Annotated in this window: 54 protein-coding genes, 1 other RNA gene and 1 riboswitch (1 of these 56 only partly in view); of the genes, 18 read left to right on the top strand and 37 right to left on the bottom strand. The window is 59.7% G+C overall.

Features of this window, described 5'->3' with window-relative positions:
• From murC to rsmI, 13 genes are all read right to left on the bottom strand, one after another.
• Window positions 1–1457: the 5' portion of a UDP-N-acetylmuramate--L-alanine ligase gene (gene murC / locus ACYZTK_RS20220; protein ID WP_462011447.1), read on the bottom strand. 4 nt of this gene lie to the left of the window's left edge; the window shows 1457 of its 1461 coding nt (coding positions 1–1457); it begins with the start codon at window positions 1455–1457; its stop codon lies beyond the left edge, outside the window.
• Window positions 1450–2520, bottom strand: coding sequence for an undecaprenyldiphospho-muramoylpentapeptide beta-N-acetylglucosaminyltransferase (murG, locus tag ACYZTK_RS20215; RefSeq protein WP_462011446.1), 1071 nt, complete (start codon window positions 2518–2520; stop codon window positions 1450–1452). The genes murC and murG overlap by 8 nt, the downstream gene beginning before the upstream one ends.
• The gene (ftsW, locus tag ACYZTK_RS20210) at window positions 2510–3727 is read right to left on the bottom strand and encodes a putative lipid II flippase FtsW (RefSeq protein WP_462011445.1); all 1218 of its coding nucleotides are present in this window, start codon (window positions 3725–3727) and stop codon (window positions 2510–2512) included. Before ftsW ends, murG begins: the two co-directional genes overlap by 11 nt.
• Complete coding sequence (gene murD / locus ACYZTK_RS20205) at window positions 3724–5070, bottom strand: UDP-N-acetylmuramoyl-L-alanine--D-glutamate ligase (protein ID WP_462011444.1); 1347 nt, start codon at window positions 5068–5070, stop codon at window positions 3724–3726. Before murD ends, ftsW begins: the two co-directional genes overlap by 4 nt.
• Before the next feature lie 5 nt (window positions 5071–5075).
• Entirely contained in the window at window positions 5076–6158 is a 1083-nt protein-coding gene (gene mraY, locus ACYZTK_RS20200; protein ID WP_045059287.1) for a phospho-N-acetylmuramoyl-pentapeptide-transferase, read from the bottom strand.
• A complete protein-coding gene (locus tag ACYZTK_RS20195; protein ID WP_462011442.1) occupies window positions 6158–7525 on the bottom strand; it encodes a UDP-N-acetylmuramoyl-tripeptide--D-alanyl-D-alanine ligase in 1368 nt (455 codons plus the stop codon). Before ACYZTK_RS20195 ends, mraY begins: the two co-directional genes overlap by 1 nt.
• A complete protein-coding gene (locus ACYZTK_RS20190) occupies window positions 7518–8981 on the bottom strand; it encodes a UDP-N-acetylmuramoyl-L-alanyl-D-glutamate--2,6-diaminopimelate ligase (protein ID WP_462011441.1) in 1464 nt (487 codons plus the stop codon). Before ACYZTK_RS20190 ends, ACYZTK_RS20195 begins: the two co-directional genes overlap by 8 nt.
• Window positions 8981–10720: a peptidoglycan D,D-transpeptidase FtsI family protein gene (locus ACYZTK_RS20185; RefSeq protein WP_462014939.1), complete on the bottom strand. Its 1740-nt coding sequence runs from the start codon at window positions 10718–10720 to the stop codon at window positions 8981–8983. The genes ACYZTK_RS20190 and ACYZTK_RS20185 overlap by 1 nt, the downstream gene beginning before the upstream one ends.
• Window positions 10720–11013: a cell division protein FtsL gene (gene ftsL / locus ACYZTK_RS20180; protein WP_223515297.1), complete on the bottom strand. Its 294-nt coding sequence runs from the start codon at window positions 11011–11013 to the stop codon at window positions 10720–10722. Before ftsL ends, ACYZTK_RS20185 begins: the two co-directional genes overlap by 1 nt.
• Window positions 11010–11957, bottom strand: coding sequence for a 16S rRNA (cytosine(1402)-N(4))-methyltransferase RsmH (gene rsmH / locus ACYZTK_RS20175; protein WP_462011439.1), 948 nt, complete (start codon window positions 11955–11957; stop codon window positions 11010–11012). Before rsmH ends, ftsL begins: the two co-directional genes overlap by 4 nt.
• Window positions 11954–12409 carry a division/cell wall cluster transcriptional repressor MraZ gene (mraZ, locus tag ACYZTK_RS20170; RefSeq protein WP_008147486.1) on the bottom strand — a complete coding sequence of 152 codons (456 nt, stop codon included), beginning with the start codon at window positions 12407–12409 and terminating at the stop codon, window positions 11954–11956. Before mraZ ends, rsmH begins: the two co-directional genes overlap by 4 nt.
• A 356-nt stretch (window positions 12410–12765) precedes the next feature.
• An RNA gene (gene rnpB / locus ACYZTK_RS20165) (RNase P RNA component class A) lies at window positions 12766–13119 on the bottom strand.
• A 75-nt stretch (window positions 13120–13194) separates the two neighbouring features.
• A complete protein-coding gene (rsmI, locus tag ACYZTK_RS20160) occupies window positions 13195–14100 on the bottom strand; it encodes a 16S rRNA (cytidine(1402)-2'-O)-methyltransferase (RefSeq protein ID WP_462011438.1) in 906 nt (301 codons plus the stop codon).
• Between the two features lie 176 nt (window positions 14101–14276).
• On the opposite strand from rsmI, the gene ACYZTK_RS20155 reads away from it, so the two are divergent.
• The 4 genes from ACYZTK_RS20155 (at window position 14277) to ACYZTK_RS20140 (ending at window position 17723) form a co-directional block, all read left to right on the top strand.
• A complete protein-coding gene (locus ACYZTK_RS20155) occupies window positions 14277–16088 on the top strand; it encodes a penicillin-binding protein activator (protein ID WP_462011437.1) in 1812 nt (603 codons plus the stop codon).
• On the top strand, window positions 16088–16450 hold the full coding sequence (locus ACYZTK_RS20150; RefSeq protein WP_247292088.1) for a YraN family protein: 363 nt from the start codon (window positions 16088–16090) through the stop codon (window positions 16448–16450). The genes ACYZTK_RS20155 and ACYZTK_RS20150 overlap by 1 nt, the downstream gene beginning before the upstream one ends.
• Before the next feature lie 104 nt (window positions 16451–16554).
• Entirely contained in the window at window positions 16555–17148 is a 594-nt protein-coding gene (locus tag ACYZTK_RS20145; protein WP_045059278.1) for a phosphoheptose isomerase, read from the top strand.
• Window positions 17145–17723, top strand: a complete 579-nt coding sequence (locus ACYZTK_RS20140; protein ID WP_462011436.1) for a BON domain-containing protein — start codon at window positions 17145–17147, stop codon at window positions 17721–17723. Before ACYZTK_RS20145 ends, ACYZTK_RS20140 begins: the two co-directional genes overlap by 4 nt.
• Window positions 17724–18294: 571 nt before the next feature.
• Here the strand turns inward: ACYZTK_RS20140 and ACYZTK_RS20135 are convergent.
• From ACYZTK_RS20135 to rplM, 7 genes are all read right to left on the bottom strand, one after another.
• The gene (locus tag ACYZTK_RS20135) at window positions 18295–18708 is read right to left on the bottom strand and encodes a ClpXP protease specificity-enhancing factor (RefSeq protein ID WP_462011435.1); all 414 of its coding nucleotides are present in this window, start codon (window positions 18706–18708) and stop codon (window positions 18295–18297) included.
• Between the two features lie 16 nt (window positions 18709–18724).
• Window positions 18725–19342, bottom strand: coding sequence for a glutathione S-transferase N-terminal domain-containing protein (locus ACYZTK_RS20130; protein WP_007905304.1), 618 nt, complete (start codon window positions 19340–19342; stop codon window positions 18725–18727).
• 150 nt (window positions 19343–19492) lie between these two features.
• Window positions 19493–20272 carry a cytochrome c1 gene (locus ACYZTK_RS20125; protein ID WP_462011434.1) on the bottom strand — a complete coding sequence of 260 codons (780 nt, stop codon included), beginning with the start codon at window positions 20270–20272 and terminating at the stop codon, window positions 19493–19495.
• The gene (locus ACYZTK_RS20120) at window positions 20272–21483 is read right to left on the bottom strand and encodes a cytochrome b (protein WP_462011433.1); all 1212 of its coding nucleotides are present in this window, start codon (window positions 21481–21483) and stop codon (window positions 20272–20274) included. The genes ACYZTK_RS20125 and ACYZTK_RS20120 overlap by 1 nt, the downstream gene beginning before the upstream one ends.
• Window positions 21483–22076 (bottom strand): ubiquinol-cytochrome c reductase iron-sulfur subunit, encoded by a 594-nt coding sequence (gene petA, locus ACYZTK_RS20115; RefSeq protein ID WP_064675961.1) that lies wholly within the window; start codon window positions 22074–22076, stop codon window positions 21483–21485. Before petA ends, ACYZTK_RS20120 begins: the two co-directional genes overlap by 1 nt.
• A 268-nt stretch (window positions 22077–22344) precedes the next feature.
• Window positions 22345–22737 (bottom strand): 30S ribosomal protein S9, encoded by a 393-nt coding sequence (gene rpsI / locus ACYZTK_RS20110; RefSeq protein WP_003216038.1) that lies wholly within the window; start codon window positions 22735–22737, stop codon window positions 22345–22347.
• 14 nt (window positions 22738–22751) lie between these two features.
• Complete coding sequence (gene rplM, locus ACYZTK_RS20105) at window positions 22752–23180, bottom strand: 50S ribosomal protein L13 (RefSeq protein ID WP_046048262.1); 429 nt, start codon at window positions 23178–23180, stop codon at window positions 22752–22754.
• 245 nt (window positions 23181–23425) lie between these two features.
• On the opposite strand from rplM, the gene ACYZTK_RS20100 reads away from it, so the two are divergent.
• A complete protein-coding gene (locus ACYZTK_RS20100) occupies window positions 23426–24466 on the top strand; it encodes an NADP(H)-dependent aldo-keto reductase (protein ID WP_462011432.1) in 1041 nt (346 codons plus the stop codon).
• Window positions 24467–24575: 109 nt separating this feature from the next.
• On the opposite strand, the gene ACYZTK_RS20095 is transcribed toward ACYZTK_RS20100, so the two are convergent.
• Window positions 24576–25712, bottom strand: coding sequence for an acyl-CoA dehydrogenase family protein (locus ACYZTK_RS20095; RefSeq protein WP_462011431.1), 1137 nt, complete (start codon window positions 25710–25712; stop codon window positions 24576–24578).
• 245 nt (window positions 25713–25957) lie between these two features.
• Here ACYZTK_RS20095 and ACYZTK_RS20090 point away from each other — a divergent pair, with 245 nt between their 5' ends.
• On the top strand, window positions 25958–26854 hold the full coding sequence (locus ACYZTK_RS20090) for a GlxA family transcriptional regulator (protein WP_462014938.1): 897 nt from the start codon (window positions 25958–25960) through the stop codon (window positions 26852–26854).
• Between the two features lie 197 nt (window positions 26855–27051).
• On the opposite strand, the gene zapE is transcribed toward ACYZTK_RS20090, so the two are convergent.
• The 3 genes from zapE to ACYZTK_RS20075 all read right to left on the bottom strand — a co-directional run bounded on the left by zapE (window position 27052) and on the right by ACYZTK_RS20075 (window position 30247).
• A complete protein-coding gene (zapE, locus tag ACYZTK_RS20085; protein WP_462011430.1) occupies window positions 27052–28146 on the bottom strand; it encodes a cell division protein ZapE in 1095 nt (364 codons plus the stop codon).
• Window positions 28147–28237: 91 nt separating this feature from the next.
• Entirely contained in the window at window positions 28238–29593 is a 1356-nt protein-coding gene (locus ACYZTK_RS20080) for a tryptophan--tRNA ligase (RefSeq protein ID WP_462011429.1), read from the bottom strand.
• 24 nt (window positions 29594–29617) lie between these two features.
• Window positions 29618–30247 carry an alpha/beta hydrolase gene (locus tag ACYZTK_RS20075; protein ID WP_462011428.1) on the bottom strand — a complete coding sequence of 210 codons (630 nt, stop codon included), beginning with the start codon at window positions 30245–30247 and terminating at the stop codon, window positions 29618–29620.
• A gap of 144 nt (window positions 30248–30391) precedes the next feature.
• Between ACYZTK_RS20075 and ACYZTK_RS20070 the strand changes: the two genes are divergently transcribed.
• Window positions 30392–30826, top strand: coding sequence for a Z-ring associated ZapG family protein (locus ACYZTK_RS20070; protein ID WP_462011427.1), 435 nt, complete (start codon window positions 30392–30394; stop codon window positions 30824–30826).
• Window positions 30827–31076: 250 nt separating this feature from the next.
• Here the strand turns inward: ACYZTK_RS20070 and ACYZTK_RS20065 are convergent, their stop codons facing one another.
• Together ACYZTK_RS20065 and ACYZTK_RS20060 are read right to left on the bottom strand one after the other, a co-directional pair.
• A complete protein-coding gene (locus tag ACYZTK_RS20065; protein WP_462011426.1) occupies window positions 31077–31805 on the bottom strand; it encodes an OmpA family protein in 729 nt (242 codons plus the stop codon).
• Window positions 31806–31908: 103 nt separating this feature from the next.
• Window positions 31909–32553 (bottom strand): MBL fold metallo-hydrolase, encoded by a 645-nt coding sequence (locus tag ACYZTK_RS20060; protein ID WP_462011425.1) that lies wholly within the window; start codon window positions 32551–32553, stop codon window positions 31909–31911.
• 418 nt (window positions 32554–32971) lie between these two features.
• Here ACYZTK_RS20060 and ACYZTK_RS20055 point away from each other — a divergent pair, with 418 nt between their 5' ends.
• The 3 genes from ACYZTK_RS20055 (at window position 32972) to ACYZTK_RS20045 (ending at window position 35630) form a co-directional block, all read left to right on the top strand.
• Complete coding sequence (locus ACYZTK_RS20055; RefSeq protein ID WP_462011424.1) at window positions 32972–33331, top strand: DUF6124 family protein; 360 nt, start codon at window positions 32972–32974, stop codon at window positions 33329–33331.
• A gap of 224 nt (window positions 33332–33555) precedes the next feature.
• Window positions 33556–35019 (top strand): PAAR domain-containing protein, encoded by a 1464-nt coding sequence (locus ACYZTK_RS20050; protein WP_462011423.1) that lies wholly within the window; start codon window positions 33556–33558, stop codon window positions 35017–35019.
• A complete protein-coding gene (locus ACYZTK_RS20045) occupies window positions 35016–35630 on the top strand; it encodes a hypothetical protein (RefSeq protein WP_462011422.1) in 615 nt (204 codons plus the stop codon). Before ACYZTK_RS20050 ends, ACYZTK_RS20045 begins: the two co-directional genes overlap by 4 nt.
• Before the next feature lie 82 nt (window positions 35631–35712).
• On the opposite strand, the gene ACYZTK_RS20040 is transcribed toward ACYZTK_RS20045, so the two are convergent.
• The 4 genes from ACYZTK_RS20040 to ACYZTK_RS20025 all read right to left on the bottom strand — a co-directional run bounded on the left by ACYZTK_RS20040 (window position 35713) and on the right by ACYZTK_RS20025 (window position 43988).
• A complete protein-coding gene (locus ACYZTK_RS20040) occupies window positions 35713–38451 on the bottom strand; it encodes a LuxR C-terminal-related transcriptional regulator (RefSeq protein WP_462011421.1) in 2739 nt (912 codons plus the stop codon).
• A 230-nt stretch (window positions 38452–38681) separates the two neighbouring features.
• Complete coding sequence (locus tag ACYZTK_RS20035) at window positions 38682–40046, bottom strand: DUF1329 domain-containing protein (RefSeq protein ID WP_462011420.1); 1365 nt, start codon at window positions 40044–40046, stop codon at window positions 38682–38684.
• 28 nt (window positions 40047–40074) lie between these two features.
• Entirely contained in the window at window positions 40075–41970 is a 1896-nt protein-coding gene (locus ACYZTK_RS20030) for a DUF1302 domain-containing protein (RefSeq protein ID WP_462011419.1), read from the bottom strand.
• Between the two features lie 335 nt (window positions 41971–42305).
• Complete coding sequence (locus tag ACYZTK_RS20025) at window positions 42306–43988, bottom strand: fatty acid--CoA ligase (RefSeq protein WP_462011418.1); 1683 nt, start codon at window positions 43986–43988, stop codon at window positions 42306–42308.
• 232 nt (window positions 43989–44220) lie between these two features.
• Here ACYZTK_RS20025 and ACYZTK_RS20020 point away from each other — a divergent pair, with 232 nt between their 5' ends.
• Together ACYZTK_RS20020 and ACYZTK_RS20015 are read left to right on the top strand one after the other, a co-directional pair.
• Window positions 44221–45114 carry a glycosyltransferase family 2 protein gene (locus ACYZTK_RS20020; protein ID WP_462011417.1) on the top strand — a complete coding sequence of 298 codons (894 nt, stop codon included), beginning with the start codon at window positions 44221–44223 and terminating at the stop codon, window positions 45112–45114.
• A 31-nt stretch (window positions 45115–45145) separates the two neighbouring features.
• The gene (locus tag ACYZTK_RS20015) at window positions 45146–45778 is read left to right on the top strand and encodes a CatB-related O-acetyltransferase (RefSeq protein ID WP_462011416.1); all 633 of its coding nucleotides are present in this window, start codon (window positions 45146–45148) and stop codon (window positions 45776–45778) included.
• 41 nt (window positions 45779–45819) lie between these two features.
• On the opposite strand, the gene ACYZTK_RS20010 is transcribed toward ACYZTK_RS20015, so the two are convergent.
• Complete coding sequence (locus ACYZTK_RS20010; protein ID WP_462011415.1) at window positions 45820–46449, bottom strand: LysE family translocator; 630 nt, start codon at window positions 46447–46449, stop codon at window positions 45820–45822.
• A 131-nt stretch (window positions 46450–46580) separates the two neighbouring features.
• Between ACYZTK_RS20010 and ACYZTK_RS20005 the strand changes: the two genes are divergently transcribed.
• From ACYZTK_RS20005 to ACYZTK_RS19995, 3 genes are all read left to right on the top strand, one after another.
• Complete coding sequence (locus ACYZTK_RS20005) at window positions 46581–47546, top strand: 2-hydroxyacid dehydrogenase (protein WP_462011414.1); 966 nt, start codon at window positions 46581–46583, stop codon at window positions 47544–47546.
• Window positions 47547–47579: 33 nt separating this feature from the next.
• Entirely contained in the window at window positions 47580–48578 is a 999-nt protein-coding gene (locus ACYZTK_RS20000; RefSeq protein ID WP_462011413.1) for a methyltransferase, read from the top strand.
• A gap of 51 nt (window positions 48579–48629) precedes the next feature.
• Window positions 48630–48754, top strand: a riboswitch (yybP-ykoY riboswitch).
• 89 nt (window positions 48755–48843) lie between these two features.
• On the top strand, window positions 48844–49428 hold the full coding sequence (locus tag ACYZTK_RS19995) for a TMEM165/GDT1 family protein (protein WP_462011412.1): 585 nt from the start codon (window positions 48844–48846) through the stop codon (window positions 49426–49428).
• Window positions 49429–49576: 148 nt separating this feature from the next.
• Here the strand turns inward: ACYZTK_RS19995 and ACYZTK_RS19990 are convergent, their stop codons facing one another.
• From ACYZTK_RS19990 to ACYZTK_RS19975, 4 genes are all read right to left on the bottom strand, one after another.
• Complete coding sequence (locus ACYZTK_RS19990) at window positions 49577–50395, bottom strand: M48 family metallopeptidase (protein ID WP_462011411.1); 819 nt, start codon at window positions 50393–50395, stop codon at window positions 49577–49579.
• A gap of 129 nt (window positions 50396–50524) precedes the next feature.
• Window positions 50525–51148 (bottom strand): SOS response-associated peptidase, encoded by a 624-nt coding sequence (locus ACYZTK_RS19985; RefSeq protein WP_462011410.1) that lies wholly within the window; start codon window positions 51146–51148, stop codon window positions 50525–50527.
• A gap of 35 nt (window positions 51149–51183) precedes the next feature.
• Window positions 51184–51444 (bottom strand): putative signal transducing protein, encoded by a 261-nt coding sequence (locus ACYZTK_RS19980; RefSeq protein WP_462011409.1) that lies wholly within the window; start codon window positions 51442–51444, stop codon window positions 51184–51186.
• Between the two features lie 12 nt (window positions 51445–51456).
• Window positions 51457–51639 carry a CPXCG motif-containing cysteine-rich protein gene (locus ACYZTK_RS19975; RefSeq protein WP_008153387.1) on the bottom strand — a complete coding sequence of 61 codons (183 nt, stop codon included), beginning with the start codon at window positions 51637–51639 and terminating at the stop codon, window positions 51457–51459.
• Between the two features lie 141 nt (window positions 51640–51780).
• Here ACYZTK_RS19975 and ACYZTK_RS19970 point away from each other — a divergent pair, with 141 nt between their 5' ends.
• Entirely contained in the window at window positions 51781–52944 is a 1164-nt protein-coding gene (locus tag ACYZTK_RS19970; RefSeq protein WP_462011408.1) for a 1-acyl-sn-glycerol-3-phosphate acyltransferase, read from the top strand.
• Window positions 52945–53057: 113 nt separating this feature from the next.
• Here ACYZTK_RS19970 and ACYZTK_RS19965 read toward each other — a convergent pair whose 3' ends face one another.
• Window positions 53058–53336 (bottom strand): hypothetical protein, encoded by a 279-nt coding sequence (locus ACYZTK_RS19965; protein WP_462011407.1) that lies wholly within the window; start codon window positions 53334–53336, stop codon window positions 53058–53060.
• A 193-nt stretch (window positions 53337–53529) separates the two neighbouring features.
• On the opposite strand from ACYZTK_RS19965, the gene ACYZTK_RS19960 reads away from it, so the two are divergent.
• Window positions 53530–53736, top strand: coding sequence for a hypothetical protein (locus ACYZTK_RS19960; RefSeq protein WP_266017285.1), 207 nt, complete (start codon window positions 53530–53532; stop codon window positions 53734–53736).
• Window positions 53737–53791: 55 nt separating this feature from the next.
• On the opposite strand, the gene ACYZTK_RS19955 is transcribed toward ACYZTK_RS19960, so the two are convergent.
• Window positions 53792–54376 carry a YajG family lipoprotein gene (locus ACYZTK_RS19955; protein ID WP_462011406.1) on the bottom strand — a complete coding sequence of 195 codons (585 nt, stop codon included), beginning with the start codon at window positions 54374–54376 and terminating at the stop codon, window positions 53792–53794.
• A 196-nt stretch (window positions 54377–54572) separates the two neighbouring features.
• Here ACYZTK_RS19955 and ACYZTK_RS19950 point away from each other — a divergent pair, with 196 nt between their 5' ends.
• On the top strand, window positions 54573–54806 hold the full coding sequence (locus tag ACYZTK_RS19950) for a hypothetical protein (RefSeq protein WP_462011405.1): 234 nt from the start codon (window positions 54573–54575) through the stop codon (window positions 54804–54806).
• Window positions 54807–55085 lie beyond the last annotated feature (279 nt).

Genomic DNA, 55085 nt, shown 5'->3' with positions numbered 1-55085 from the left:
TTCAACTTCCCCACACTCGGCGCAGCAACGGCGCCAACGAATAACGGACTGTTCAACAGTTTTGGCGCGAGGCCGCCGATATCACCGGCACCCTGGCACAGCAGGATGTCGCCGGCACGCAGCAGCGGCTTGACGATCGGCGCGAGATCAACACCGCGCTCGATGTAGATCGGATCGAGCTGACCGCGCTGGCGGATGCTGTTGCACAGCTTGCGGCTGTCAGCGCCCGGGATCGGCTCTTCACCGGCCGGATAGACTTCCATCAGCAGCAGCACGTTGGCATCGGCCAGGACATTGACGAAATCGTCGTAAAGGTCGCGGGTGCGGCTGTAGCGATGCGGCTGGTAGACCATCACCAGGCGGCGCTCCGGCCAGCCACCACGCACGGCCTTGATCACCGCGGCGACTTCGGTCGGGTGGTGACCGTAGTCGTCCACCAGCATCACGTTGCCGCCGTCGACTGGCAGTTCGCCGTAGACCTGGAAGCGTCGGCCGACACCCTGGAAGCCTGACAGGCCCTGGACGATGGCTTCATCGCTGACGCCCTCGTCGCTGGCGATGCAGATGGTCGCCAGGGCATTCAACACGTTGTGGTTGCCCGGCATGTTCACCGAGACATCCAACGGCTCGCGCTCGGGGCGCAGGACGGTGAAAAAGGTCTGCATGCCCTGCTGGCGTACATTGATCGCACGCACGTCGCAGTCGTCGCCGAAGCCGTAGGTAACGGTCGGACGCTTGACCAGCGGGAGAATCTCGCGCACTACCGGATCGTCCAGGCACACCACCGCCAGACCGTAGAACGGCAGGTTGTGGAGGAACTCGACGAAGGTTTTCTTCAGTTTGTTGAAGTCACCGTCGTAGGTCGCCATGTGATCGGCGTCGATGTTGGTGACCACGGCCACCAGCGGCTGCAAGTGCAGGAAGCTGGCGTCGCTTTCATCGGCTTCGGCGATCAGGTAGCGGCTGGTGCCCAGCTGAGCATTGGTGCCCGCTGCATTCAGACGCCCACCGATTACGAACGTCGGGTCCAGGCCACCGGCCGCGAACACCGAGGCGATCAGGCTGGTGGTGGTGGTTTTGCCGTGGGTACCGGCGACGGCAATGCCGTGACGGTAGCGCATCAGCTCGGCCAGCATTTCGGCGCGCGGCACCACTGGAATACGACGTTCCAGGGCAGTGGCAACTTCCGGGTTGGAAGTGTTCACCGCGCTCGACGTGACCAGTACATCGGCAGCTGCAGCGTTTTCGGCACGGTGGCCGATATAGATGTGGGCACCAAAGGACTCGAGACGCTCGGTCACCGGCGAAGCCTTGAGGTCGGAACCGGACACTTCATAGCCCAGGTTCAACAACACTTCGGCAATCCCGCACATGCCCACGCCGCCGATACCGACGAAGTGGATACGACGGATGCGGCGCATTTCCGGATGCGGCATGGCTTTCTGATTCTCAACCATGGGCCACCTCCAGGCAGGTGTCGACAACGTTGCGGGTAGCATCAGGTTTGGCCAGGCGGCGGGCCGCGGTGGCCATGTCATTGAGTCGTTGCGGTTGCATCAGGACCTCTGTCAGGCGTGCGGCAAGATCCGCAGCGCCGGTCGTTCTTTGTGGCATCAGGAAGGCAGCGCCTTCACGGGCCAAATAATCGGCATTGCGGGTCTGGTGATCGTCGATGGCGTGGGGCAGAGGCACCAGCATCGAGGGCAGACCGGCGGCAGCCAGTTCACTGATGGTCAGCGCGCCTGCACGGCACACCACCAGGTCGGCCCAGCCATAGGCTTGGGCCATGTCTTTGATGAAAGGCTGCACCTGCGCTTCGACGCCGGCCGCGCGATAGCGCTCTGCAGTCACTTCATCGTGGTTTTTGCCGGCCTGATGAAACACTTCCGGGCGCAGGTCGGCAGCGACTTGGGCCAGGGCTTCAGGCAGCAACTTGTTCAATGGCTCTGCGCCCAGGCTTCCGCCCAGGATCAGCAAACGCGCCTTGCGACCGGCCAAAGCCGAGCGCGGAGTGTCGAGGAACAGCTCGGTACGTACCGGATTACCGGTGGTACGGCGGCTGTCCGACAGGGTAAAGGTGTCGGGGAATGCTTCACACACCCGGGCGGCCAACGGCACCAGCAACCGATTGGCGGTACCGGCCACCGCGTTCTGCTCGTGAACAATCACCGGTACGCCAGCCAGTTTGGCGGCAACGCCACCAGGGCCGGTCACATAACCACCAAAGCCGACCACGCAGACTGGCCGCAGCTGGCGAATGATCGCCCGCGCCTGCCAGACCGACTTGAGCAACATGAACGGTGCCATGAGCAGCGACAACTTGCCCTTGCCACGCAGGCCGCGGGCATTGATGCGATGCAGCTCGATACCGGCCATCGGCACCAGCTCATTCTCGATGCCCCGCGGCGTGCCGAGCCAGTGCACGGTGTAACCGCGGGCCTGGAACTCGCGGGCACAGGCCAGCGCCGGGAACACGTGGCCACCGGTACCGCCCGCCATGATCAGCACGTTAGCGCCCATGGTTTGGCTCCTCGGCGAAGTCGCTTTCCTGGAATTCCATCTCTTCGCTGCCCAGGTGGGTTCGACTCTCCCACTCGATGCGCAGCAACAGCCCCAGGCAGGCGCAGCAGATCACCAACGAACTGCCGCCATAGCTGAGGAACGGCAAGGTCAGGCCCTTGGTCGGCAACAGGCCAACGTTCACGCCGATGTTGATCAGGAACTGGAAGATCCACAGGAACGACAAGCCATAGGCGATGTAGGCGGCAAAAAACTGTTTGGATTTTTCGGCCCAGTAACCGATGTACATGCCGCGTACACAGACGAAGGCGAACAGCGCCACCGTGCACAGCGAACCGACGGCACCGAGCTCTTCGGCCAGGACCGAGAACACGAAGTCGGTGTGGGCTTCGGGCAGGTAGAACTGCTTCTGCACGCTGTTGCCCAGGCCGACGCCCAGCCACTCGCCCCGACCGAAAGCGATCAACGCCTGGGACAGCTGGTAGCCGGCGCCGAACTGGTCGGCCCATGGGTCAGCGAAGTTGGTCAGACGCGCCATCCGGTACGGCTGCATCTGAATCAACAGCACCACGGCACCGACGGCCAGCAGCACCATCAGCAGAAAGCGGAACAAGCCGACCCCGCCCAGGAACAGCATGGCCGCAGCGGCGCCCATCATCACGACGGTGGCGCCGAAGTCCGGCTCCATCAGCAACAGCCCGGCCATTGGCAACAGCACGATGAACGGCTTGAAAAAGCCCATCCAGCTTTCCCGCACTTCTTTCTGGCGACGTACCAGGTAACCGGCGAGGTAGATCACCACGAATACCTTGGCGATCTCGGAAGGCTGGACGTTAAAGAAGCTGAAGCCGATCCAGCGCATCGAACCATTCACTTCGCGGCCAATGCCGGGGATGATCACCATCACCAGCAAACCGAACGCACCCAGCAGCATCAGCCAGCCCAGGCGTTGCCAGGTAGCGATCGGGATCATCATGGTGACGATGCAGGCGCCCAGGCCCAGCAGCACGTAGATCAGGTGGCGGATCATGTAGTACAGCGCGCTGCCCGATTGCACGGCGGCGACTTCGGTCGACGCCGAGGCAATCATCACCAGGCCGAGGCCGAGCAATGCCAGGCAACCGGCGAGCATCGGGAAGTCGAGGTCGATGCCGCGCCCAGTGATGATCGGCGACGGGTACGGCTTGATGATATTGAGCAGGCTCATGCCAGTTCCTCCACGGCGCGGACGAACTGGTGACCACGGTCTTCATAATTCTTGAACATGTCGAAACTGGCGCAGGCTGGCGACAGCAGCACCACATCGCCCGGATGGGCAGCGGCGCGGCATTGCTCTACCGCCTCGACCAGAGAACCGGCGCGGATCAGCGGCACGCGGTCGCCGATGGCCGCACCGATCTTGTCGGAGTCGCGGCCCATCAGGATCACGGCGCGGCAGTTGGCCGCTACCGGATCACGCAGATCACCGAACTCGGCACCTTTGCCGTCGCCACCGGCGATCAGCACGACCTTGCCATCGATGTCTGCACCCAGGCCTTCGATGGCTGCAAGCGCGGCGCCGACGTTGGTGGCCTTGGAGTCGTTGTAGTAGCCCACGCCATCCAGGTCGCGGACCCATTGGCAACGGTGCTCAAGGCCGGCAAAGGTGCGCAGGCTCGAGAGCATGGCGTCGAACGGCAGGCCCACGGCGTGCCCCAGCGCCAGTGCCGCCAGGGCGTTGGACTGGTTGTGCGCGCCACGAATCTTCAACTCGCGCACCGGCATCAGGTTCTGGAACTCGAAGGCCAGGTACTTCTCGCCGTCTTCTTCGCGGATACCAAACGCCTTGAAATCAGGTTTGCCCAAGCCGAACGTCCAGCATGGCTGGCCTTCGCCCATCAGCGGACGGCTCAGGGCGTCCTGACGATTGACCACGAACTGCCGGGCGCCGCGGAAGATCCGATGCTTGGCCAGGTGATAAGCCGGCAGGCCGCTGTAGCGGTCCATGTGGTCTTCGCTGACGTTGAGCACGGTCGCCACTTCGGCGTTGAGCTGATCGGTGGTTTCGAGCTGGAAGCTCGACAGTTCCATCACGTACAGCTCGACATCGTCGCTCAGCAGGTCCAGCGCCGGCGTGCCGAGGTTGCCGCCAACTGCCACACGCTTGCCAGCCGCCGCAGCCATTTCGCCGACGAGGGTGGTCACGGTGCTCTTCGCGTTGGAACCGCTGATGGCAACGATCGGCGCCTTCGCGTTACGCGCGAACAGCTCGATGTCACCGGACAATTTCACCCCACGGGCGGCAGCAGCCTGCAGGGCCGGGGTCGCCAACGCCAGGCCGGGGCTCACGTAGAGCTCGTCGGCGCGGCACAGGAACTCGACGTCAAGCTCGCCACAACGCACTTCCACGTGCGGATAGTCACGCTTGAGCGTGTCCAGTTCCGGTGGATTGTCCCGCGTATCGGCCACGGCAAACGACGTGCCACGGTTCGCCAGGAAGCGAACCAGGGACATGCCGCTCTTGCCGAGGCCGACAACGATGCGGAAGTGGTCAGAAGCGATCAGAGACACTCGTTCTACCTCAGCTTCAGGGTGGCAAGGCCAACCAGTACGAGAATCACGGTGATGATCCAGAAACGGACGATCACGCGCGGCTCGGGCCAGCCCTTGAGTTCAAAATGGTGGTGGATCGGTGCCATGCGAAATACCCGGCGACCGGTCAACTTGAAGGATGCAACCTGGATGACCACCGACAAGGTCTCCATCACGAACACGCCGCCCATGATGAACAGGACGATTTCCTGGCGAACGATCACCGCGATGGTGCCCAGGGCAGCACCCAGCGCCAGCGCGCCGACGTCACCCATGAAGACCTGCGCTGGATAGGTGTTGAACCAGAGGAACCCCAGGCCCGCGCCGATCAGCGCGCCGCAGAATACGATCAGCTCACCGGCGCCCGGTACATAAGGAATCAACAGGTATTCAGCGAATTTCACGTTACCGGACAGGTAGCAGAAGATCCCCAGCCCGCCGCCAACCATCACGGTCGGCATGATCGCCAGGCCGTCGAGGCCGTCGGTCAGGTTGACCGCGTTGCTCGAACCGACGATGACGAAGTAGGTCAGGACAATGAAACCTGCGCCCAGGGGAATGCTGTAGTCCTTTAGCATCGGCAGGATCAGCGTGGTTTCCACTGGCGTGGTGGCGGTCATGAACAGGAAGATCGCCGCGCCCAGGCCGAACACCGACTGCCAGAAGTATTTCCAGCGACTCGGCAGGCCGCGGGAGTTCTTCTCGATCACCTTGCGGTAGTCATCCACCCAGCCGATTGCGCCGAACAGCAGGGTCACCAGCAATACGGTCCAGACATAACGGTTGCTCAGGTCAGCCCAGAGCAAGGTACTGACGCCGATCGAAGACAGGATCAACGCGCCGCCCATGGTCGGGGTACCCGATTTGGACAGGTGCGATTGCGGACCGTCGTTACGCACCGATTGGCCGATCTGACGCTTCTGCAGGGTACGGATCATCCACGGGCCGTAGCACAGCGACAAGACCAGCGCGGTCAGCACACCGAGGATCCCGCGCAGGGTCAGGTACTGGAAGACCGCGAAGCCTTTGTAGAACTGTTGCATGTACTCCGCTAGCAGCAGCAGCATCAATGTTTCTCCAAACTGGACTCGCACAAAGCGGCAACGACGTTTTCCATCGCAGCGCTGCGCGAGCCCTTGATCAAAATGGTGGTGTTTGTGTCTTGCTCGGCGCCGAGAGCCTTGATCAGTTCAGCCTGAGTGCTGAAATGACGGGCCTGCTCGCCAAAAGCGTTTACGGCATGGACCATATTTGGCCCGACCGCGTACAGCGCAGAAACCTTGCCACGGGCGTATTCGCCCACATCGCGGTGCCCCTGCTCCGCCCACTCGCCCAACTCGCCGATATCCCCGAGCACCAGGACGGTGCGACCGGAAAAGCCGGCGAGTATATCAACGGCCGCGCACATGGAGGTGGGGTTCGCGTTGTAAGTGTCATCAATGACGCGCATGCCATTATTGGCCAGCTGCGCAACGGTGCGGCCCTTGACCGGCTGCACCGCGCCAAGGCCGGTGGCAATGCCGAACAGGGACACGCCCAGCGCGTGGGCAGCCGCTGCCGCAGCCATGGCATTGGCGACGTTGTGGGTGCCGAGCAGGTTCAGTTGCACGCGCTCCACACCTTCTGGACTGTGCAGATTGAACGCCGGGCAGCCACGTGCGTCGCGGTCCAGGTCACTGGCGTAGAAGTCGGCGGCGACATTGCTCAGGGCAAAGGTCAGCACTTTGCGCCCGGCGGCACGGGTCTTCCAGATTTCAAAGGCCTTGTCATCGAGATTGAGTACGGCTACGCCATCGGCATCCAGCCCTTCGATAATTTCGCCCTTGGCCTCGACGATTTTGTCCGGCCCGCCAAACTCGCCAACGTGAGCGGTACCGGCGTTGTTCAACACGGCGACCTGGGGTTTGGTCATGGCCACGGTGTAGGCAATTTCGCCGAGGCGCGAAGCACCGAGTTCGATCACTGCTGCGGTATGTTCCGGGGCCAGTTCGAGCAGGGTCAGCGGAGCGCCAAGGTCATTGTTCAGGTTGCCACGGGTGGCCAGCACCGGACCACGGGTGCGCAGGATGCTCGCGAGCATTTCCTTGACCGTGGTCTTGCCGCTGGACCCGGTAATGGCGGCCACGGGCTGGGTGAAGGCGACACGGTTCATCGCGCCCAGTTGGCCGAGGGCCTGGCGGGTATCTTTCACCACCAGTTGCGGCAGCGGACTGTCGGCGACTTCACGCTCGACCAATGCGGCTACTGCGCCTTTGGCGGCGACGTCGTTGAGGTAGTCATGGCCGTCGAATCGCGGGCCGGTCAGGGCTACGAACAACTGGCCAGGCTGGATAGCACGGCTGTCGATACTGACGCCATTAAAGCTCGCGTCCGCGCTAACCAGGCGGGCATTCAGCGCGCCGGTCAGCTGGCTCAATTTCAAGGCTTCAAGCATGAGCCACCTCCCATGCGGTCAGGGCGTGATCAGCCTCGACCAGGTCGGAGAACGGGTGGCGCTCGCCGTTGATTTCCTGATAGTCCTCATGGCCTTTGCCGGCCAGGACGATCACGTCATCGACCGAGGCGCTGGCGATCAGCTGGGCAATGGCCTGGCCACGACCTGCAACAAAGCTGACGTTATCCACAGCGCTGAAGCCGGCACGGATGTCATCGAAGATCACCGAAGGGTCTTCGCTGCGCGGGTTGTCGTCGGTTACCAGCACACCATCTGCCAGGCGCTCGACCACTTCGGCCATCAGCGGGCGCTTGCCGCGATCGCGATCACCGCCGCAGCCAAACAGGCACAGCAAGCGCCCCTTGGCGTGGGGACGCAGGGCCATCAAGACTTTTTCCAGGGCGTCCGGGGTGTGGGCGTAATCGACCACTACCAAAGGCTGCGCGCCGCCACCCAGGCGCTGCATGCGACCGACCGGGCCTTCGAGTTTGGGCAGCACTTTGAGAATTTCGTCCAGCGCATAGTCCAGGCCGAGCAAGGCGCCGACTGCAGCCAGCACGTTGCTCAGGTTGAACCGACCCAGCAGCGTGCTGCGCAGGTGATGTTCGCCCTGGGGCGTGACCAGTGTGGCGCGCACACCTTCGTCGCCGAACTGCGCTTCACGGCAATAAAGGTAGGCGCTGGAATCTTCGAGGCTATAGGTGATCAGCCGCGACTCGCGCTTGTCCGCAGCCAGCTGGCGGCCGAATGCGTCGTCGAGATTAATTACGCGGCATTTCAGATCATTCCAGGCAAACAGCTTCGCCTTGGCTTCAGCGTAAGCCTGCATGGTGCCGTGATAATCGAGGTGGTCGCGGGACAGGTTGGTCATCACTGCCACGTCGAACGCCAGCGCAGTCACTCGGCCCTGATCGAGGCCGTGGGAAGAGACTTCCATGGCCACGGCCTTGGCTCCGGCTTTTTTCAAGTCGGCAAGAGTGGCCTGTACGGCAATCGGGTTTGGCGTGGTGTGCAGGCCGCTTTCAAGGGCACCGTAGAAACCGCTGCCCAGGGTGCCAACGATGCCGCAATGCTGACCGAGCAGGTCCAGGGCTTGCGCGACCAGCTGGGTGACGCTGGTCTTGCCGTTGGTGCCAGTCACGCCCACCAGGTTCAGGTGGCGACTCGGATCACCGTAGAAACGCCCGGCGATGTCCGACAGCTGCGCCGCCAGGCCCTTGACCGGAATCAGGGGCACGTCGGTAATCGGCAGCACGGTGGCGCCTTCGACTTCATAAGCCACGGCTGCGGCGCCACGCTGCAAGGCGTCGGCGATGTGCGCACGACCGTCGTACTTGCCGCCAGGCACAGCGAGGAACAGGTCGCCCGCGCGTACGTTGCGGCTATCCAGGGTCAGTTCGCGGATCAACAGATCGCGTCCGGCGTGGGCAAATATCTTGTTCAGACTAAGAGACATCAGCCGCGCCCTCCATTGGCTTTCAGCGGAACAACCGGTGCGGCGTTGGCCTGCTGGACCGGCGGCAGGTTGTCAGGGGTGATGTTCATCAGGCGCAAGGTCCCGGACATCACTTTGCTGAACACTGGCGCCGAAACCAGGCCACCGAAATAACCGGCTTTGCTAGGTTCATCAATAACTACAACGATTGCGTAACGCGGATCGTTCATCGGTCCGAAGCCGGCGAACAGCGAGCGGTAGGAATTCTCGGCGTAGCCTTTGGTGCCGACCGAAGTCTTGCGCGCTGTACCGGACTTGCCGGCCACGTGATAGGCCGGCACCTGCGCGCGGAATACCCCACGCGGGGCCTCGATCACCTGTTGCAACATGGTCTGCATGGTCTTCGCAACCGCCTCAGGCAGCACTTGTGTGGTCTGCGGCGCCTTGTCGGTCTTGATCAGGGTCAGCGGCGCGAGGCGACCGTTGTTGGCCAGGGCTGAAAAGGCGTGGACCAGCTGGATCGCGGTCACGGAAATACCGTAGCCGTAGGACAGCGTGGCGGTTTCAGCCTTGCGCCATTCACGGTAGTTCGGCAGGTTGCCAACGCGCTCACCCGGGAAGCCCAGGCCCGTGTCCTGGCCGAGGCCAACTTTCTGCGCCAGGCGGAAAATGGTTTCTCCACCGATATCGAACGCGATCTTGCTCATGCCGACGTTACTGGAGTTGATCAGGATGCCGGTCAGGTCGAGCACCGGGCCTTCGCTCTTGGAAACGTCCTTGATGGTGTACTTGCCGATCTGCAAGGTGCCTGGGTACACCTCGACAGTATCAGTCGGCTTCCAGCGGCCGGACTCAATCGCGGCGCTCATGGAAATCGCTTTCATCGTCGAACCTGGCTCGAACACGTCGATCATTGCGCGGTTGCGCATCATCGCCGGTTGCAGGTTGCGACGATTATTGGGGTTGTAGGTCGGCTGGTTGACCATGGCCAGAATCTCGCCGCTCTTCACATCCATGATCACCAGACTGCCGGCCTTGGCACCGTTCTCGATGATCGCGTTGCGCAGCTCGCGGTTGGCCAGATATTGCAGGCGCAGGTCAATCGACAACGCCAAGGGCTTGCCGGCCTTGGCGTTTTTGGTGACCTGGACATCCTTGATGAGTCGGCCGCGCCGATCCTTGATGACCTGGCGCTTGCCGGGGACACCGGCGAGCCATTCGTCATAGGCCAGCTCCACACCTTCCCGACCGTGGTCGTCGATGTCGGTAAAGCCGACCATGTGCGCGGTGACTTCACCGGCAGGATAGAAACGCCGGAACTCCTCGATGCCATAGACGCCCGGCACTTTCAGGTCGAGTACCGATTGGCCCTGTTCGGGGGTCAGGCCACGCACCAGATAGATGAATTCCTTGTTGGCCTGGGCTTCGAGGCGCTCGCTCAGGGCTTTTGGGTCCTGGCCCAGCGCAGCCGCCAGAGCCGGCCACTTCTCTTTGGCCTGTTGCATTTCCTTGGCGTTGGCCCACAGCGTGGTGACTGGGGTACTGACCGCCAAAGGCTCACCGTTGCGGTCGGTGATCAGACCACGGTGGGCAGGAATGGGGATGTGACGAACGCTGCGCGCATCGCCCTGGCCTTTCAGGAAGGCACGATCGACGATTTGCAGGTCGATAATGCGCCAGCAAATAGCCACGACCATGACGCCGAGCAAGCCCAGCACCAGGCGAAACCGCCATGGGAACAGTGCGCCCTCGAGTTTCATCATGGCGCCACCATCTTCACTTCGGCTGCGCCCGGAATACGCATTTTCAGCTGCTCAGAGGCCAGGACTTCGATACGGCTGTGGGCAGTCCAGGTGCTCTGCTCGAGAATCAACCGGCCCCACTCCGCCTGCGCCTTGTCGCGCACACTCAATTCGTTGTACAGCGAGTTCAGCAGCTGACGGTTCCAGTGCGCACTGTAGGAAACGCCAATAGCCGAAACGAGCACACCGACAAACAGCAGCAGCATGAAAAAGCTTCCGCCAGGAAGTGGCTTGGCGAAAAGCTTGCTCACCGCAACTTCTCCGCGACACGCATGACAGCGCTACGGGAACGAGGGTTGGCTTTGAGTTCGGCCTCGGAGGCGGACTGCGCTTTGCCATGGACTTTGATTTTAGGCTCGAAGGCCACGTGCCGTACCGGCAGGTTGCGCGGCAGGTTGTCGGCTTCGCCTTTCACCAGCTTGCGCATGAACAGTTTGACGATGCGGTCTTCGAGGGAGTGGAAGCTGATCACCACCAGGCGGCCGCCGATTTCCAGGCATTCCAGGGCGGCTTCAAGACCGGCCTCCAGGTCGCCCAGTTCGTTGTTGACGTGGATACGCAGGCCCTGGAACGCACGGGTAGCAGGGTTCTTGCCCTTCTCCCACGCCGGGTTGGCGACTTTCAGGACTTCAGCCAGGTCGGCGGTGCGCTCGAATGGCTTGATGTCGCGACGCTCCGCAACTGCACGGGCCATGCGACCGGAAAAACGTTCTTCGCCGTATTCCTTGAACACCCGGGCGATTTCTTCCGCCGGCGCAGTATTGACGAATTCGGCAGCGCTGATCCCCCGGGAAGGATCCATGCGCATGTCCAGCGGGCCGTCGTTGAGGAAGCTGAAACCGCGTTCCGGGTCGTCAAGCTGCGGGGAAGACACGCCGAGGTCGAGCAGGATGCCGCTGACCTTGCCGGCCAGACCGCGCTCGGCAACTTCCGAACCCAGCTCGGCAAAGCTGCGCTGCACAACGACAAAGCGGCCGTCTTCGGCCGCCAGCGTGTGCCCGGTGGCAATCGCTTGAGGATCTTTGTCAAATCCCAGCAACCGGCCATCGGGACCCAGCTGGCTGAGGATCAACCGGCTGTGCCCGCCGCGTCCGAACGTACCGTCCAGATAGCAGCCATCAGGACGTACGGCGAGAGCCTCGACGGCTTCGTCAAGCAGTACGGTGATGTGGTTGAAGCCGCTATCAATAGTCACAGAATTAAATCACGCAGTTCATCAGGCATGGCGCCCGGTTGTTGAATAGCAGCCAGGTCAGCGGCAGAAACCGCATCCCAGGCATCCTCGTCCCATAATTGGAACTTGTTCAGCTGGCCAACCAACATCGCGCGCTTATCCAACTTGGCATATTCACGCAGACGCGGCGGAACCAGAAAACGACCACTGCCATCGAGCTCGAGGTCGACGGCGTTACCAATCAGTAAACGTTGCAGGCGGCGGTTTTCCTCGCGAAGCGAAGGCAGTGCGCGCAGTTTGGTTTCGATAATTTCCCACTCATCGAGGGGGTAAACACACAAACATGGATCAACGGCATCGATCGTGACGATTAATTGCCCGGAACTACGCGAAACGAGCTCGTCGCGATACCGGCTCGGCATAGCGAGACGGCCTTTTGCGTCGAGACTGATAGCGTTAGCTCCGCGAAACACGTCAGCGTTTCTCCAAATTTTAGCGTTTTGAGCTCAAAAAACCCACTTCATGCCACTTTCCGCCACTTGCGCACACTATAGGAATGCGCCCACCACACCGTCAAGGCGCGCGGTAAAGGAAAAGTCTTACATAACTGTGATTTAGCAGCGCAAAAGGAGGGGTAACGAAAATCTGACGCTGAATATTGCTCAATAACTTGATGCAGCGCTGATGGCTACGATCGGAAGTTAAAGTACTTTGTTAAGAGTAAGATTTTTTTGGTATTACGGAAGGGCTTCTGCTGACGTTTCTGGAAGGAGGAAAATCGTTACTGCCTGCGCCCTGTTCATTGCTGCAAACAGGGAGGGGGGAAAAGGTGGAGAGTCGATCTGTAAGCCGGGTTCTGTCTTGAACAGTCATTCGTCTACGATGGCCATCACTGGACACCTTTAGCAACCTACCCGGTCCCAGCGCGGGCCACGCCTTGGGACCCTATTTGGTCTTGCTCCAAGTGGGGTTTACCTAGCCACGAACTGTTGCCAGACGTGCGGTGCGCTCTTACCGCACCTTTTCACCCTTACCGGCGCCGAAGCGCTTAGGCGGTTATTTTCTGTGGCACTTTCCGTAGGCTCACGCCTCCCAGGCATTACCTGGCACTTCGCCCTATGGAGCCCGGACTTTCCTCCCCCCCCTAATTTTCATAGAGGGCAGCGACTGTCCAATCGACTCTCCGCCGCGAAGATTAACGGCAGAGCGGCCGAAGAACAAGCGCTAAAAGCCTTTAGCCACTCCTGCGCGTCGGGTTTCACTCGCCCTTCTGTTTATCCAGTGCGACCTGATAAAGCACATTCTTGCGTTCGCCGGTGATTTGCGCGGCCAGGGCTGCTGCACGCTTGAGCGGCATTTCTTCGAGCAGCAGATTGAGGATGCGCATCGCCTCGCTGCTCACGGCGTCTTCGGTTTCGGGCACAGACCAGCCGGCGACCAGCACCACGCACTCGCCGCGCTGTTGGTTGCTGTCCGACTCGACGAACTCGCGCAACTCGGCCAGGGGCAGGCCCTTGAGAGTCTCGAAAGTCTTGGTGATTTCCCGCGCCAGCAACGCCGGACGCTCTCCACCAAACACCAGCTCCATATCCTGCAGGCACTCCAGGATACGGTGCGGCGCCTCATAGAAAATCAGCGTGCGCGGCTCTTCTTTAACCAGCTCCAGCCGAGCGCGGCGCCCTACGGCCTTTGCCGGCAGGAAACCTTCGAAGATGAACCGGTCCGACGGCAGGCCCGCTGCCGACAGGGCTGCAATCAAGGCACAGGCACCCGGCACAGGCACCACTTTGATGCCCGCGGCACGGGCCTGGCGTACCAGGTGATAGCCCGGATCGGAAATCAATGGCGTACCGGCATCAGATATCAGCGCCACATCGTCGCCTGCCAGCAGACGGGTAATAAAGCGGCTACCTTCATCTCGTTCGTTGTGTTCATGACAGGCCGCCAGCGGCGTTGGAATGCCGAAGTGCTGCATCAAGCGCTGGGAGTGACGGGTGTCTTCAGCGGCAATCAACGCCACTTCACGGAGGATTTTCAGCGCGCGCGCACTGATGTCGTCCAGGTTGCCGATGGGCGTCGCCACCACATAAAGCGAGCCAGCAGCGGAATTCAAAGCACCTGGAGCAGTCAAAGCGCACACCTCATGATTGTCAAAAGTGGCCATTGTAACGCCTGGAGCCGCCGGCGACAGGCTTGCGGCACTATAGGTTTTCCAGCCTCAGATGCCGCGCTGCAACATTTGCATGAGCTAAATTGAGCGATTCACGCCAGTAACATCGCGCCCCGGCCAGTGCTTGGGTACAATTCCACGCTAATTTGATCGAGTATCAGGAACACTACATGATCGCTTGCCTGCGGCTGTTCACTGCCCTCTGCCTCGCTGCCTTGCTGGCGGCTTGCGCCAGCTCGCCCTCCTCCAGCCTTGGCGACCTTCCACGGACTCCGGATGCCAGTATCGAGCAACTGCTCGAACAGGCCAACCAGAGCAAAGACCCGGAAAAAGCTGCACTGTTGCGCCTGAGCGCCGCTGACCTGGCCTACCGCCAGGGCAATGCCGGCCAGTCCGCGCAAATCCTCCAGCAGGTGCCCGTGGAACAACTCAAGCCTGGGCAACAGGTGTTCGCCAGTACCCTGGCGGCCGAACTGGCAATGGTGCGCAACCAGCCCAAGGCCGCGCTGACCGCCTTGAGCCATCCGAGCCTGCAGCGCCTGAGCGAGTTGCCGGTCGAGCAACAGGTGCGCACCGGCACCGTGCATGCCCGCGCCCTTGAAGCCGACGGCCAGACCCTGGCTGCCGCACGAGAGCGAATCTTCATCGCACCGATGCTCGAAGGCGAAGCGGCCAGCAAGAACCATGAGGCGATCTGGACCCTGATCGCTTCGCTGCCAACCGATCAACTGCAGCCAACCTCCACCGATGATCTCGGTGGCTGGATGAGCCTGGCGCTGGCCGTGAAGACGGCGGGCACCCTGGAACAGCAACAGGCCGCGATCGACACCTGGCGCGCGCAGAATCCCAAGCACCCTGCAGCGATTCAGCTGCCGATCCCGCTGACCAAACTCAAGGAGCTGGCCAGCCAGCCCTTGGGCAAGATCGGCCTGCTGTTGCCACAGGACGGGCCGTTGGCTGCTGTCGGCAAGGCGCTGCGTGAAGGTTTCATGGCTGCCCACTACCAGGCGCAGCAAGCCGGGCAGAACCCGCCGGCCATCGAGTTCTACGACAGCTCGCGCCTGACCTCGATGGACGAGTTCTATCGCAAGGCCCAGGCCGATGGCGTGCAACTGGTGATCGGACCGCTGGAGAAGCCACTGGTCAAGCAGCTCAGCACCCGCCCGCAACTGCCGCTCACCACCCTGGCCCTGAATTACAGTGAAGGCACCCAGGGTCCGGCCCAACTGTTCCAGTTCGGTCTCGCCGCCGAAGACGAAGCCCGCGAAGTGTCGCGCCGCGCTCGCGCCGATGGCCTGACCCGCGCCGCCATCATGGTGCCGAAAGGCGAATGGGGCGATCGTGTATTGCGAGCGTTCAGTCAGGATTGGCAAGCCAACGGCGGCAGCATCGTTGCCACCGAACGTGTCGACCAGCCAGTGCAACTGGCCCAGCAGATTGCCGACATGTTCCAGCTGCGCCAGAGCGAAGGTCGCGCCAAGAGCCTGCAGAGCACGGTAGGTTCGCAGGTTGCCGCCCAGCCTTCGCGTCGCCAGGACATCGAGTTCATCTTCCTCGCCGCCACTCCGCAGCAGGCCCAGCAGATCAAACCGACCCTGAACTTTCAGTACGCCGGTGACGTGCCGGTCTACGCCACCTCCCACGTGTACAGTGCCAGCGGTGATGTGAACCAGTACAACGACATGAACGGCGTGCGTTTCTGCGAAACCCCGTGGCTGCTGGACGTCAATGATCCGCTGCGCAAACAGGTTACTGCGCAGTGGCCACAAGCTGCCGGCAGCCTGGGTCGCCTCTATGCAATGGGCGCGGACGCCTACCGTCTGGCACCTCGCCTGGGGCAACTCAAGGCCCTGCCGGACAGCCGCATCGAAGGTGAATCGGGTAGCCTGGGCATGACTCAGAACCAGCGCGTTGAACGTCAGTTGCCGTGGGCGCAGTTCGTCAATGGCCAGGTCCAGCGCCTGCCGGACACCGCGCGCTGATGCCAGAGAGGTCTCGCCGACAAAGCGGTCAGGATGCCGAGCGCCATGCGCTCGAGCATCTGCAACAACAGGGTCTGCGCCTGGTGGCGCAGAACTGGTTGTGCAAACGCGGCGAGCTTGATCTGGTCATGCTCGATGGCGATACAGTAGTATTCGTTGAAGTCCGCTACAGAAAAAACACTCAATGGGGTGGCGCGCTCGATAGCATTGATGAGCGCAAACGGCAGAAGCTGATTTTTGCCGCGCAATATTTTCTTCAGCGCGAGTCGCGCTGGGCCAATTCCCCTTGCCGTTTCGACGTGATTGCCATCGACAGCAATCTCGATCAGCTGAACTGGTTGCAAAATGCCTTCGACAGCTGATCGATCGCGCGCTGAACCGGACACTTCCACCCAACACTTTTGCTCTTTGCTTTGCGGGCTGCACATTCCTGTGCCAAGTAGCCGCGCTAATTAAGGTCACACAGATGGACATGCAATCCCGAATTCGCCAGCTTTTTCAGGCCAGTATCGATACCAAGCAAATGGCGATGGACGTACTTGCACCGCACATCGAGCAAGCCAGCCAGGTGATGGTCAACGCCCTGCTCAACGAGGGCAAAATGCTGTCCTGCGGCAACGGCGGCTCTGCCGGCGACGCCCAGCATTTCTCCTCGGAGCTGCTCAACCGCTTCGAACGCGAGCGCCCGAGCCTGCCAGCCATTGCGCTGACTACCGACAGTTCGACGATCACCTCGATTGCCAACGATTACAGCTACAACGAAATCTTCTCCAAGCAGATCCGCGCCCTGGGCCAACCGGGCGATGTATTGCTGGCGATTTCAACCAGCGGCAACTCGGCCAATATTATTCAAGCGATCCAGGCCGCACATGATCGCGAAATGATTGTCGTAGCAATGACGGGCCGCGACGGTGGCGGCATGGCGTCGCTGCTTTTGCCCGAGGACGTCGAGATCCGCGTTCCGGCCAACGTCACTGCACGTATTCAGGAAGTCCACCTGCTGGCGATCCATTGCCTCTGCGACTTGATCGACAGCCAACTGTTCGGGAGTGAAGAATGACCCCTAATCGCCTAGGCCTACTGGCCCTGACCCTGTGCCTCGGCATCAGCGGCTGCACGTCGGTGGTTAACGCCAGCCGTGAAGCGCCGATTGATGATGACCGCGGCACCCGCACTTTCGGCAGCAAGATCGATGACACCCTGATCGAAACCAAGGTTGGCGTGAACGTCGCCAAGGCCGATCCGGCCCTGGACAACGATTCGCACATTGTCGTCACCAGCTTCAATGGTGTCGTGCTGCTGGCCGGGCAGACACCTACCGCAGACCTCAAGGCCAAGGCCGAACAGGCCGCCTCCTCCGTGCAACGCGTGAAGACGGTGCACAACGAGCTGCAGGTGCTGCCACCTTCCGGTTTCCTGGCGCGCCAGAACGACACCTGGCTGACCTCCAAGATCAAGACCCAGATGCTCGCCGATGCAAGCATCCCGGGATCGCGGATCAAGGTGGTTACCGAGAACGGTATCGTCTATTTGCTGGGTCTGCTGACCAAGCAGGAAGCGGCTCAGGCGACCAATCTGGTGCAGGGTGTTTCCGGGGTGCAGAAGATTGTGAAGTTGTTTGAATATATCGACTGATACAAGCCGTAGGAGCCGCCGAAGGCTCGGGCCGCGATCGGACGATCTTTTGATCTAAAAAAACAACATCAAAAGATCGCAGCCTCGTTTCACTCGACAGCTCCTACTGCTCGCCACCACTCACTGTAGGAGCTGCCGAAGGCTGCGATCTTTTGATCTTAAAAACAACATCAAAAGATCGCAGCCTCGTTTCACTCGACAGCTCCTACTGCTCGCCACCACTCACTGTAGGAGCTGCCGAAGGCTGCGATCTTTTGATCTTAAAAACAACATCAAAAGATCGCAGCCTCGTTTCACTCGACAGCTCCTACTGATCGCCACCACTCACTGTAGGAGCTGCCGAAGGCTGCGATCTTTTGATCTTAAAAACAACATCAAAAGATCGCAGCCTCGTTTCACTCGACAGCTCCTACTGATCGCCACCACTCACTGTAGGAGCTGCCGAAGGCTGCGATCTTTTGATCTTAAAAACAACATCAAAAGATCGCAGCCTCGTTTCACTCGACAGCTCCTACGCGCTTGAAGGTGGTGAAGTAATAAAAAAGGCGATCCTCTCGGATCGCCTTTTTTATTACTTCACCACCTTCAAGCTTGGCCTTCCGCTAGGTCGCGGCGGCTCGCTGTCGGGTGGCGGGGTTTCGTCATCCGGCTCGATCTCTTCCTCGTCTTCCATAGGCGATTCCAGATCAAACACCATGCCCTGACCGTTCTCCCGGGCGTAAATGCCCAGGATCGATGCTATAGGCACGTACAGGGTGTGCGGCACGCCACCGAAGCGCCCTTCGAAGCTGACCGCCTCGTTGTCCATGTGCAAATGCCGCACGGCTGCCGGTGATACGTTCAGGACAATCTGTCCGTCGCTGGCAAAACCTTGAGGCACCTGGACCGACGGATACTCGGAGTTGACCAGCATGTGCGGGGTGCAATCGTTATCTACAATCCACTCATAGAGCGCGCGGACCAGATAAGGTCGACTGGAGTTCATAGCGGCTCCTTAAGCCTTAGCGCATATCGCGTTCGACACCAGACAGACTCGCCTGGAAAGCCTCACGCGCAAACGAGCGCTCCATATAATCAAGCAGCGGCTTCGCGGGCCGCGGCAATTCGATACCCAGAATCGGCAAGCGCCAGAGTATTGGTAATAGGCAGCAATCCACCAGACTTTGTTCCTCGCTGAGGAAAAACGGCTTGTCGGCAAACAACGGCGACACGCCTGTCAGGCTCTCGCGCAGCTCCTTGCGGGCCACCACGCGGGCTGCTTCCTTGGTCCGCGAATCCAAGATCAGATCCACCAGACCACACCAGTCACGCTGGATACGATGGATCAGCAGACGGCTGTTGGCACGCGCCACGGGATAAACCGGCAGTAGCGGCGGGTGCGGATAACGCTCATCCAGATATTCCATCACTACGGTCGATTCCCACAACGCCAGGTCACGATCGACCAGGGTGGGCAAACTGCCGTAAGGGTTCACTTCGATCAGTTTAGGCGGCTGACGACCAGCTTCCACATAAATGATCTCGGCGCTGACACCCTTCTCTGCAAGTACGATGCGTACCCGGTGGGAATAGTGGTCGGCGGGGTCGGAGTAACAGGCCAACCGATTGGTCACGCCCATGGCGGTCCTCCTCGCTTGTTGAAATTTCGAAAGCGGAAAAACGAGCGCGCCCAGAGGGCGCCTCTCCGTAACGCCTGGATCACCAGGGTCGTTACATCTTCAGAGACGCCCTTGGGCGCGCGCGATTAACAGCAATTGCTTGAAGCGTTATCAGTGCACGTCTTTCCAGTATTCGCGCTTGAGCAGGTAAGCGAATACGAAGAAGAACGCCAGGTACAGCAATACGTACGTACCGATGCGCTGATGTTGCAGCTTAACCGGGTTAGCCGAGTAAGCGAGGAAGGTTACCAGATTCTTGACCTTCTCATCGAACTGCTCTTCAGTCAGCGCTCCACTCTTCGGCACGATAGTCAGCTGATCACAGGCTTCGTGGGTCAGCGGCGTACCGGTCAGAGGGTCATATTGCTTCTTGCCGTCCTCGACGATCTGCACCTGTTTGCAGCCAACCACCTGACGACCTTGCAGGCCGACCAGGACGTTAGGCATGCCGACGTTCGGGAAGACCTTGTTGTTGACGCCCCAAGGACGCGACGGATCTTCGTAGAACGATTTCAGGTAGCCATAGAGCCAGTCAGTGCCACGCACGCGAGCGACCAGGGTCAAGTCGGGCGGCGCCGCTCCGAACCAGGTCTTGGCATCAGCCGGTTGCATGCCGATGCTCATGTGGTCGCCGATCTTGGCGCCGGTGAACACCAGGTTCGAGAGCATCAGGTCGTGCGGGATGCCCAGGTCGTCGGCAACTCGTTCGTAACGCTGGAACTTGGCGCTGTGGCAGCCCATGCAGTAGTTGGCGAACGTACGTGCGCCATCCTGCATGGCGGCCTTGTCGGAAACGTCGATGTCGACCTTTTCCAGCTCTAGACCGGGTTCAGCGGCAAAAGACAGCACAGGCAATGCAGCAAGAATCAGTGCAGCAAATAGCTTTTTCATCAGCCAGTCACCCTATCCGGAACCGGTTTGGTCTTCTCGAGCCTGGTGTAGAAAGGCATCAGAATGAAGTAGGCGAAGTACAGGAAGGTACACACCTGCGACAGCAACGTACGGCCTGGAGTCGGAGCCAGGACACCGAGGATGCCGAGGATCACGAACGACACGCAGAACACCACCAGCCAGATTTTGCTCAGCCAGCCCTTGTAGCGCATCGACTTGACCGGACTGCGGTCCAGCCATGGCAGGACGAACAGCACCGCAATGGCCGCGCCCATGGCGATTACGCCGAGGAGCTTGTCCGGGACCGCACGCAAGATCGCGTAGAACGGAGTGAAGTACCAGACCGGAGCAATGTGCTCTGGGGTCTTGAAGGCGTTCGCCACTTCAAAGTTCGGCTTCTCAAGGAAGTAGCCGCCCATTTCCGGGAAGAAGAACACGATCGAGCAGAAGATGAACAGGAACACCACCACGCCGACGATATCTTTCACGGTGTAGTACGGGTGGAAAGCAATGCCATCCAGCGGAACGCCGTTTTCGTCTTTGTGTTTCTTGATGTCGACGCCGTCCGGGTTGTTCGACCCGACTTCGTGCAGCGCCAGGACGTGCAGCACTACCAGACCGAGAATCACGATCGGCAAGGCCACGACATGCAAGGCAAAGAAGCGGTTCAGGGTAATACCGGAAATCAGGTAGTCACCACGGATCCACTGGGTCAGGTCGTCACCTATGAGCGGTATCGCACCGAACAGCGAGATGATCACCTGGGCACCCCAGTAGGACATCTGGCCCCACGGCAGCAGGTAACCCATGAAAGCTTCAGCCATCAGCGCCAGGTAGATCAGCATGCCGAAGACCCACACCAACTCACGGGGCTTCTGGTACGAACCGTAGAGCAAACCACGGAACATGTGCAGATAGACCACGATAAAGAACATCGAGGCGCCTACCGCGTGCAGCAGACGCAGGATCGAGCCGTACTCGACGTCGCGCATGATGTATTCGACGGAGGCAAAGGCTTCTTCCGCCGACGGGGTGTAGCTCATGGTCAGCCAGACACCGGTGACGATCTGGTTGACCAGAACGAGCAGTGCGAGGGAACCAAAGAAATAGAAGAAGTTGAAGTTCTTCGGAGCGTAGTACTTGCTGAGATGGTCTTCCCACATTTTGGTCGCGGGAAAGCGCGCATCAACCCAATCCATGAACTTGCTCATCACGCGTTCTCCGTATCGACGCCGATGACAATAATCTCATCGGTCTCATAGGAATGCGGGGGAACTGGCAGGTTCAAAGGCGCAGGTTGCGACTTGTAGACGCGGCCAGCCAGGTCGTAGTGGGAACCGTGGCACGGGCAGAAATAACCACCTACCCAGTCCTTGCCCAGATCTGCAGGTGCCACTTCCGGACGGAAAGTCGGCGAGCAACCCAGGTGCGTGCAGATTCCGATCAGCAGCAGAACCTCTGGCTTGATCGAACGCGTTTCCGGGTCGACATAAGTCGGTTGTGTCGAGTTCTTGGAGGTCGGGTCAGACAGCTGGCCCTCGATCTTTTTCAGATTCCCCAGGATTTCCTCGGTACGGCGGACGATGAACACCGGCTGACCGCGCCACTCAGCAATCATCTGCTGACCTGGCTCAATCTTGCTGACATTCACTTTCACCGGTGCACCTGCGGCTTTCGCCTTGGCACTGGGAAACCATGACCCCACGAACGGGACCGCAGCCCCCACCGCTCCTGCAGCACCCACCACGGATGTGGCTGCTACCAAGAAGCGACGCCGGCCTGCATTCACGCCGTCATTGCTCATTCAGTCCTCTCCCATCAGCTTTGTGGCCTGTTAAATCAGGCATCTACTAAGTAAATCTATGTACTTATAAAAATTTTGCCGAATGGTAATGAAAAGCCCCAATTCTGACAAGGTAATTACCCAAGTGCTCCACTGCCAAGCCTTGCAGTATAGGGCTTCTACGGCTGTGGCAAGTTGTCACAGCGCAATTCTTTGATAAATCGCACCCATAAAAAAACGCCCAGCTCCGTGAGGAAACTGGGCGTTCTTTTTTGAACGTGGAAGCGAATTAACGCTTCGAGTACTGCGGACGCTTACGCGCTTTACGCAGACCAACTTTCTTACGTTCAACTTCACGAGCATCGCGAGTCACGAAGCCAGCTTTGCGCAGAGCGCCACGCAGGGTTTCGTCGTACTGCATCAGTGCGCGAGTGATACCGTGGCGGATTGCGCCAGCTTGACCACTTACACCACCACCGATCACGGTGACGTAGATGTCGAACTTCTCGACAGTCTCAGTCAGTTCCAGCGGCTGACGAACTACCATGCGGGCAGTTTCGCGGCCGAAGAAATTTTCCAGGGTGCGGTTGTTGATGGAGATGTTACCAGTACCCGGACGCAGGAAAACGCGTGCGGTTGCGGTCTTGCGACGGCCAGTGCCGTAATTTTGAGTCGCCGACATAATGAACTATTCCGTTAAAACTTCAGTTCTTGGGGCTGCTGAGCAGTATGAGGGTGTACAGCGCCCGCATAGACTTTCAGCTTACGATACATGTCGCGACCCAGCGGGTTCTTAGGCAGCATGCCTTTGACCGCGGTCTCGATCACGCGCTCAGGGGCTTTGGCGATCAGCTTTTCAAAGTTGATCGACTTGATGCCGCCCGGGAAACCGGAGTGGGAGTAGTAGATCTTGTCGGTGGTTTTAGCACCGGTTACACGAATCTGCTCGGCATTGATAACGACGATGTAGTCGCCGGTGTCAACGTGAGGAGTGTACTCAGCTTTATGCTTGCCACGCAGACGGCTCGCGATTTCGGTGGCCAGACGACCCAGGGTCTGACCTGCAGCGTCGACGACAAACCAGTCGTGCTGTACTGTTTCCGGTTTAGCAGTAAAAGTTTTCATTCTTTATAGCCTCAGGGGCCGCCCTGTAAATTAGACGGCGGATCTTACTGAATAGTGCGTACTTTGACAAGTCAAAGGCAGCCGGATACAGACGCTTTCGGGGGCTCGGGTCGGCGCGTCCGTTCAACGGCAAGATTCTTCGGCGGCGGCGCATCACTTCCACTGCAGAAAGAGGTGCGCAATTATGCAGATTGCGAAAAATATTTCAACCTGCTTTTATGATTGTTTTGCCCAAGGAGCACCCGATGGACTATCGACAGCTAGGCCGGACCCATCTGAACGTGAGTGCCATCTGCCTCGGAACCATGACCTGGGGCGAGCAAAACAGTGAGGCTGAAGCCTTCGCGCAGATCGAACGGGCCAAGGGCGCCGGGATCAATTTCATCGACACCGCCGAGATGTACCCGGTGCCACCCAAGGCCGAAACCTACGCGACCACCGAGCGTTACATCGGCAATTACTTCAAAAGCCGTGGCGATCGCGCCGACTGGATCCTCGCCAGCAAGATCGCCGGCCCCGGCAATACCATCGACTATATCCGCGACAAAAACCTGCGGCACAACCGCGAGCACATCACTGCGGCCGTGGATGCCAGCCTCCAGCGCCTGCAAACCGACTATATCGATCTGTACCAGCTGCACTGGCCGGAGCGCAGTACCAATTTCTTCGGCCAGCTCGGCTACAAACACCAGACCGAAGCCAACCTGACGCCACTGGAGGACACCCTCGAAGCACTGGACGAGCAGGTGAAGGCCGGCAAGATCCGCCATATCGGCCTGTCCAATGAAACGCCGTGGGGCACCATGCGCTTCCTCGCCTTGGCCGAAGCTCGTGGCTGGCCGCGTGCGGTGTCGATCCAGAACCCCTACAACCTGCTCAACCGCAGTTTCGAGATCGGCCTTGCGGAAATCGCCATCCGCGAACAGTGCGGCCTGCTCGCCTATTCGCCGCTGGCGTTCGGTTTCCTGTCAGGCAAGTACGAAGGTGGCGCGCGCCCGGCGAAAGGCCGCCTGAGCCTCTACAGTCGCTTCAGCCGCTATTTCAACCCGCAGTCGGAAGCAGCTTGCAGCCGTTATGTGGCACTGGCCCGTGAACACGGCCTGGACCCGGCGCAAATGGCCCTGGCGTTCGTCAATCAACAGCCGTTCGTCACCAGCAACATCATTGGCGCGACGACCCTGGAGCAGCTGGATAGCAACATTGCCAGTTTCGAGCTGAAGCTGTCGGATGAAGTGCTTGCGGGGATTGAGGCGATTCACAAGGATCATCCGAATCCTGCGCCTTAATTTGTAGCGCCCAAGAAAAGATCGCAGCCTTCGGCAGCTCCTACAGGGTGTACGCTAATCCCATGTAGGAGCTGCCGAAGGCTGCGATCTTTTTAGCCATCACCGAGAATCAAAGCGACCGCGCAATAATCTCCTTCATGATCTCATTGGTCCCAGCATATATCCGCTGAACCCGCGCATCCGCCCACGCCCGCGCAACCGGGTATTCCCACATGAATCCGTAGCCGCCATGTAATTGCACGCACTCGTCGAGCACCTTGCATTGCAGGTCAGTCCCCCAATACTTGGCCATCGCCGCCGTCGGCACGTCGAGCTTGCCCTGCAGGTGCAACTCCAGACACTTATCGACAAAGACCCGACCAATCTGAATCTCGGTGGCCATCTCCGCCAGTTTGAACCGAGTGTTCTGAAAGTCCGCAATCGCCTTGCCGAACGCCTTGCGCTCGCGGGTGTAATCGATCGTCCACTGCAGCGCAGCTTCGGCCGAGGCCAGGCCGCCGATGGCCACGGTGAGCCGCTCCTGGGGCAATTCCTGCATCAGGTAGGCAAAACCCATCCCCGCCTGCCCCAGCAAATTCTCCTTGGGCACGCGCACGTCCTGGAAGAACAACTCCGAAGTGTCCTGGGCCTTCATGCCGACTTTTTCCAGGCGCTTGCCCTTGTCGAAGCCCGGAGTAGCGGCCTCCACCAGGAACAGGCTGGTGCCCTTCGCACCCGCCTTGGGATCGGTCTTGGCCACGACAATCACCAGGTCGGCCAGAAAGCCGTTGGTGATGAATGTCTTGGAACCGTTGATCACATACTCGTCGCCATCCAGTACCGCAGTGGTCTTGACCCCTTGCAGGTCAGACCCGGCCCCCGGCTCGGTCATGGCGATCGCCGTGACCATCTCGCCAGACACCAGTTTGGGCAGGTATTTATGCTTCAGCGCCTCACTGCCGTAGTGCAGGATATAGGGCGCAACAATGTCCGAATGAAGAGAAAAACCGATACCGGTAAGGCCGAGACGGCCCACCTCTTCGATCACCACCGCGCTGTACAGAAAGTCCGCCCCCAGCCCGCCATATTCTTCCGGCAGGTGCGAGCACAGCATCCCCGCCTCCCCCGCCTTGTTCCACAGTTTGCGGTCGATGTAGCCCTGTTTCTCCCATTGCCCGTGAAACGGCACCGCCTCCTTCTCGAGGAACGTTCGCACGCTGTCGCGAAAGAGTTCGTGCTCGGAACTGAACAAGGTTCTGGGGATCATGCGGCACCTGTCGTTATTGTTGGAATGGGAGTGGCCTGCAGAGACTATGCCTCGCTTCCGATACAGGACACTGGACACATCAGACAAAAAATAAGACGATCCAGCCGTCTGGTGACCACTTTCCCTTATAAAAATAAAGTTGAATTATGTCCAACCAAGTCTCCACGCCTTTACGGCGCGTCAGCATCCTGGCTATCGACCGGGTTTTCGCTTCCACCCTCTTGCAAGCCAAGGATTTCTTTCATCTGGCCAGCCTGCGCTACGGCAAACAGCTTGGCCACGGCCTGGTCCCGGCCTTTGAAACCCGCCTGGTCAGTCCTGACGGCAATCCGGTGAACAGCTTCAGTGACGTGATCATGCCGGTGGACGGCGGCCTCGAAAACGCCGACATCATCGTCCTGCCCGCGTTCTGGGACGACTTCGAAACCCTCTGCCAACGCTACCCGCAAGTCCTGCCCTGGTTGCGCCAGCAACATGCACGCGGCGCAGTGCTGTGTGGCGAGGCCACCGGGGTGTTCTGGCTCGCCGAAGCCGGGTTGCTCGACGGCAAGGAAGCCACCACCTACTGGCGTTTCTTCAACGCTTTTGCCGAACGCTTCCCCAAGGTCCAGCTCAATCAGGACAAGCACCTGACCGACGCCGACAACCTGTATTGCGCCGGCGGCACCACTTCAGCCTGCGACCTCTACATCTACTTGATCGAACGCTTCTGCGGCGCCAACGTGTCCCAAGCGGTGGCCCGCGACATTCTTTATGAAGTGCAGCGCAGCTACTCTCCGGGCCGCATGGGCTTCGGCGGCCAAAAGCTGCACCAGGACGTGATCATCCTGCAGATCCAGCACTGGCTCGAAGAACACTTCGCCGACAAATTCCGTTTCGAAGACGTCGCCCGCGAACACGGCATGAGTATCCGCAACTTCATGCGCCGCTTCCAGACCGCCACTGGCGACAAACCGCTGCACTACCTGCAACGCCTGCGCATCGAAACCGCCAAGGGCCTGCTGTCCGGCAGCCGCAAGAGCATCAAGACCATCAGTTATGAGGTGGGCTACGACGATGCGAGTTTCTTTGCGCGATTGTTTCGCCAGCATACGGACCTGTCGCCGAATCAGTATCGGCAGCAGTTTCAGCAGGCCGCGTAACTCTTTGAACCAACACCAATAAAAACTGTGGGAGCGGGCTTGCTCGCGAATGCGGACGGACATTCAGCATTGTTGTCGACTGATACACCGCTTTCGCGAGCAAGCCCGCTCCCACAGGGATGTGTGGGTGTCGGTTATTTCTCCAGCGCATAAAAAAAGGCCTGTATCAGCAGGCCTTTTCTATTATGCGAATTCACCTAAGGCTTGTGCGCCCGCGACAGGAATTCGTGGGACTGCATTTCCAGCAGGCGGCTGAGGGTGCGCTGGAATTCGAAGTTCAGGCGACCGCCGGTGTAGAGGTCTTTCAGTTCGACTTCGGCCGAGATGATCAGCTTCACGTTGCGGTCGTAGAATTCGTCGACCATGTTGATGAAGCGCCGCGCGATGTCATCCGTGGTAACGCTCATCTGCTCGACTCCGCTGATGAGTACCGCGTGGAAGATCTTGCCCAGTTCGATGTAGTCGTTCTGGCTGCGCGGACCATCGCAGAGTTCGCGAAATTCGAACCAGGCCACGTCGTCGCAAGTGCGCAAGGCGCGGATTTCGCGGTTTTCGATCATCAGCACGTCGTTTTCGATCGCTGCGGTGCATTCCGGGGTCAGGGCGCGGAAGCTCTTGCGCAGGCTTTCGTGGGACGCCTCGTCCAGCGGGAAATGGAACAGTTCCGCTTGCTCGAGGTGGCGCAGACGATAATCGACGCCGCTGTCGACGTTGACGATCTCGGTGTTCTGCTTGATCAGCGCGATGGCCGGCAGGAAGCGCGCGCGTTGCAGGCCGTCCTTGTACAGGCCGTCGGGCACGATGTTCGAGGTCGCGACCAGGGTCACGCCGTTCTTGAACAATTCTTCCATGAGCGTGCCGAGGATCATCGCGTCGGTGATGTCGGAGACGAAGAATTCATCGAAACAGATCACTCGCGATTCGTCGGAGAACCGCTTGGCGATGATGGTCAGTGGGTTCTTTTCACCGCCCAGGGTTTTCATTTCTTCGTGCACACGCTTCATGAAGCGGTGGAAGTGGGTGCGGGTCTTTTCCTTGAACGGCAGCGCCTCGAAGAAGGTGTCGACCAGGTAAGTCTTGCCGCGACCCACGCCGCCCCAGAAGTACAGGCCCTTGACCGGTGCCTGGTCTTTCTTGCCAAACAGTTTGCCGAGAAACCCCGGTTTGTTCTGCGAGGCCGCGACCAGGTCGTCGTACAGACGCTGCAAATGACGCACGGCAGTTTCCTGCGCGGCATCATGGAAGAATTCCGGGCGTTTCAGATCAGCTTGATATCGTTCTAGGGGCGTCATAATTCGTTAGCAAGGCAACAAAAACGGGCCGTCACTGTAGCGACGGCCCGTCGGAATGGCAATCAGCCCTTGGTCGGGCCGAGCCGTTGAGTTATTCCTGAACCGGCGTCAGTGCAACCCGCAGCGCAGCGATGGCGACATCGCGAGCGGCGCTGTCAGCGAATGTGGCGCTGTCGGCAACGCACTCGCCTTCCAGCCAGACGCCGAAGCTCAAGTCTTCGCTGCGCACGTCCAGAGGCTGGCCAGCCTGCAGCTGCTTGGTCACCTGACCAGCGGTTTTGCCGTCGGCGAAGTTGCGCGACAGCAGCAATTGTTCGCCGTCAGCCGCCAGCAGGCGGAAGCGGAAGCTGCCGTCGTCCTCGCGAAAGCTGACGAAGCGTGCGGCCTTGGCGGCTTTCTTTTTGCTGCTCGTTGCCACTTGAGTCTGGGCGACGAACGAGCGCAGGCCGACCGCTTCACGCAGTTCGTTGAGGAACGGAGTGGCCACGGCGCGGGCTTTTTTGGCGCCGATCTGCAGCATGTCTTCCAGATCCGCCGGGCGTTCGATCAGTTGGTGATAACGCTCGCGGGACTCGCCCAGCTCGCTGTCCAGCAGCTGGAACAGGCGGTTCTTCGCCTCACCCCAACCGAGGCCCTGCAGCAGTTCGCTGCGGAACTCGGCGGATTGCGCCGGGGTGGCAAACGCCTGGAACAGGGTGAACAGGTGCGAGTTGTCCGGATCTTTCGCTTCGCCCGGCGCGCGGGAGTCGGTGACGATCCGCGAAATCGCGTCCTTCATGTCCTTGGCGCTGCTGAACAACGGGATAGTGTTGTCATAGCTCTTCGACATTTTGCGCCCGTCGAGGCCTGGCAGCGTGGCGACGCTTTCTTCGATCAGCGCCTCGGGCATGGTGAAAAATTCCTTGCCCTGGCCAAACAGGTGGTTGAAGCGCTGGCCGATGTCCCGGGCCATTTCCACGTGCTGGATCTGGTCACGACCGACCGGCACCTTGTGCGCGTTGAACATCAGGATGTCTGCGGCCATCAACACCGGATAGCTGAACAAGCCCATGCTGATGCCAGCATCAGGGTCTTCACCGGTCTCGACGTTCTTGTCCACCGAGGCCTTGTAGGCGTGCGCACGGTTGAGCAGGCCCTTGGCGGCGACGCAGGTCAGCAGCCAGGTCAGTTCGGGGATTTCCGGGATGTCGGACTGGCGATAGAAGGTCACGCGGTCGACATCCAGGCCACCGGCCAGCCAGGTCGCGGCGATTTCCAGACGCGAGCGCTGGATGCGCAGCGGGTCATCGCATTTGATCAGGGCGTGATAGTCGGCCAGGAAATAGAACGAATCGGCATTGCTGTCACGGCTGGCGAGGATCGCCGGACGGATGGCGCCGGCATAGTTGCCCAGGTGCGGGGTGCCGGTGGTGGTAATGCCGGTGAGGATACGGGTACGAGTCGTCATGGGTAATCGCTTGTCAGACTGCAATCAGTTCGAGAGACGCGGCAGGATCAGATCCTTGAGATCGGTCAGCTTGCCATGAAAAAAGTGTCCGCATTCTGCCACTTTCAGCAGCTCATGGGGGCGCTCGAGTTGTTCAGACCAGTCGTAGACCAGTTGCGGATCGATCACTTCGTCGGTTTCCGGCTGGATCAGGGTCAGCTCACCCTGTTGTGGCAGTTGATCCTGGTCACCCAGGCGCATCACGGCAGGGGCAACCATGAACAGATGCTTGAGCTGCTCGCCCTGCACTTCCAGACGGCCGCCGAGACTTGCTGCAACAAAACCGCCGAAGGAGAAACCCAGCAGCGTCAACGGCAAATCCGGGTGCCTGGCGCGTAGCCAGGCCGCCGCGGCCTGGGCATCATCGACTTCACCCGTCCCCATGTCGTGGCTGCCGGCACTGGCACCGACGCCCCGATAATTGAAGCGCAGGGTGATCAAACCGGCGTCGCGGGCCGTGCGCTGCAGGGTCGAAACCACTTTGTTGAGCATGGTGCCGCCCTGCACCGGGTTCGGATGGCAGATCAGCGCGATGCCGCGCGGCTGCTCCAGATCCAGATAAAGGGCTTCCAGTTGACCCACCGGGCCATCAATCACTACAGGGGTTTCGCGCATAAGCAAGGAAGGAACTCCGTGACCTCGAATCGGGTCGATTCGTCTAGCAAAGTGTCTGTGCCAATCTATTGCGAGTGAATCGCGGTATACAGCGCAGGTTCGAGCCGTTAACGTAAAGCAAAGCCGTTTATAGAGGAAGGACTCGTGGAACACTCGCTCTTAGTTTGGTTGTTGCCGACTCTTGCCCTGGTTGTGGGTGTCGCCATAGGTTTCCTGATCGCTCGCCTGGTGCCGAATGCCGCGCCTAACAGCACGCAACGTCAGCTGGATGATATTCAGGAACGTTTCGACAGTTATCAGAACGAGGTGGTCACCCACTTCAACAGCACGGCCACCCTGGTCAAGAAAATGACCCAGAGTTACCAGGAAGTGCAGGATCATCTCGCCGATGGCGCCAACCGTCTTGCCCTGGATGAGCAGACTCGCCAACGCTTGCTGGCCGCACTGCACGCTGATGCCGCCCAGCCAGTGCGTGAACGCCTGACGCCGCCGCGCAGCCAGGAGCCGCCGCGCGATTACGCGCCAAAAGCCCCGAACGCGCCGGGCATGCTGGATGAGCATTACGGCCTGAAGAAGTAATCAGGTTTCGCGCGACATGAAAAAGCCCCCGGATGAGTGATTGTCCGGGGGCTTTTTTGTTTTTGATTCAGTATTTCGGGTGCCTGTATGGGCCTCATCGCGAGCAGGCTCACTCCTACAGTTCAGATGCGCGCTCCCCCTGTAGGAGTGAGCCTGCTCGCGATGGGGCCAGTACAGAGTCCACAAAAAACCCGCCCGATCGGTTAGGGATCGGGCGGGCTATTTTCACATCCTGGGTTCAGCCAAACGCTTACGGATACTGCTGAACATTCCCCTGCTGCTGACCACCATACTGCTGACCCGGAATTGCCTTCAGATTCACCTCAACCCGACGATTCTGCGCCCGGCCATTGACATCACCGTTGCTCGCAACCGGATTATCCGGACCAGCACCACGGGCCGTCAGGTTGGCACCACTGACACCCTGGGACGTTAGGTAAGTCGCCACGCTCTGCGCGCGACGCTGGGACAGGTCCATGTTGTGCTGGCGGCTGCCAGTGCTATCGGTGTAACCAACGATCTCGATCTGGTTCTGGCTGAACTCCTTCAACGAACCTGCCAGATTATTCAGCGGCTGATAGAAGCTCGAAGCGATATTCGCCGAATCAGTGGCGAACGTGATGTTACCCGGCATGATCAGCTTGATCTGATCGCCCTGACGCTGCACTTCCACGCCGGTATTGGCCATGCTGGCGCGCAGTTTTTTCTCTTGCTGATCCGCGTAGTAACCATAACCCGCAGCGGAAGCACCCACGACTGCGGCGCCGATCAGCGCGCCCTTGCCACGATTGTTGTGGTCAATGGCAGCACCCGCCAATGCACCGGCCAAAGCGCCGAGGCCACCGTACTTGGCGGTTTTGCTCATGCCCTGGGAACCGCTATCGGCCTGACCCTGGTTGTCATACGGGTTTGGCGAAGCGCAGCCGGACAGCAAGGCGATGGCAGTTGCAGCAATAATCAGACGAGGCGTGGTGAACATGAAGAGCTCCTACTTTTTGCATTCTGTGGTGCAACGGACTTAAGCATTGAACCTTTGCCGGCGTTGGATCATTTTGCGCGATAAAAATTCCGTCGGGCAGACATCATGCACGTACAAACGGGTTCTCGCGCATTTCATCGCCGAGGCGCGTATCCGGACCATGCCCGGTGACCACGATCGCCTCTTCATCAAGCGTATACAAACGCTGCTTGATCGAGCGCACGATAGTCGCCTGATCGCCGCCCCACAAATCCGTGCGCCCTACTCCGCGACGAAATAGCGTATCGCCAGCAATCAGCAGCTTAGCCTCGGCAAACCAGAAACTCATAGACCCGGGTGTATGACCGGGTGTGTGCAACGCCACGCCACAGCCACAGGCCAGCTCCTCGTCATCCGCCAGCCATCGATCCGGCGATGGCACCGGCGTGTAAGGCACGCCAAACATCTGGCATTGCATTTCCAGGTTGTCCCAGAGAAACTGGTCTTCCTTGTGCAGGTGCAGGGTCGCGCCGGTCTTCTCTTTCATCTGCCCGGAGGCCAGGAAGTGATCCAGGTGCGCGTGGGTGTGGATAATGCTCACGACCTTCAGGCCGAGGGCGTCTAGACGCGCCATGATCAGCTCATGATTGCCACCCGGATCGACGACTATGGCCTTTTTCGTGATCGGATCGCCGATGATCGTGCAGTTGCACTGCAAAGGGCCGACGGGGAAGGTTTCGCGGATCAGTGCGGGTTTGGGAGCGTCCATGGTGGTTCCTGGAAAGAATGGATGGCCTATTCTGGCGGAACAAAGCTCTGATTACCTCCAGTAAAATATCCGTGCCGCGCATGTTTAAGCGTCCTACGGAAAACTTTCTGAAAGCTACATGACCTTGCGCCGTTGCCTACGCTTACGCCAGAATCCGCCGGCTTGTGCGCCCTGGCACCGCTCGGTAACTTTGTTCCCGTCACTGCTCATCAGTGATCGGGTTTAGTCGCCCGCGTTAACTCAGTTGTGCGTGCATCCGTCATGCAGGTCTTTCATTGCCTGTACTTGATGGTAGCTGTTCGCAGGGCGCCCTCGGGCGCGCCGGATTGCTGAGTTTCCCGGTCGACTAACCTGCGTCCAGCTGCCTCCCTTTCGTTTAGTCGCTTAAGGGATGGCGCTCAATCAGGAAACTCAGCAAATGAAGAAGCCTTCACCGAATCCGCGTGACATTGATCAGGCGTCCCTGCACGAGCGCGATGCAAGTGCATCCAATCATGCTGCCGAACAGGCCAGCTGTCTTCACGCGCCTTCGATTGCCGATATCAAAGCCACTCCACGTGCGCCCTGCACGCTTTTTGCCGTTGGCCCAGAGGCTACGGCTGAAATGCTCATCGTTTATCTGGTCGAAACATTGGCCTCGGTCGATGTGATGGTTCATCAATTGGTGGATCAGCTGGAAGGTGGTTCTCGCCACGTTTTATTGGGGATTTCCAACAGCATCATGCTGGCGGAAATTACGGCGAACCGGATGCTGGATCAGATCGAGCCGCGTGGGTAGGTGCCGGACGCGGCAAGAGCCTGAAACTGCACAGCGGTTCCTCTGTTGGGGACCGCATTTATCCGTGGCGAGTTGAAAATAGCCGCGCAATCGGATGCCGCGCTCGGACACCTGCTGGCCGTATCGGAAGCGTCCTACGCGAAACAACGAAACGTCTGATATTTCTTCTGTAGGGCCTTCGCTTAGTTTTTCTGTCCCTGAACTAAAGCAAGGACTGACCAAGCATGAGGCGCTATCACATTACCGTTGGAGCCAAGACCACCGTCGACGGCACAGTGCGTACAGGCTGGGAATGCAGTTCAATCAATGGCCAATTCATGGCCCGCGAAGGCGATGAGGTTTACTGCCCGGAGTGCGACAGCATTGGCAAGATCTTTCTGGATGGTCCTCGTCTGAATGACAGGATGGAAGGACGGCAAGCCGCTCTCGAAGGCGACCTTTGCAGCTGCAAGTGTGACCCGCCGCCCAAACTGATTGCCAACCAGACCATCCGTTCTCAGTGGATCGAAGTTGCTGCAGCCCCGCAGGCCAGAACAGCTGCGCAACCTGCCCCAGCACAACCCACTGCCCCTACACCGGCCGCATCGCCCGCCTCCGGTTTTGCTCCTCGCCCTTCACCTACTTGGGGTGACGTATCAGCGCTGTCCTGCGAAAACCTGTGGCGCACTTATCAGCAACAAGCCGAAGCCATCGTCGCGCCAGGCGGCGTGCTCATTGCAGACCCCATGGCACGTAACCGTGCGATCAACGCGGCATATGCCCGGCTATGGCTGGACGACAATCGTTTTCAGTGGGCTGGACTGGCAGCGTTTGCTTCCAAGCAGGTCGGTTGCGGGTTATTGCATGCCGCTGATTCGATCGAGAACATTCAGACCGAATATGAATCGGAGCAGCGGCGCGATGAAAGTGCCAAGCGCGCCTTTTTCGGCTTGGTTGGCAGCCCAAGTGAACGCGAGAAGCAGGCGAAATTACAGGAGTATGAACAAAGACAGCGCGACTATGATCAAGCCCTGCGCGACAGCCCCATACCGGGCAGCAAGGCAAGGATTGGGGATGAATCATTGTCGATCGTACAAAGAGCGGTCCTGTTCGTGCATGACATGCTGGCACTGGGCAATACCACGTTGTTTCTGGACGTCTACCCACTGCATGCATTTTACAAAGAGCGCGGATTAGCTGCGCTCAAAAATTGTCTACCTTCTCGCGAAAACCTATATGGCCACGCCCAACACCCAACACTGTGGCCGATAACGCAAGACATACTGAAATTCGGTACTGATTACGATCAAATCCTGCAGGCATTCGAAGCCATCGAAGAAGGCAACATTGCTGATAGTGTTGCGATTCTCGCAGAGCATGAGCAAGTCAATATCTTGCAACCCGCGATGTATGACAATTGGCAAATGAACTGGTCCCTACGCAGTAACCATTTTGTCTATGTCACAGGCTTTTTGTCTGGAACTACACAGGCAATCGAGTTAACTCTTGCCAGTCAGTGCGAGCGTATAGACTTCAGCCGAACTGTCCGCTTTAGCGACGACCTTTTCGCTAACTTGTCCAAAGTTAATCAACGCATGCCGTTCGTATTGCGGGCTGCAGAACAATTTGACTCACTTCTGCGCGATGGAAATCGCCATTTGATAATGCAGGCGATTCAGGACATTGCTGCCGGTCGTGGCGTGAGATGAATCTGCTGCGACGGATGGGTTGGAGTAGGTGGCTGTTTGCGCTCACCGTCGTAGCCCTTATTTTGGTAACAGGCAATCAGACGCTATCGGACGACCCAGAAATTGCTGTAGTCATTGGCGAACCCTATGAGGACATGCGCATGCGATCTAGCGCAACCATCGACCCCGCAATTCCTGGACGCTCCTGGTTCAACGTTCCAAAAACAGACGCCCGCCTTCGATTTATAGATTCTCAATACGGATTCATAACACCACTGGCTCGCTTTTTCACGGTAAGTTTTACTGATGAATTAGTCAGAAGTATCCGCATGTCCCCGCAAATCGAGCCTTTACTGCTAGACGATACACTCAAGATTGTCCTCGATCTGCAGGACCAGTGGCGACAGGGCGGTTGGGTTCCCAATCGTCTCGACAGCTTTCCATCATTCGCCGATACGCCGCAATGGCGCGATAGATTGCGCGACGTGAATAGAGGGGGTAAAGCTTACTGGCGAGCGGGTGACAAGTACCAAATTATGTTAGTGGTCAGTCGATTCAGGGATAAGAAGCGACCCACCGAGGAGCGATATCTCGTGACACTTGAAGTAGCCAAGTCACGGGGTGTGCAATGAACCGAAAGCTGAGCCGCACCTGAATATCCCTCCGGTCGCGCCTGTCATTTGAGCAGGCAAAACCCAGGTGTTGCCAAAACACTTACCCCAACACCCCCAACTCCTTCGCCCGCGCCACCGCCTGGGTCCTTCTCTCTACCCCAAGTTTGCTGTTGATATGGCTGGCATGAGTTTTAACCGTATGCAGAGAAATAAACAGCTGATCGCTGATCTCCTGATTCGAGCACCCTTGGGCAATCAGTTTCAAAACCGCCAGCTCCCGGGAACTCAGTTGCTCACAGGCGCGGGAGGGCTCCAGCGCAACCCGCGGTGCAGCAGCGGGCAAATGCTCGGCCAGGCTATACGAAACAGCAGTCTTGGCATTGTGCTGAAGTTGCTCGCGCACCCAGTCCGGGTATTTGCTCAGCAAGCCATCGAACGGTTGCAGAACCCCGCCGCTGGCCGCATCCAGGGCCTGGGTGAAAGCTTGGCGGGCTTCGGGCTCGCGATGAGTTGCCAGGAGTAGTTCGATCTTCTGGTTCAGCGCCATCACGCTGAGCAACTGGCGGCCGGTTTGCTGGCCGTTTTCCAGCAGCGCGTTCAGACGCCCCTCTGCCCGCATCGGCTGGCCCTGGATGACTTCCAGCAAAGCCTGCTGCAGTTCGATGTGCGGCGGCAGTTGCGGATGGAATTCCGGCGGCGCGGCGGGGTGCTCGCCGTTGTAGGTCTGGCTCAGGCGCGCCAGCCAGGCTTCGGCCAGGTCGGTGCGGCCCTGGGCCAGCCAAAGTTCGCATTTAACCAGGGTGATCATCGCCAGGTAGTAGATCGGTGGCACGTCCCAGATATGCATCAGGCGCTCGGCTTCGGCAAGTTCGGCGAAGGCTTTGGCGAATTCGCCGCTGTTGCCTTCGAGCCGGGCGATCACGCAATGGCCGATCAATACGCTGATATCGCGACAGGCCCGGGCCTCACTCAGCCCGGCCAGCAGACGCAAGCGCGCCGCCTGCGGTTGCAGGCGCATGGCCAACAGAAATCCTTCGTACAACGTCAGGCGCGCGCGGACTGCGTAGAGTCGTTGCGGCGAGAGGCCCTGCAGGCGCTGCAGGCCCTGTCGAACTTCTTCCAGCGCCCGCAGGATTTCCCCGCGCGCCTGCAGTACGCGGGCACGGTCGTAATGCGCCAGCGCCTCGAACAACGGATTGCCGACCCGTTGCGCGAGTTCCAGTGAATCGCGGTTCAAGCCGCGGGCGCGCCACAGGTCACCGTCTGCAATGGCCAGATTGGACAAGGTCGACAGGCACATCAGCCGCTGGCCATAACGTTTTGACGGCAGGCTCTCCAGGGCTTCGGTGCAATAGAGCAGGGTCAATTCGCGGTGGCCGCGCCCGCGGGCGATGATCCCGCTCAGGGCCAGCCATTGCGCAAGCATGGATTTTTGCGCGGTCGCCGAGGGCGCCGGCAGGAAGCGGCTCAAATGGCTGGCCAGTTCCTCGGCAGCGTCCAGCTGACAAGCCAGTCCCAATGCCCAGCTGTACAGCACGATCAAGCGTGGCGTGCTGATCAGCAGGCTGTCGGGCAAGTCCATTTTCCAGCGCAGCAGCATGCCGACGTTCTGCTCGGCCAGCAGCTGTTCTTCAGACAGGTTCTGGACCAGGTTCGCCGCAACATCCAGGTGGCCGGCGCGTAACGCCTGTTCCACCGCCTCATCGAGCAAGCCCTGGGCGTTGAACCAGCGGCATGCCCGCAGGTGCAGGCTGGCGGCCGGGACGATGGCCTGGGCGGGAGGCCGGGTGCGCAGCAGATCGGAAAACAGGTGGTGATAACGGTACCAGTGGCCCTGCTCGTCCAGTGGCACCAGGAACACCTGATGCGCGAGCAGGAATCGCAGGATCTCGGCGCTGTCATGTGCCTCGCGCACGGCGTCGCACAGCTCGCTGCAAAAACGCTCCTGGGGGGCTGTGTCGTAGAGGAATGCCTGCACCTCGGCGGGCAGGCAATCGATGACTTCTTCGAGCAAGTAATCGCGGATCAGTCCTTCCCCGCCGTGCAGGGACTGGGGTAACGCGCCGGTACTGCCCGCTTCGGAGGCGGCCAGCAACCAGAACCGCAGGCCGGCCACCCAGCCTTCACTGCGCTCGATCAGATTTTCCAGGGCTTCGCCGCGCAGGGAGGTGCTGTGGCGATCGAGCAGGGTCAGGGCTTCATCGTGGGTCAGGCGCAGGTCCTGCTCATGCAGTTCGAGCAATTGCCGTGACAGGCGCAGGCGCGCCAGATGCCAGTCCGGACGCTGGCGACTGGTGACCATCACCAGCAGGCCGTCGGGCAAATGATTGAGAAAAAACTGCAGGCAGCGATCGAGCACCGGGCCCTGGGCCAGATGGTAGTCATCGAGCACCAGCAATAGTGGAGCCGTCGGCAGCAGGTGCACCGCCAACTCATCGAGCAGGCCGTCGAGCCACTCTTCAAAGGCAAACGGCTGGTGGCGCTGGCGCATTTTCAGCAACCCCAGGGACTGGCTGCCGAGTTTCGGATAATAGTCTTGCAGGCCTTCGAGCAAGCGTTCCAGAAACCGTCCCGGGTCGCTGTCCCGCGGGCTCAGTCCCAGCCACAAGCTTTGCCAGTGCGCCGGCAGCCCCTGGCAGAACTCCACCGCCAGCGAACTCTTGCCAAACCCCGCCGGGGCGCTGACCAGCAACAGCCTGCCATCGAGACCTGCACTCAGGCGCTCGCACAGTCGCGGCCGCAGCACATGGCCGTCGGGCAGCGGTGGACGGAAAAAACGTCCGTCCAATGCCGCGACGGCAACGCTTGCAGGGCCCGGGATAGGGGACAGATCAGTCATGGCCGGCTCTTGTTTGAATGCGGGTGGCGGCGTTGCAGATGTCCGCAGACTAGCGGTAAACGAACAGGTAATGAAGGTTGTTGCTACAAATGGCTACAAAAAGGCCATCAAACCAAGGGAAATGCATGCGCTCCTACAGGGAAAAAGCGGGGGTAGCGAAAGGTCCGCAAAAAAAACGCCCCGAACCAGTCGGGGCGTTTTTCAGAGGGTGCGGCCTCTTTTAGCGCAGCTTAGCGAACACCTTCCTGACGCAATGCAGCCGGGGTGAAGTCGCTGGTGGTAGCCGTGAAGCCAAAGTCATAGGCCGACTTCTCTTCGTTCTTCATGCCCAGCGCCAGGTAGCGACCCGATTGCAGGTCATACAGGGTTTCCAGGGCGTACCACGGCACTTGCTTGTCGTAGTAGTTCTCGGCGTGGGCTTCCGCAACGCGCCACAGTTGATTACGACCGTCGTAGTGGTCGATCACCGCAGCCTGCCAGGTGTCTTCATCAATGTAGAAGTCACGTTTGGCATAGATATGGCGCTGACCTTCCTTCAGGGTTGCAACCACGTGCCAGACCCGGCGCAGCTCGTAGCGAGCGAGGTCCTGGTTGATGTGGCCGGCCTTGATGATGTCGGCATACTTGAGTTTCGGATCGTCGAGCTTGTAGCTGTCGGATGCGATGTACATCTCTTTCTTGCCTTCGAGTTTCCAGTCGTAGCGATCTGGCGCGCCGTTGTACATGTCGAGGTTGTCGGAGGTACGCAGGCCATCGGCAGCGGTACCCGGCCCGTCATAGGACACTTGCGGGGCGCGACGCACACGACGCTGACCGGCGTTGTAGACCCACGCCGAACGCGGCTCCTTGACTTGGTCGAGGGTTTCATGGACCAGCAGCACACCACCGGCAAGACGCGCCGGCGCGGTCACTTTCTGCTTGAAGTAGAACAGGATGTTGCCCGGGTTCGCCGGATCGTAGTCCTTCATTTTGTCGCGGAACACGAACTGGTCCTGGAAGTACACCAGGCTATAAGAGCCGTTAGGTTGCGGCGTGGCCTGGGTTACCAGACGAGTCACGCTGCCACCGCGATAACGGGTGATGTGGTTCCAGATGACTTCGACGCCGGTTTTCGGGATCGGGAACGGGACGGCAGTCTCGAAGTTTTCCAGGCCGTTACCGCCGGACACCAGTTTGGTGTTGACGGCGTTCTTCTTGATCGAGGCGAACACCTCATCCGGCACGGTGGCACCGCGATGAGACGGGTAGACCGGCATCTTGAAGGTTTCCGGATAACGCTTGAACATCGCGTACTGGCCCGGGGCAAGTTTCGCTTTGTATTGGTCGACGTTCTGCGCGGTGATGGTGAACAGCGGTTTTTCACCGGCATACGGGTCCGATAGGAAGCCCTTGCTGTCAACGGTGCCGGCATTTTTTGCCAGGGGTTTCCAGGCCGGGATCGACCCGTCGGCATTGCCCGCCATTTCGGCGCCCATCGGCGTCAGGCTCTTGCCCAGTTTGTCCGCTTCGGCAGCAGGAACAGCCGCCATCACGCTGGTCGCCAGCAGCGAAAGTCCCAGAACACCGGCTTGGAACAGACTCTTTGTTATTTTCATATGTGTGTTCGTCCTGAAAATACTGTGCTTAGAAGTTCACGCCGACGCTGAGCGCAACAAAGTCGCGGTCGTCCACAGTGGTGTACTTGCCGTCGAAGAAGTTGGTGTAGGCCAGGCTCGCGGTGTAGGTGTTCTGGTACTCGGCATCGACACCCAGGCTGACCGCTTTGCGACCTTCCTCGAAGTTGCCGCCAGGACCTGGCGAGTAACCACTGACGTCATGGGACCAGGCCACGTTTGGCTTGAGGTTGACCCCGGCGAACACGTCGTTGTATTCCCAGATCGCACGACCGCGGTAGCCCCACGAGGTTGCCGTGGTGAAGCCTTCGTTAGTGCAATTGCGGCTGCGGTTGTTCTGCGGCGAACCAGCACCGGCACCGTTGATGGTGCTGGCGTTGAGAATGTTGGCGCAGGTGTCGGTACCGGCTGGGCCAGTCGGTGGCAGTTCACCTGGACCGTAGACCGGATCGCGGCCGTAGCGCACATCGGAAGAGCTTTCCAGGCCGCCAACGTGGGTCACGCCCACTTCACCGACCAGGGTCAGACGGCTGGCGCCCATGACTTGATCGAAGAAGTGCGTCAGGGTGGTCTGGAACTGAGTCACTTCCTTGCGGCGATAACCGTGCAGGTCCTGGCCAGGAACGCCAGTCAGCAGCGAAGCGTTGCCCAGGGCACCGCCCAGTGGTCGCACACCAGCGAACAGGATGTCGGTGGAGTTGAGCTGTACCGGTGCGTTCGGACGGTAGCTGATCTCACCGCTCCACGCCGTACCGGTAGGCAGGGTGGTGGAGAAGCTCAGGCCGTAGAGACGAATGTCTTCCGGGTATTCGATGAAGTACTGCGAGTTGCCCGCCACCAGCAATGGCGCCAGTGCAGCGAACGGACCCGGCAGGCCGGCGGCGGTGTTGTACACCGACTGCGGCGCACCCGTGGCACTGAAGATCGGCGCACGGCTGTGGTAGTTCATGAAGTAGGCACCGAATTCGGTGTCCAGCGGATCGAACATGTACTTCAGGGACGCGCCCCACTGGCCGCTGTCCCGCGCATCGCGATCGGGGCCGCGACGTACCAGCACACCTTCCTCGTTGACGTCTACGCCAGCACCGGCCAACGGGCCCAGGGCAACGGCCGGAATCGTCGAGCGCTTGTTCAGCACGCGCAGGTTGCTGTCGCAGCCATCGGCCACGATGTCCGGTTGGGAGAAGAAGGTGCCGCAGTTGTCGACGACGGTCTGGTCCCATTCCAGCTGGTAGAACGCTTCAGCCGAAAGGTTCTCGGTGAGGCTCTGGGAGACGTAGAACATGTTGACCGGGATCAGGCCTTCCTTGATCTCGGCACCAGGACGACGGAATGCGGATACGTCGATCGGATTGATCGAGTTGATGCCGCCGCCGATGAACGTACTTTCGCCCCAGCTCACGACCTGCTTGCCCAGACGCACGGAGCCCGGCTGATCGGCGATGGAATAGTTGTGGTAGACGAAGGCGTCGAGGATCTGGCCGCCGGAGGACTTGGCGCCTTCCTTGCGGTTGTCGTTGCTGACGTTCTTGAATTCGAGGTCTTGGTTTTGCAGTGCGAAGTCGTACCAGTATTTGCCCCGCACGAACACACCGGTATCGCCATATTTCAGTTCAAGGTCATGGATGCCCTTGAAGATCTTCGAGAAGGCCTGGCCGCTCTTGAAGTTCAGGTGACCGTCGTCGGAGGTCTGGGACAGCCCGTGGCCACCGTTGTTGACACCGATCAGGTTCTTGTTCGGCGACTGGGTGGAGACGCTCATGCCCAGGGAGAGAGAAGAGTCGAACTGACCTTCGATTTCACCAACGTTGAAACTGACGCCGAATGCGGGCCCGGCGAGCGTAGAAGCAAGACTGACCGCCAGGGGTAACTTCGCCCGGCGCCAGAACTGGTTTACTGATGTCATCGACGCTACTCCATGTGCATTATTGTTATGGCAGTGAGTACTTTTAAAAACGTTGTGGATGACCGGAAGCCAAGGCGTTCCGAATTCATTCCAATGTGCATCGCCCCGTTTGTGCGTTTGCTCGCGTTCTTAAAAATCCTTGAGCGGACTATAGCCAGCAGGTAGTAGAGCTTGATCCCTCTAAAGTGTGATTTGCAGCTGCCAGCCACTCTGGAACAGTCCTTTCGCCAGTCCGACAACTGTCGGCACGGGAAGAATGGCTGAAAATTCAGATTTCACAAGCCAAGCGCTTGCTTGGTGGGGCTGGCGTGCCTTTTCGGGCACGCCAGAAACGCTTAAAGCGTCGAGAGGAAGGTGCTGTTGTTGGCCTGCCATTCGGTGATGTCGAGGCGGATTTTCTTCTTGTCGAGTTTGCCGACGCTGGTCTTGGGAATTTCGGTAACAAGGGCAATCTGGCTCGGGATGGCCCACTTGCTCAGGTGCCCCAATTCCACAAACGGCTTGAGGTGTTCCTTGAGTTCCTTGGCCCCGATAACGTGGCCTTCGCGGATCACCAGCAAGGCAAACGGGCGCTCGCCCCACTGCGGGTCGGCGATGCCCACTACTGCTACTTCGCGTACCGCTACGTGGCGGCTGATCAGGTCTTCGAGGTCCAGGGAGGAAATCCACTCGCCGCCGGTCTTGATCACATCCTTGATGCGGTCGCGGATATCGATCACCCCCATGGTATCCAGGGTCGCGACGTCACCGGTGTGCAACCAGCCGCCGGCCCAGAGCTCGGCGCCCTTCTGCGGCTCATTGAAGTAGCCTTCGGTGAGCCATGGCGCGCGCAGCACCAGTTCGCCCTGGGTCTCGCCATCGGCCGGCAGGAAGTTGCCTTCGGCATCGACGATTGCCGCCTCCACCAGCGGGCCGGGAACACCGGCCTTGATGCGGTAGGTGGTGCGTTCGTCTTCACTGCCGGCCATCAGTTCATCGTTGAGGTGAGCGCAGGACACCAGCGGCCCGGTTTCCGACATGCCATACGCCGCGGTCAGCTGGATGCCCTTGGCCTTGGCGGCTTCATACAGCGCCCGGTTCAACGCACTGCCGCCGATGACGATCTTCCAGCCATTGAAGTCGGTGTTTTGCGCAGCCTTGGAGTTGAGCAGCATCTGCAGGATGGTCGGCACGCAATGAGAAAAGCTGACCTTCTCCTTGCGCCACAACTCCACGAGGAACTCCGGATCGTAGCGCCCAGGGTAAACCTGCTTCAGCCCGAGCATGGTCGCCACATAGGGCAGGCCCCAGGCGTGCACGTGGAACATCGGGGTGATGGGCATATACACGTCGTTGGTGCCCAACAGGCGCACGCTGTCGATGGCCCCCATGATGGTCGACACGCCCATGGTGTGCAGCACCAGTTGCCGATGGGTGAAGTACACGCCCTTGGGATTGCCGGTGGTGCCGGTGGTATAGAAGGTGGTGGCGACCGAGTTTTCGTCGAAGTCCTGGAAATCGTACTGCGGGCTCGCCGCCGCCAGCAATTGCTCGTATTCCCCCACAAGGTTCGGCAGGTCAGCAGTTTTTTCCGGCAGGTCGGTCAGCAGCAGGGTTTTCTCGACCGTGGTCAGGTGTCCGGCGATCGCGTTGTAGAGGCCCACGAACTCGCTGTTGACCAGCACGAAGCGGTCCTCGGCATGGTTCATGGTGTAGAGGATCTGTTCCGGAGACAGGCGCACGTTGATGGTGTGAATCACCGCGCCAATCATCGGAATGGCAAACATGCATTCAAGGTAGCGATGGCTGTCCCAGTCCATCACCGCCACGGTATCGCCTGGTTTGACGCCGGCGGCAGTCAGGACGTTGGCGAGCCGGGCCACGCGCTCGATCAGGGTCGGGTAGCTGTAGCGCAGCTGATCGCGGTAGACGATCTCGCGGGTCTTCTCGTACCGGGCACCCGACATCAGCAGGCGTTTTATCAGCAGCGGGTATTGGTAAGCGCCTTCGGCTGGGGGGATAACGCGAGTCTGCAACATAAGAATCCCTTTTCCTGACTGCACGGTCGTGGCTGAAAACCAGCACTTTAATGCGCCGGCCCGGGCACCAAATCAGCCAAAGGAATGATTTCACCAAAGGGTCAAATACTAGCTTTGCGCCACTATTTAAGACCTGTCGCGGGCACGTGATTGCCTGCGAAGGTCAACTTGTAATGGATGCGACCACGGGTTTCGTGCGAGCCTATGTATCTTTACCGACACAATGACAACGATGAACACTGAAGTGACCGCCCCTCTGGATTGCGCCAGCACACAAGCGCCCCTGGTCTCAATCGTGGCGCCTTGTTACAACGCGGAAAAATACCTGGAAGAGGCGATCAAAAGCATCTTCGCCCAGGATTACCCGAATTTTGAAGTGATCATTGTCGACGATGGCTCCAGCGACAACAGCATCGCGCTGCTCAAGCAATTGCAGCAGACCCATGATTTCCAGCTTTATACCCAACCGAACCAAGGTGTAAGCGCGGCACTCAACCACGGCTTGCGTTACGCCAAGGGCGACTATGTCTCGACGCCTGACCTGGACGACATCATGCTGCCGGAGTCGCTCCGCGTCAGGGTCGATTACCTGGACCAGCACCCGAAGGTCGGCTGTGTGGGCGCGCTGATCATCTATATGGACAGCGATGGCAACACCATCAAGCAGCAACAGCGCGACCAGATCCGCACCTACGACTTCGACCAGATTCTCAGCGGCGCCGTGGTGATCGGCGCCCCGGTTGCGCTGTACCGCATGAGCGCCATGCGCAGCGCCGGCTTCTACGCCCCGAACCTGCGGGTCCAGGATTTCCAGATGACCCTGCGCATCGCCCGCCTGGGTTACGAGGTGCATGAATTGCCGGTGTGCGTGACGCGTTATCGCCGTCACGCCAACAACCTGTCCAGGAAGTACAAGGTGTTGTTAAAGGCCGACCTTGAAGCCATCGCGCCGTACGTGGGTCATCCTGGATACCAGAGCGCGCGTACTCAACTGGTGAACAAGGCCCTCAAGTACGCGGTAGTCGAGGACAAGAAAGAGGCCTGGAATCTGTTGCGCTCCATCCCCTGGCGTCACTTGAACCGAACCAGCTTTCGCCGCTTGAAACGCCTGATGCTGCATCGCTGAACGCGCCCTTCCCGCTTTTCCAGGCTCCGTCATGAAATTTCTCGAAAAACTCAAAGAACGCAAAGTCCGCAAACATCTCAAGCGCCTGGAGAAACTGCAGAGGGCTCCGGAAAAAATCCGCCTGCGCTATCCGCGTTATGAGATCGGCGTGGGCACCTATGGCATTCCCGAGGTCATGGAGTTCGGCGACGATACGATCCTCAAGGTCGGTTCCTACACTTCGATTGCCGAAGGCGTGCAGATTCTGCTCGGCGGCGGGCATCGCACCGACTGGGTCAGCACCTACCCGTTCCCCTTGATGATCGACGAGGCCAGGGACATACCCGGCTGCAGCCCGACCAAGGGCGATGTGGTGATCGGTAGCGATTGCTGGATCTGCGCCAACGTGATGATCCTGTCCGGCGTCACCATCGGCCACGGCGCGGTAGTCGCGGCCGGGGCCGTGGTAACCCGCGATGTCGAACCCTATGCGATCGTTGGCGGCAACCCCAGCCGCCACATTCGCTGGCGCTTCGAAGAAGACGTGCGCCAGGAACTGTTGGCGTCCGCCTGGTGGGACTGGCCCATGGAAGAGGTCAAGACTGCGTCGCGCATCCTGTGCAGCAGTGACATGGACGGGTTTGTGCAGTACGTCCGCCAGCGCCAGGCGAATCAACCCGGGTGACGCAATGGCCGCGACAACAGGCGTCGCGGCCATTTGTTACCTCAATGCATTTCGGTAAACGCCAGCTTCACCCCAATCGCAATCAGCACCGCGCCCATGGTCCGATCGAACCAGTGGCCCATGCGAGCAAACCCGGCGCGTACGCGCTGCTGGCTGAACAACATCGCCACCAGGCAGAACCACATCGCGGTGGCCACCGCCAGGTAGATACCGTAGCCGGCCTGCACCGACAATGGCGTGTGCGGGTTGATCACCACGGTGAACAGCGACAGGAAAAACAGCGTGGCTTTCGGGTTCAGGCCATTGGTCACGAAGCCCGAGGTAAAGGCGCCGCGAGCGCTGCGTTCACCGGCTTCTTTGTGCAGGTCGTCCGTCACAGGCTTGGCTGGCTGTGCACGCAGGGCCTTGAAGCCGATGTACAGCAGATAAGCGGCGGCAGCCCATTTCAAGGCGTTAAACAGCACGATCGACTGCGACACGATCAGACCTATGCCCAGCAGCGAATACCCCACATGCAGAAATATTGCCGAGCCGACGCCCAGCGCGGTCCAGGTGCCGGCCCGACGACCGTGGGTCACGCTTTCGCGCACCACCACCGCAAAGTCCGGTCCGGGGCTGGCCACGGCCAGCAGGTGGATGACGGCAACGGTCAAGAACTCTGTCCAGTACATGCGAAAATCCTTAATGGCAGGCTTGGCGAAGTCTTGTTAAAGGCTGCCAGACCCGCAATGAGTAACTGATTGTTTCATCTGTTAGGCTCGGCAGGTTACGCCTTCAGATCAATGCACAAAAGGTACAGTTGATGACGAACACTCACCGCGCGGTTTTCCTCGACCACCCTTCCCTGGACCTCGGCGACCTCGACCTGCAGCCTTTGCGCGACTGTTTCAGCGATTTACAGCTGTTCGCCCAGACCACGCCGGACCAGGTGATCGAACGCCTCAAGGGCGCCACCGTCGCCATCAGCAACAAAATCCTCATCGATGCCGCCGCGATCGCCGCGAGCCCTGACCTGAAGCTGATCCTGATTGCCGCCACCGGCACCAACAACGTCGATCTCGCCGCCGCCCGCGCCCACGGAATCACCGTGTGCAACTGCCAGGGTTACGGCACGCCTTCAGTGGCGCAACACACGCTCATGTTATTGCTGAACCTCGCGACGCGCCTCGCCGACTATCAGAAAGCAGTGGGTGAAGGTCGCTGGCAGCAGGCGAAGCAGTTCTGCCTGCTGGACTATCCGATCGTCGAACTGGAAGGCAAGACCCTCGGCTTGCTCGGTCATGGCGAGCTGGGTGGCGCGGTGGCCCGCCTGGCTGAAGCGTTTGGCATGCGCGTGCTGTCGGGGCAGATTCCAGGCCGCCCGGCCCGGCCGGATCGCCTGCCGTTGGCCGAGCTGCTGCCGCAGATCGACGCCCTGACCCTTCACTGCCCGCTGAACGAACATACCCGTCATTTCATTGGAGCCCGCGAACTGGCCTCGTTGAAGCCCGGCGCGTTTGTGGTGAACACCGCGCGCGGTGGCCTGATTGACGAACAGGCGCTGGCCGACGCGTTGCGCAACGGCCATCTGGGCGGCGCAGCCACCGACGTGCTGAGCGTCGAACCCCCGACCGCAGGCAACCCATTACTGGCCCACGACATCCCTCGCCTGATCGTCACCCCGCACAATGCCTGGGGCAGTCGCGAGGCGCGCCAGCGGATCGTCGGGCAATTGACGGAAAATGTGCAGGGATACTTCAGCGGTAAAGCGCAGCGGGTCGTCAGTTGATAGACTGCGACACTTTTTTTCAGGGAGCAGATTATGGATCCGCGCAGTGAAGTACTGCTTCGTCAGGCCGAGTTATTCCAGGGCTCGGTGTTGCTCGCCGGCTTGCCCGCCGATGATCTGCTGGGCCGTCTGCCCGATGCCCATGGCTGGTGCTGGCACGCGGGCGATCAAGCGGCGCTCGACGCCCGCTTTGCCGAGCGCAGCCACTTTGGCGTAGACGCGCCCGAGCGCGAGTTCGACGCAGCAGTGGTGTTCCTGCCCAAGTCCAAGGACCTGACCGACTACATCCTCAACGCGCTGGCCTCGCGCCTGGCCGGTCGCGAACTGTATCTGGTCGGTGAAAAGCGCAGCGGCATCGAAGGCGCGGCCAAGCAGCTCAGTCCGTTCGGCAAACCACGCAAGCTCGACAGCGCACGTCATTGCCAGCTGTGGCAGGTGACCGTGGCCACTGCTCCCGCCGCCAAATCCCTGGAAAGCCTGGCCCAGACCTATGAGCTGGACCTGTCCGAAGGGCCGCTGACCGTAATCAGTCTGCCCGGCGTCTTCAGCCACGGCCGCCTGGATCGCGGCAGCGCGCTGCTGCTCGAACACCTCGACAAGTTGCCCAGCGGTCATCTGCTGGACTTTGGTTGCGGTGCCGGCGTCCTGGGAGCGGCGGTCAAGCGCCGGTATCCGCACAACCAGGTGACCTTACTCGACGTGGATGCTTTTGCAGCCGCCAGCAGTCGCTTGACCCTCGCTGCCAACGGCCTTGAAGCAGAGGTGATTACCGGTGACGGAATTGATGCTGCACCGATGGGTTTGAGTGCGATTTTGAGCAATCCGCCCTTCCATGTCGGCGTGCACACTGATTACTTCGCAACCGAGAACTTGCTGCGAAAAGCGGCCAAACATCTGAAAAACGGCGGGGAACTGCGGCTGGTCGCCAACAGCTTCCTGAAGTACCAGCCGTTGATCGAGGAGCACCTTGGCGTGTGTGCGATCAAGGCCGAAGGTCAGGGCTTCAGGATCTACCGCGCCAAGCGCGGCTGAAATCTTTTCTTAAAAAAGACACTTGCCCAATCGGATTTGCCTAGGCAGAATCCGCTCCGTCCTAGGGGAGTAGTCTCCCACGAGCGCCATGCTCGTCCGGCATACGTCAACATACTTGGTCCTCAGACCATGGCGTATGCGACCCAAGCGTCCGCAACAGACGGATCGCAGGGTTTGACAAGACCTATGACACGAACACCTTACCCGGGGCGGGAAGGCTGTACGTGTCATAGCCGTGTCGACCCGCCCCTTAGGAAAATCCCTGATGCTGGACTCTCTACTCGTTCCAACCGCTGTAGTTGCCTTGGCCGAAATCGGCGACAAGACGCAACTGCTCGCACTGATTCTCGCTGCCCGTTTCCGCAAGCCCTGGCCGATCATCGCCGGCATCGTTGCCGCGACTTTGGCCAACCATGCGGCTGCCGGCGCTGTAGGCGCCTGGGCCGGGAGTTTCTTCTCCGATGCGATGCTGCACTGGATCCTCGCCGCAAGCTTCGCCGCGACTGCACTGTGGACCCTGGTGCCGGACAAGATGGATGACGACGAAGCCAGTACCGCGCGAAAATTCGGGCCGTTCCTGACTACGTTGATTGCATTCTTCCTGGCGGAGATCGGTGACAAGACCCAGATCGCCACGGTGATACTCGCGGCGCAATATCCGGAATTGTGGCTGGTGGTTATCGGTACCACCCTGGGCATGTTGATTGCCAACGTGCCGGTGGTGTTGGCGGGTAATTTTGCTGCGGAAAAACTGCCATTGACCCTGATTCGTCGGCTGGCGGCGTCAGCGTTCTTCATCCTGGCGGTGGTCGCGGTGTACAAGGCGATGCAGAGCAGTGGATGGGTTTGACGCGCTAGGTCGGTAGACCGCGTTATCGTTCATCGCGAGCAGGCTCACTCCTACAGGGTTGTATGGCTGACACAAAATTTGTGATCACCCTGTGACCTGTAGGAGTGAGCCTGCTCGCGATGGCGTTTTCAGACGCGCAACAGAACCATCAAGACTTCGGCGCTTTCTCGTACAACGGCATCACCTTCGGAATCGCTGCTTCCAGCGAGGCAATCCGACTGGTCGAAGCCGGGTGAGTGCTCATGAACTCCGGTGACGAACCTTCCGACACCTTGCTCATCTTGTTCCACAAGGTGATCGCGGCATTCGGGTTGTAACCGGCGCGAGCTGCCAGTTCCAGGCCGATCAGGTCCGCTTCGTTTTCGTTGGAGCGGCTGTTCGGCAAGGTCATGCCGTAATTGGCCACGGTGTCCGCCAACGCCAGGCTGTCCTGCCCAAGGCCGAACAGTGCACCAGCGCCCTGCTTGGCCATCTCGATACCGTAGGCCTTGGACATTGCCTCACGCCCGTGCTCGCGCAGGGCGTGAGCGATTTCATGGCCCATGATCGCGGCGATTTCATCGTCGGTGAGCTTCAGGGTGTCGATCAGCCCGGTGTAGAAAATAATCTTGCCGCCAGGCCCGCAGTTTGCGTTGAGCTCGTCGCTCTTGATCAGATTGACTTCCCATTTCCACTGCGCCGAATCCGGACGGAACACCGGCGCCTGGGCAATCAGCCGGCTGGCAATCGCCTGAACCCGCTTGGCATCGTTGCTGGTCTTGTCCAGCACACCCTTGGTGGTCGCTTCACCGACAGTCTTTTGATAAGACTGGGCATACATCTGGTTGACCTCATCGGTCGACAGCATGCTGAACATGTACTGCTTGCGCTCAACACCCACAGCGCCGCCGCTGGTAGTGTTGACCGATTGACAACCGGCGAGCAGCAGACCTGCGCTCAGTGCACACAAAACCAATGTCTTGTTCATCGAAAAGCTCCTTGGAAACATGCCGGTATCCTAGGCGCGCATTTGTATTGGCGCCAGACACATCAGACATACAGACGCGCAATTAGGAAAAAGGTCCGCACAAGATCGAAAGATTACCTGTACCAGCCTCTACCCCGGCGTCAAACATTCCGGCCCGTTGAGCTTTGGATCGTTGACCAGATTGGCCAATACCCGCTCGCGCAACGCCGCAGGTTCGCTAGCTAGCAACGCCTGCAAAGCATGCAAGGGTGTTTCAGGATCAAGCCAGGCTTCCTGCCCTGCGGCGTCAAGAATCAAAGGCCGACGCTGACTGGCGGCCGGCTGGGTGATCACCGCGGTACTCAGCCACACTTGCTCCTGCACCGGATAAGCTTCCCAGATTGCCGCGAAAAACAGCGACGAGCCCTCCCCCGGCGTCAGCCAGTACGGACGCTTGCGGGTAGTGCCACGCCATTCGTAAAAACCGTTGGCCGGCAGCAGGCATCGGCGCAGGCGCAGGGCTTCGCGAAACATCGGCTGTTCGGCCACGGTTTCGGCGCGGGCATGGGCCGGGGTGCGGGACAGATCGGTCAACCATGGCGGCGTCAGCCCCCAACGCGCACGGGCCAATTCTCGCTGGCCATCGGCACCAGCGCGCAACATCAGTACCGAGTCAGTGGGAGAAATGTTCCACTGCGCCTGCTGATCGGCGGGAAAACCAGGCAGGGCCGCGAAAGCGGGGTTCCAGCGAAACAGGGCATAACGTCCACACATGGGGCAGCACAACTCTTGATCAAACGAACGCCAGCCTAACAGACCAGCGTGCCAGGGAAACTCTCCGGTTCATCCCCGGGCAGCGGCAGCGCGGCATTGTAGGCGCTGATCAACTCCCGGGCATATGCCGCCTGGTCATTATCGACCGATAGCCCGAGCAAGCCGTAGATCGGCAATTCACCTGTACCTCCGATCAGATCCCGCCCGACCAGATGAGCTTGAATACCTTCGCTGGCCAACATGCCTTGCAGCAACTCCCCTTCCATCAGGTTTTCCGGCTCGTAGATTCGCTGCATGTCACGCCCCTTTCACTCGTTTTCGCTGTGGACTTCGAGCAACCATTCCTGACCGTCAGTCTGCAGAACGAAGGTTATCGGGCGGCAACACACCGGACAGTCCTCGATATATGTCTGATCACCGCCGGACAAATCCAGCACCGCCTCGGCTTCCTCACCACAATACGGACATTCGTAGCGCTCGGTTTCCAGCATCGCGGTCTCCCAGGTGACTTGTGCGTATAATCGCCGGTCTATTTGCAAGGCTATTTTTGTCTGGCTATTTTTCAGACCGTGCCCCGTTGGTTTTCGATCAAAACCTTTACTTACCCTAGCCGTTTCCAACAAGAGAGCATGATGGGCGAATTCGATACCATCCGACCTTACGACGACAGCGAAGTCCCAGCGGTGCTGGCACGGCTGCTCAGCGACAAGGCGTTTCTAGATATCCTCACCCACTTCCGCTTCCCGCGTTTTGCCGGAGCCCTTGGTTGGGCGCTCAAACCTCTTATAGCTCATCGGTTGCGTCGTGAGTTCGCCGGCGTGAATTCGGTGGCGACCTTGCAGGACAAAGTCGAGGTCTACGTCGACCACACCATCGAGCGGGCCACCGACGGCGTGACCTACAGTGGCGTCGAGCAATTCAAGTCCGGCAGCGCGTACCTGTTCATCGCCAACCATCGCGACATCGTGATGGACCCGGCTTTCGTCAACTATGCCGTATACCACGCTGGCCTGCCGACTCCCCGCATCGCGATCGGTGACAACCTGTTGCAGAAGCCCTTTGTCAGCGACCTGATGCGCCTGAACAAAAGCTTCATCGTGCACCGCTCGATCATCGGTCGGCGGGAAAAGATGGCGGCGTACCAACTGCTCTCGGCGTACATCAATCACTCGATCCGCAATGACTGTGCCTCGATCTGGATCGCCCAGGCCGAGGGTCGGGCCAAGGACGGTGACGACCGCACCGAGTCGGCCATCCTCAAGATGTTTCACATGAGCCGCAAGGACGAGCCGTTCGGTGAAGTAATCCGGTCGTTGAACGTGACTCCGGTGTCGATCAGTTACGAATATGACCCGTGCGACCAGGCCAAGGCCCGGGAACTGTTCATCCGCGCCACCACCGGCACCTACACCAAGGTACCGGGAGAGGATGACGTGAGCATCGCCAAGGGGATTACCGGCTACAAGGGTCGGGTGCACGTGAATTTCGCGGCGCCGATCACCCAGGTGTTCGACGACACCAAGCAGTTGGCGATCGAGATGGACAAGCAGATTCTCGGTGGCTACCGCCTGTTCCCGGCGCACTACCTGGCCTATGCCCAATGGCAGGATGCTGACCCGCAATTGCAGGTGCCGGAGGCAGCGCAGGTGTTTGCGGCGGATGAGCTGGCCAAGGCCCAGGAGGAGTGGCAGCGGCGGCTGGATGAATGCCCTGAGGAGCATCGACCGTATCTGGTGCAGCAATATGCTACGCCGGTGCGTAATCAGTATCGGGTGAAGGCTGGGTTGGCGCTGTAATAATGCAGAACTGTGGGAGCGAGCCTGCTCGCGATGGGTGCATGCCATTCGACACCGATGTCGACTGACCCGCCGCTATCGCGAGCAGGCTCGCTCCTACAGGGAGGCGGTGTTCACAACTGCGTGCTGATCCATGAGACGAGCAGTGCCAACCCCAGGCACGCAAAACCGAATCGGTAGAAAAACCGGTTCATGCGCAAGGTCGCCCAGTCCAGCGTCGGCTCAACGCTCGGCCGGACCTGGCGCTGGGTCTCGATACTGGCCAGCGCACGCTGCTCGCGGCGTCGGGTGGCGTGCAGCAGCCAGCCGCCCGGAAAGGCCAACAGCAGGGCCAGCAGGTTGATCAGCTTGGCGGGATGGGTGGTAAACAGCGTCATCAAATGCAGCGACATCACGAACCTCAGGCGAATCAGGTGTGGCAAGTCGCCAGATAAACGACTGCGGCGCGGATTCTACCGAAAGCCTGTTCCCCTGCCCCGCCTTTCCGACAAAAAACTGAAAACTGAGCAAATGCTGTTCTGTGTCACGGGGACGTCATCTGAGTGGGGCAGTCTGGCGCCCCTCGAAACCGACATGGACACCGTCATGCTGCACGCAGAAAACCAGGATCGCCTCTACCTGATCGCTCCGAGCGACGAACAACAGACTCTCGTGGGAAGCCTGTCCTTCAATGTTCAGGATCGCCGCTGGCTGGTGTATTGCGCGTTGGGCGGGCACCAGCATGAGGACTTGCCGGAGACGGATCTGCTGACGGGCATCAGCGTGCTGGATTTTTATTCGCAGGCTGCCTGACATAAAAATGCCCGGGCCATTTCGGGTCCCGGGCTTTTTTTTGTCCCGCGAACGCTTACTGGCCGAGAACCTGACCTACTGTCGGGTCCTTGAACAGACGGGTCAACGCATCGCTCAACACGTCACTGACCAGCTTGGTGTTGGTTTCCTGGTTCGGCGCCATGCCAAAACGCTGATCCAGGGAGGCGCCATAACGACCGCTGTAGCGACGATTGGCATTCTGCACATCGGAGCGGAAGGTCGCGCCGATAGTCGCCTCGGTCACGTACATGCCTTCCTTGGGCGACTGATACTTCAGCTCGGCCAGGGTCACGGTCAGTTGCGGCGCATTGTTGCCGCTGGATACCGGGGTAAAGCCCAGCAAACGTACGGCTGCTTCGGCCTGGGCCTGCAACTTCGGCAGGATCTGCGCACCTTGCACGGTGATCGCGCTGGTCTCCGGGTACATGCCACCACGGGTGCCCAGGGTTGGCGAAGGACGACCGTCCACTACCCGGACCACCACCTGCTGGCCATGGCCAACCGGCGCCAGCTGAGTGGTCAGCTTCGGCTCCGGGCTCAGTTGTTGCGGGCTGTGGGCGCAGCCGACGAGGGTCAAACTGGTCACAGTGATCAAACCGAACAACAAGCGTTGCAACATGCTCTTCTCTCCAGAATCAGGCACAAACAAGGCCGCAGTATAGCTGTGCGCCACGACAGGGAACCAGCGCCGAAAATAGGGAAAAGTCTGACAGGCATTTAGGAATCGTTATCTGTCACACACCTGTCATCGCTCATACACTGTGACGTCACGGCTCAATGCCAACCTTCAGGCAGTCCCAAGGAGGAATATTGCCATGCGCTTTCTCATCTCGCTGTTCGCACCGCGTCCGCTGCACCGCTGCTTCGCCCTGCTCGACCGCCAGGGTCACTGCCAGGCGTTCAAGCAGTGCAGTCTCCAGCCAATGGGCGATGGCTGGGTCGAAATCGACGAGATCCGCCTCAACTGGCTGCATCAGCCTTTACCCCAAAGTGCCCGTGTCAGCCAGCGCCAGCCTCGTGCGCGCGGGCAACGGATGCTGGCCACCTGAGCAGACGCCGAACAAAAGTCATAAAACACGCCCATTTCCCTGCGTTTCTTCGCTACAATCTCCCCCCGATTATAAGGACGTCTCCTGATCGGGCCCCGCAACATCGTCAATGCGTTTGTATTGACCCTCTATATCGCCCACAGAGAGCCGCCCACACAGATCGAGTGAAGCTGGCGTGCTTGCTGTTTCCTGAGCAAAACCCCCACTTTTCGCGAATCTGCAGAGCTGTCATTACGCTCGGTCACTGAGCCGTTTGCCCGTTTTGCCTGTCATGTATTC

The sequence above is a fragment of the Pseudomonas sp. LB3P31 genome (assembly GCF_054897945.1).
Note: the sequence above shows the minus strand (reverse complement) of the source record. Positions and strands in the feature narration are given on the sequence as shown.

What these genes read in the sequence shown, in the direction of transcription:
- ACYZTK_RS20060 (WP_462011425.1), bottom strand. Translation starts at nt 32,553, where the DNA reads ATGGACGCTCCCAAACCCGCACTGATCCGCGAAACCTTCCCCGTCGGC.
- ACYZTK_RS20010 (WP_462011415.1), bottom strand. Translation starts at nt 46,449, where the DNA reads ATGTACTGGACAGAGTTCTTGACCGTTGCCGTCATCCACCTGCTGGCC.
- ACYZTK_RS20195 (WP_462011442.1), bottom strand. Translation starts at nt 7,525, where the DNA reads ATGCTTGAAGCCTTGAAATTGAGCCAGCTGACCGGCGCGCTGAATGCC.
- ACYZTK_RS19995 (WP_462011412.1), top strand. Translation starts at nt 48,844, where the DNA reads ATGCTGGACTCTCTACTCGTTCCAACCGCTGTAGTTGCCTTGGCCGAA.
- ACYZTK_RS20025 (WP_462011418.1), bottom strand. Translation starts at nt 43,988, where the DNA reads ATGTTGCAGACTCGCGTTATCCCCCCAGCCGAAGGCGCTTACCAATAC.
- ACYZTK_RS20030 (WP_462011419.1), bottom strand. Translation starts at nt 41,970, where the DNA reads ATGACATCAGTAAACCAGTTCTGGCGCCGGGCGAAGTTACCCCTGGCG.
- ACYZTK_RS19980 (WP_462011409.1), bottom strand. Translation starts at nt 51,444, where the DNA reads ATGCAGCGAATCTACGAGCCGGAAAACCTGATGGAAGGGGAGTTGCTG.
- ACYZTK_RS20020 (WP_462011417.1), top strand. Translation starts at nt 44,221, where the DNA reads ATGAACACTGAAGTGACCGCCCCTCTGGATTGCGCCAGCACACAAGCG.
- mraY (WP_045059287.1), bottom strand. Translation starts at nt 6,158, where the DNA reads ATGCTGCTGCTGCTAGCGGAGTACATGCAACAGTTCTACAAAGGCTTC.
- zapE (WP_462011430.1), bottom strand. Translation starts at nt 28,146, where the DNA reads ATGACGCCCCTAGAACGATATCAAGCTGATCTGAAACGCCCGGAATTC.
- ACYZTK_RS19990 (WP_462011411.1), bottom strand. Translation starts at nt 50,395, where the DNA reads ATGAACAAGACATTGGTTTTGTGTGCACTGAGCGCAGGTCTGCTGCTC.
- ACYZTK_RS20100 (WP_462011432.1), top strand. Translation starts at nt 23,426, where the DNA reads ATGGACTATCGACAGCTAGGCCGGACCCATCTGAACGTGAGTGCCATC.
- ACYZTK_RS20150 (WP_247292088.1), top strand. Translation starts at nt 16,088, where the DNA reads ATGCCAGAGAGGTCTCGCCGACAAAGCGGTCAGGATGCCGAGCGCCAT.
- ACYZTK_RS19960 (WP_266017285.1), top strand. Translation starts at nt 53,530, where the DNA reads ATGCTGCACGCAGAAAACCAGGATCGCCTCTACCTGATCGCTCCGAGC.
- ACYZTK_RS19975 (WP_008153387.1), bottom strand. Translation starts at nt 51,639, where the DNA reads ATGCTGGAAACCGAGCGCTACGAATGTCCGTATTGTGGTGAGGAAGCC.
- ACYZTK_RS20045 (WP_462011422.1), top strand. Translation starts at nt 35,016, where the DNA reads ATGAATCTGCTGCGACGGATGGGTTGGAGTAGGTGGCTGTTTGCGCTC.
- ACYZTK_RS20125 (WP_462011434.1), bottom strand. Translation starts at nt 20,272, where the DNA reads ATGAAAAAGCTATTTGCTGCACTGATTCTTGCTGCATTGCCTGTGCTG.
- ACYZTK_RS20190 (WP_462011441.1), bottom strand. Translation starts at nt 8,981, where the DNA reads ATGTCTCTTAGTCTGAACAAGATATTTGCCCACGCCGGACGCGATCTG.
- ACYZTK_RS20055 (WP_462011424.1), top strand. Translation starts at nt 32,972, where the DNA reads ATGAAGAAGCCTTCACCGAATCCGCGTGACATTGATCAGGCGTCCCTG.
- ACYZTK_RS20130 (WP_007905304.1), bottom strand. Translation starts at nt 19,342, where the DNA reads ATGGGCGTGACCAATCGGTTGGCCTGTTACTCCGACCCCGCCGACCAC.
- ACYZTK_RS20005 (WP_462011414.1), top strand. Translation starts at nt 46,581, where the DNA reads ATGACGAACACTCACCGCGCGGTTTTCCTCGACCACCCTTCCCTGGAC.
- murG (WP_462011446.1), bottom strand. Translation starts at nt 2,520, where the DNA reads ATGGGCGCTAACGTGCTGATCATGGCGGGCGGTACCGGTGGCCACGTG.
- ftsW (WP_462011445.1), bottom strand. Translation starts at nt 3,727, where the DNA reads ATGAGCCTGCTCAATATCATCAAGCCGTACCCGTCGCCGATCATCACT.
- ACYZTK_RS20080 (WP_462011429.1), bottom strand. Translation starts at nt 29,593, where the DNA reads ATGACGACTCGTACCCGTATCCTCACCGGCATTACCACCACCGGCACC.
- ACYZTK_RS20140 (WP_462011436.1), top strand. Translation starts at nt 17,145, where the DNA reads ATGACCCCTAATCGCCTAGGCCTACTGGCCCTGACCCTGTGCCTCGGC.
- ACYZTK_RS20135 (WP_462011435.1), bottom strand. Translation starts at nt 18,708, where the DNA reads ATGAACTCCAGTCGACCTTATCTGGTCCGCGCGCTCTATGAGTGGATT.
- ACYZTK_RS20050 (WP_462011423.1), top strand. Translation starts at nt 33,556, where the DNA reads ATGAGGCGCTATCACATTACCGTTGGAGCCAAGACCACCGTCGACGGC.
- ACYZTK_RS19985 (WP_462011410.1), bottom strand. Translation starts at nt 51,148, where the DNA reads ATGTGTGGACGTTATGCCCTGTTTCGCTGGAACCCCGCTTTCGCGGCC.
- ACYZTK_RS20015 (WP_462011416.1), top strand. Translation starts at nt 45,146, where the DNA reads ATGAAATTTCTCGAAAAACTCAAAGAACGCAAAGTCCGCAAACATCTC.
- ACYZTK_RS19955 (WP_462011406.1), bottom strand. Translation starts at nt 54,376, where the DNA reads ATGTTGCAACGCTTGTTGTTCGGTTTGATCACTGTGACCAGTTTGACC.
- ACYZTK_RS20145 (WP_045059278.1), top strand. Translation starts at nt 16,555, where the DNA reads ATGGACATGCAATCCCGAATTCGCCAGCTTTTTCAGGCCAGTATCGAT.
- ACYZTK_RS20155 (WP_462011437.1), top strand. Translation starts at nt 14,277, where the DNA reads ATGATCGCTTGCCTGCGGCTGTTCACTGCCCTCTGCCTCGCTGCCTTG.
- ACYZTK_RS20035 (WP_462011420.1), bottom strand. Translation starts at nt 40,046, where the DNA reads ATGAAAATAACAAAGAGTCTGTTCCAAGCCGGTGTTCTGGGACTTTCG.
- ACYZTK_RS19965 (WP_462011407.1), bottom strand. Translation starts at nt 53,336, where the DNA reads ATGTCGCTGCATTTGATGACGCTGTTTACCACCCATCCCGCCAAGCTG.
- rplM (WP_046048262.1), bottom strand. Translation starts at nt 23,180, where the DNA reads ATGAAAACTTTTACTGCTAAACCGGAAACAGTACAGCACGACTGGTTT.
- petA (WP_064675961.1), bottom strand. Translation starts at nt 22,076, where the DNA reads ATGAGCAATGACGGCGTGAATGCAGGCCGGCGTCGCTTCTTGGTAGCA.
- ACYZTK_RS20075 (WP_462011428.1), bottom strand. Translation starts at nt 30,247, where the DNA reads ATGCGCGAAACCCCTGTAGTGATTGATGGCCCGGTGGGTCAACTGGAA.
- rsmI (WP_462011438.1), bottom strand. Translation starts at nt 14,100, where the DNA reads ATGGCCACTTTTGACAATCATGAGGTGTGCGCTTTGACTGCTCCAGGT.
- ACYZTK_RS19950 (WP_462011405.1), top strand. Translation starts at nt 54,573, where the DNA reads ATGCGCTTTCTCATCTCGCTGTTCGCACCGCGTCCGCTGCACCGCTGC.
- ACYZTK_RS20000 (WP_462011413.1), top strand. Translation starts at nt 47,580, where the DNA reads ATGGATCCGCGCAGTGAAGTACTGCTTCGTCAGGCCGAGTTATTCCAG.
- ACYZTK_RS20185 (WP_462014939.1), bottom strand. Translation starts at nt 10,720, where the DNA reads ATGAAACTCGAGGGCGCACTGTTCCCATGGCGGTTTCGCCTGGTGCTG.
- ACYZTK_RS19970 (WP_462011408.1), top strand. Translation starts at nt 51,781, where the DNA reads ATGGGCGAATTCGATACCATCCGACCTTACGACGACAGCGAAGTCCCA.
- ACYZTK_RS20120 (WP_462011433.1), bottom strand. Translation starts at nt 21,483, where the DNA reads ATGAGCAAGTTCATGGATTGGGTTGATGCGCGCTTTCCCGCGACCAAA.
- ACYZTK_RS20040 (WP_462011421.1), bottom strand. Translation starts at nt 38,451, where the DNA reads ATGACTGATCTGTCCCCTATCCCGGGCCCTGCAAGCGTTGCCGTCGCG.
- ACYZTK_RS20095 (WP_462011431.1), bottom strand. Translation starts at nt 25,712, where the DNA reads ATGATCCCCAGAACCTTGTTCAGTTCCGAGCACGAACTCTTTCGCGAC.
- rpsI (WP_003216038.1), bottom strand. Translation starts at nt 22,737, where the DNA reads ATGTCGGCGACTCAAAATTACGGCACTGGCCGTCGCAAGACCGCAACC.
- ACYZTK_RS20065 (WP_462011426.1), bottom strand. Translation starts at nt 31,805, where the DNA reads ATGTTCACCACGCCTCGTCTGATTATTGCTGCAACTGCCATCGCCTTG.